The sequence below is a fragment of the Streptomyces sp. NPDC059897 genome (genome assembly GCF_042730865.1).
Lineage (GTDB): Bacteria > Actinomycetota > Actinomycetes > Streptomycetales > Streptomycetaceae > Streptomyces.
In genome coordinates, this window is record NZ_JBHWKQ010000016.1 from 111,269 (window position 1) to 167,515 (window position 56,247).

General features: G+C 70.9%; 52 protein-coding genes (2 of these 52 only partly in view). 27 read left to right on the forward strand and 25 right to left on the reverse strand.

The window, feature by feature from the left end:
* The 3 genes in view from ACFV9W_RS19820 to ACFV9W_RS19830 are tightly spaced (at most 13 nt apart) and all read right to left on the reverse strand, a layout consistent with a single transcriptional unit that may run on beyond the window.
* A protein-coding gene (locus ACFV9W_RS19820; protein WP_385762550.1) for a cob(I)yrinic acid a,c-diamide adenosyltransferase crosses the window boundary here: on the reverse strand, positions 1–554 show its 5' portion. 19 nt of this gene lie to the left of the window's left edge; the window shows 554 of its 573 coding nt (coding positions 1–554); it begins with the start codon at positions 552–554; its stop codon lies beyond the left edge, outside the window.
* Positions 555–567: 13 nt separating this feature from the next.
* Entirely contained in the window at positions 568–1,323 is a 756-nt protein-coding gene (locus ACFV9W_RS19825) for an ABC transporter permease (RefSeq protein WP_385762552.1), read from the reverse strand.
* 5 nt (positions 1,324–1,328) lie between these two features.
* Positions 1,329–2,111, reverse strand: a complete 783-nt coding sequence (locus ACFV9W_RS19830) for an ABC transporter ATP-binding protein (protein ID WP_385762554.1) — start codon at positions 2,109–2,111, stop codon at positions 1,329–1,331.
* An 82-nt stretch (positions 2,112–2,193) separates the two neighbouring features.
* On the opposite strand from ACFV9W_RS19830, the gene ACFV9W_RS19835 reads away from it, so the two are divergent.
* From ACFV9W_RS19835 to ACFV9W_RS19850, 4 genes are all read left to right on the forward strand, one after another.
* Positions 2,194–2,832, forward strand: a complete 639-nt coding sequence (locus ACFV9W_RS19835) for a TetR/AcrR family transcriptional regulator (protein ID WP_385762556.1) — start codon at positions 2,194–2,196, stop codon at positions 2,830–2,832.
* Between the two features lie 168 nt (positions 2,833–3,000).
* Positions 3,001–3,852, forward strand: coding sequence for a 3-hydroxyacyl-CoA dehydrogenase family protein (locus tag ACFV9W_RS19840; RefSeq protein ID WP_385762558.1), 852 nt, complete (start codon positions 3,001–3,003; stop codon positions 3,850–3,852).
* 201 nt (positions 3,853–4,053) lie between these two features.
* Positions 4,054–4,377, forward strand: coding sequence for an STAS domain-containing protein (locus tag ACFV9W_RS19845; RefSeq protein ID WP_266714147.1), 324 nt, complete (start codon positions 4,054–4,056; stop codon positions 4,375–4,377).
* A 228-nt stretch (positions 4,378–4,605) separates the two neighbouring features.
* A complete protein-coding gene (locus ACFV9W_RS19850; RefSeq protein ID WP_385762560.1) occupies positions 4,606–7,077 on the forward strand; it encodes an ATP-binding protein in 2,472 nt (823 codons plus the stop codon).
* 69 nt (positions 7,078–7,146) lie between these two features.
* Here ACFV9W_RS19850 and nucS read toward each other — a convergent pair whose 3' ends face one another.
* Positions 7,147–7,818, reverse strand: a complete 672-nt coding sequence (gene nucS / locus ACFV9W_RS19855) for an endonuclease NucS (protein WP_385762562.1) — start codon at positions 7,816–7,818, stop codon at positions 7,147–7,149.
* Between the two features lie 243 nt (positions 7,819–8,061).
* On the opposite strand from nucS, the gene ACFV9W_RS19860 reads away from it, so the two are divergent.
* Entirely contained in the window at positions 8,062–8,454 is a 393-nt protein-coding gene (locus ACFV9W_RS19860; RefSeq protein WP_385762564.1) for an SCO5389 family protein, read from the forward strand.
* 93 nt (positions 8,455–8,547) lie between these two features.
* Here the strand turns inward: ACFV9W_RS19860 and ACFV9W_RS19865 are convergent, their stop codons facing one another.
* Positions 8,548–9,582: an LLM class flavin-dependent oxidoreductase gene (locus tag ACFV9W_RS19865; RefSeq protein ID WP_385762567.1), complete on the reverse strand. Its 1,035-nt coding sequence runs from the start codon at positions 9,580–9,582 to the stop codon at positions 8,548–8,550.
* Positions 9,583–9,796: 214 nt separating this feature from the next.
* Here ACFV9W_RS19865 and ACFV9W_RS19870 point away from each other — a divergent pair, with 214 nt between their 5' ends.
* On the forward strand, positions 9,797–10,138 hold the full coding sequence (locus tag ACFV9W_RS19870) for an ATP/GTP-binding protein (RefSeq protein WP_385762569.1): 342 nt from the start codon (positions 9,797–9,799) through the stop codon (positions 10,136–10,138).
* Between the two features lie 38 nt (positions 10,139–10,176).
* Here the strand turns inward: ACFV9W_RS19870 and ACFV9W_RS19875 are convergent, their stop codons facing one another.
* The 8 genes from ACFV9W_RS19875 to mce all read right to left on the reverse strand — a co-directional run bounded on the left by ACFV9W_RS19875 (position 10,177) and on the right by mce (position 20,796).
* Positions 10,177–11,010: an ABC transporter permease subunit gene (locus ACFV9W_RS19875; RefSeq protein WP_385762570.1), complete on the reverse strand. Its 834-nt coding sequence runs from the start codon at positions 11,008–11,010 to the stop codon at positions 10,177–10,179.
* Complete coding sequence (locus ACFV9W_RS19880) at positions 11,007–12,182, reverse strand: ABC transporter ATP-binding protein (RefSeq protein WP_385762572.1); 1,176 nt, start codon at positions 12,180–12,182, stop codon at positions 11,007–11,009. The genes ACFV9W_RS19875 and ACFV9W_RS19880 overlap by 4 nt, the downstream gene beginning before the upstream one ends.
* Positions 12,183–12,295: 113 nt before the next feature.
* Entirely contained in the window at positions 12,296–13,009 is a 714-nt protein-coding gene (locus tag ACFV9W_RS19885; protein ID WP_385762574.1) for a hypothetical protein, read from the reverse strand.
* A gap of 35 nt (positions 13,010–13,044) precedes the next feature.
* Complete coding sequence (locus ACFV9W_RS19890; RefSeq protein ID WP_385762576.1) at positions 13,045–13,815, reverse strand: ABC transporter permease subunit; 771 nt, start codon at positions 13,813–13,815, stop codon at positions 13,045–13,047.
* A 1-nt stretch (position 13,816) separates the two neighbouring features.
* On the reverse strand, positions 13,817–14,827 hold the full coding sequence (locus ACFV9W_RS19895) for an ABC transporter ATP-binding protein (RefSeq protein WP_385762578.1): 1,011 nt from the start codon (positions 14,825–14,827) through the stop codon (positions 13,817–13,819).
* Positions 14,828–14,932: 105 nt separating this feature from the next.
* Positions 14,933–15,868: a cellulose-binding protein gene (locus ACFV9W_RS19900; RefSeq protein WP_385762580.1), complete on the reverse strand. Its 936-nt coding sequence runs from the start codon at positions 15,866–15,868 to the stop codon at positions 14,933–14,935.
* A 192-nt stretch (positions 15,869–16,060) separates the two neighbouring features.
* Positions 16,061–20,113: a polarized growth protein Scy gene (gene scy / locus ACFV9W_RS19905; RefSeq protein WP_385762582.1), complete on the reverse strand. Its 4,053-nt coding sequence runs from the start codon at positions 20,111–20,113 to the stop codon at positions 16,061–16,063.
* 242 nt (positions 20,114–20,355) lie between these two features.
* Complete coding sequence (gene mce / locus ACFV9W_RS19910; protein WP_385762584.1) at positions 20,356–20,796, reverse strand: methylmalonyl-CoA epimerase; 441 nt, start codon at positions 20,794–20,796, stop codon at positions 20,356–20,358.
* Between the two features lie 136 nt (positions 20,797–20,932).
* Between mce and ACFV9W_RS19915 the strand changes: the two genes are divergently transcribed.
* From ACFV9W_RS19915 to ACFV9W_RS19925, 3 genes are all read left to right on the forward strand, one after another.
* A complete protein-coding gene (locus ACFV9W_RS19915; protein WP_385762586.1) occupies positions 20,933–22,135 on the forward strand; it encodes an acetyl-CoA C-acetyltransferase in 1,203 nt (400 codons plus the stop codon).
* Positions 22,136–22,212: 77 nt separating this feature from the next.
* Entirely contained in the window at positions 22,213–23,169 is a 957-nt protein-coding gene (gene meaB / locus ACFV9W_RS19920) for a methylmalonyl Co-A mutase-associated GTPase MeaB (protein ID WP_385762589.1), read from the forward strand.
* A 163-nt stretch (positions 23,170–23,332) separates the two neighbouring features.
* The gene (locus ACFV9W_RS19925; protein WP_385762591.1) at positions 23,333–24,607 is read left to right on the forward strand and encodes an MFS transporter; all 1,275 of its coding nucleotides are present in this window, start codon (positions 23,333–23,335) and stop codon (positions 24,605–24,607) included.
* Here the strand turns inward: ACFV9W_RS19925 and ACFV9W_RS19930 are convergent.
* Complete coding sequence (locus tag ACFV9W_RS19930; RefSeq protein ID WP_385762593.1) at positions 24,562–25,221, reverse strand: PepSY domain-containing protein; 660 nt, start codon at positions 25,219–25,221, stop codon at positions 24,562–24,564. The genes ACFV9W_RS19925 and ACFV9W_RS19930 overlap by 46 nt on opposite strands.
* Positions 25,222–25,354: 133 nt before the next feature.
* Here ACFV9W_RS19930 and ACFV9W_RS19935 point away from each other — a divergent pair, with 133 nt between their 5' ends.
* Together ACFV9W_RS19935 and ACFV9W_RS19940 are read left to right on the forward strand one after the other, a co-directional pair.
* Positions 25,355–26,026, forward strand: a complete 672-nt coding sequence (locus ACFV9W_RS19935) for a response regulator transcription factor (RefSeq protein ID WP_385762595.1) — start codon at positions 25,355–25,357, stop codon at positions 26,024–26,026.
* A gap of 5 nt (positions 26,027–26,031) precedes the next feature.
* Positions 26,032–27,447, forward strand: a complete 1,416-nt coding sequence (locus ACFV9W_RS19940; RefSeq protein ID WP_385762669.1) for a sensor histidine kinase — start codon at positions 26,032–26,034, stop codon at positions 27,445–27,447.
* Between the two features lie 31 nt (positions 27,448–27,478).
* Here the strand turns inward: ACFV9W_RS19940 and ACFV9W_RS19945 are convergent, their stop codons facing one another.
* The 4 genes from ACFV9W_RS19945 to ACFV9W_RS19960 form a co-directional block, all read right to left on the reverse strand.
* Positions 27,479–27,955, reverse strand: a complete 477-nt coding sequence (locus ACFV9W_RS19945) for a MarR family winged helix-turn-helix transcriptional regulator (RefSeq protein ID WP_385762597.1) — start codon at positions 27,953–27,955, stop codon at positions 27,479–27,481.
* Between the two features lie 95 nt (positions 27,956–28,050).
* Complete coding sequence (locus ACFV9W_RS19950) at positions 28,051–28,824, reverse strand: AIM24 family protein (protein ID WP_385762599.1); 774 nt, start codon at positions 28,822–28,824, stop codon at positions 28,051–28,053.
* The gene (locus ACFV9W_RS19955) at positions 28,821–29,489 is read right to left on the reverse strand and encodes an AIM24 family protein (protein ID WP_385762601.1); all 669 of its coding nucleotides are present in this window, start codon (positions 29,487–29,489) and stop codon (positions 28,821–28,823) included. Before ACFV9W_RS19955 ends, ACFV9W_RS19950 begins: the two co-directional genes overlap by 4 nt.
* Entirely contained in the window at positions 29,489–30,127 is a 639-nt protein-coding gene (locus tag ACFV9W_RS19960; protein WP_385762603.1) for an AIM24 family protein, read from the reverse strand. The genes ACFV9W_RS19955 and ACFV9W_RS19960 overlap by 1 nt, the downstream gene beginning before the upstream one ends.
* 129 nt (positions 30,128–30,256) lie before the next feature.
* On the opposite strand from ACFV9W_RS19960, the gene ACFV9W_RS19965 reads away from it, so the two are divergent.
* From ACFV9W_RS19965 to ACFV9W_RS19980, 4 genes are all read left to right on the forward strand, one after another.
* Entirely contained in the window at positions 30,257–30,601 is a 345-nt protein-coding gene (locus tag ACFV9W_RS19965; RefSeq protein WP_385762605.1) for a DUF3817 domain-containing protein, read from the forward strand.
* On the forward strand, positions 30,598–30,894 hold the full coding sequence (locus ACFV9W_RS19970) for an MTH1187 family thiamine-binding protein (protein WP_385762607.1): 297 nt from the start codon (positions 30,598–30,600) through the stop codon (positions 30,892–30,894). Before ACFV9W_RS19965 ends, ACFV9W_RS19970 begins: the two co-directional genes overlap by 4 nt.
* Positions 30,895–31,009: 115 nt before the next feature.
* On the forward strand, positions 31,010–32,794 hold the full coding sequence (locus ACFV9W_RS19975; RefSeq protein WP_385762608.1) for a glycosyltransferase family 2 protein: 1,785 nt from the start codon (positions 31,010–31,012) through the stop codon (positions 32,792–32,794).
* Between the two features lie 3 nt (positions 32,795–32,797).
* Entirely contained in the window at positions 32,798–34,753 is a 1,956-nt protein-coding gene (locus ACFV9W_RS19980) for a galactose oxidase-like domain-containing protein (protein WP_385762609.1), read from the forward strand.
* 46 nt (positions 34,754–34,799) lie between these two features.
* Here the strand turns inward: ACFV9W_RS19980 and ACFV9W_RS19985 are convergent, their stop codons facing one another.
* Positions 34,800–35,882, reverse strand: coding sequence for a glycoside hydrolase family 6 protein (locus ACFV9W_RS19985; RefSeq protein ID WP_385762610.1), 1,083 nt, complete (start codon positions 35,880–35,882; stop codon positions 34,800–34,802).
* 206 nt (positions 35,883–36,088) lie between these two features.
* Here ACFV9W_RS19985 and ACFV9W_RS19990 point away from each other — a divergent pair, with 206 nt between their 5' ends.
* The 7 genes from ACFV9W_RS19990 to ACFV9W_RS20020 all read left to right on the forward strand — a co-directional run bounded on the left by ACFV9W_RS19990 (position 36,089) and on the right by ACFV9W_RS20020 (position 42,826).
* Entirely contained in the window at positions 36,089–36,598 is a 510-nt protein-coding gene (locus ACFV9W_RS19990) for a MarR family winged helix-turn-helix transcriptional regulator (protein ID WP_385762612.1), read from the forward strand.
* Between the two features lie 67 nt (positions 36,599–36,665).
* Entirely contained in the window at positions 36,666–37,004 is a 339-nt protein-coding gene (locus ACFV9W_RS19995) for a DUF3817 domain-containing protein (protein WP_385762614.1), read from the forward strand.
* A gap of 101 nt (positions 37,005–37,105) precedes the next feature.
* Positions 37,106–37,687 carry a sugar O-acetyltransferase gene (locus ACFV9W_RS20000; RefSeq protein ID WP_385762616.1) on the forward strand — a complete coding sequence of 194 codons (582 nt, stop codon included), beginning with the start codon at positions 37,106–37,108 and terminating at the stop codon, positions 37,685–37,687.
* Between the two features lie 14 nt (positions 37,688–37,701).
* Positions 37,702–38,319, forward strand: a complete 618-nt coding sequence (locus ACFV9W_RS20005; RefSeq protein ID WP_385762618.1) for a TetR/AcrR family transcriptional regulator — start codon at positions 37,702–37,704, stop codon at positions 38,317–38,319.
* Positions 38,316–39,386: an acyl-CoA dehydrogenase family protein gene (locus ACFV9W_RS20010; protein WP_385762620.1), complete on the forward strand. Its 1,071-nt coding sequence runs from the start codon at positions 38,316–38,318 to the stop codon at positions 39,384–39,386. Before ACFV9W_RS20005 ends, ACFV9W_RS20010 begins: the two co-directional genes overlap by 4 nt.
* A 74-nt stretch (positions 39,387–39,460) precedes the next feature.
* Positions 39,461–41,161, forward strand: a complete 1,701-nt coding sequence (locus tag ACFV9W_RS20015) for a methylmalonyl-CoA mutase (protein ID WP_385762622.1) — start codon at positions 39,461–39,463, stop codon at positions 41,159–41,161.
* Between the two features lie 573 nt (positions 41,162–41,734).
* Complete coding sequence (locus ACFV9W_RS20020) at positions 41,735–42,826, forward strand: alpha/beta fold hydrolase (RefSeq protein WP_385762624.1); 1,092 nt, start codon at positions 41,735–41,737, stop codon at positions 42,824–42,826.
* 24 nt (positions 42,827–42,850) lie between these two features.
* Here ACFV9W_RS20020 and ACFV9W_RS20025 read toward each other — a convergent pair whose 3' ends face one another.
* Positions 42,851–43,513, reverse strand: a complete 663-nt coding sequence (locus tag ACFV9W_RS20025; RefSeq protein ID WP_385762627.1) for a TetR/AcrR family transcriptional regulator — start codon at positions 43,511–43,513, stop codon at positions 42,851–42,853.
* Positions 43,514–44,104: 591 nt separating this feature from the next.
* Between ACFV9W_RS20025 and ACFV9W_RS20030 the strand changes: the two genes are divergently transcribed.
* From ACFV9W_RS20030 to ACFV9W_RS20045, 4 genes are all read left to right on the forward strand, one after another.
* Positions 44,105–45,076, forward strand: a complete 972-nt coding sequence (locus ACFV9W_RS20030; RefSeq protein ID WP_385762629.1) for a tetratricopeptide repeat protein — start codon at positions 44,105–44,107, stop codon at positions 45,074–45,076.
* A 645-nt stretch (positions 45,077–45,721) separates the two neighbouring features.
* A complete protein-coding gene (locus ACFV9W_RS20035; RefSeq protein ID WP_385762631.1) occupies positions 45,722–46,339 on the forward strand; it encodes a DUF6230 family protein in 618 nt (205 codons plus the stop codon).
* A gap of 156 nt (positions 46,340–46,495) precedes the next feature.
* Positions 46,496–47,062, forward strand: a complete 567-nt coding sequence (locus ACFV9W_RS20040; RefSeq protein WP_385762633.1) for a DUF6114 domain-containing protein — start codon at positions 46,496–46,498, stop codon at positions 47,060–47,062.
* 106 nt (positions 47,063–47,168) lie between these two features.
* Positions 47,169–48,326 carry a hypothetical protein gene (locus ACFV9W_RS20045; protein ID WP_385762635.1) on the forward strand — a complete coding sequence of 386 codons (1,158 nt, stop codon included), beginning with the start codon at positions 47,169–47,171 and terminating at the stop codon, positions 48,324–48,326.
* Between the two features lie 105 nt (positions 48,327–48,431).
* Here ACFV9W_RS20045 and pyk read toward each other — a convergent pair whose 3' ends face one another.
* The 3 genes from pyk to pta form a co-directional block, all read right to left on the reverse strand.
* Entirely contained in the window at positions 48,432–49,862 is a 1,431-nt protein-coding gene (gene pyk / locus ACFV9W_RS20050; RefSeq protein ID WP_385762637.1) for a pyruvate kinase, read from the reverse strand.
* 74 nt (positions 49,863–49,936) lie between these two features.
* Positions 49,937–51,151, reverse strand: a complete 1,215-nt coding sequence (locus tag ACFV9W_RS20055; protein WP_385762639.1) for an acetate kinase — start codon at positions 51,149–51,151, stop codon at positions 49,937–49,939.
* A 32-nt stretch (positions 51,152–51,183) separates the two neighbouring features.
* Entirely contained in the window at positions 51,184–53,259 is a 2,076-nt protein-coding gene (gene pta, locus ACFV9W_RS20060; RefSeq protein ID WP_385762641.1) for a phosphate acetyltransferase, read from the reverse strand.
* A gap of 310 nt (positions 53,260–53,569) precedes the next feature.
* Here pta and ACFV9W_RS20065 point away from each other — a divergent pair, with 310 nt between their 5' ends.
* The gene (locus ACFV9W_RS20065) at positions 53,570–54,595 is read left to right on the forward strand and encodes an ATP-dependent 6-phosphofructokinase (protein ID WP_385762643.1); all 1,026 of its coding nucleotides are present in this window, start codon (positions 53,570–53,572) and stop codon (positions 54,593–54,595) included.
* A 16-nt stretch (positions 54,596–54,611) separates the two neighbouring features.
* Here ACFV9W_RS20065 and ACFV9W_RS20070 read toward each other — a convergent pair whose 3' ends face one another.
* Complete coding sequence (locus ACFV9W_RS20070; protein ID WP_385762671.1) at positions 54,612–55,298, reverse strand: helix-turn-helix domain-containing protein; 687 nt, start codon at positions 55,296–55,298, stop codon at positions 54,612–54,614.
* Positions 55,299–55,431: 133 nt separating this feature from the next.
* Positions 55,432–56,247, reverse strand: partial view of a carbohydrate ABC transporter permease gene (locus ACFV9W_RS20075; RefSeq protein WP_385762645.1) — the 3' portion only. 9 nt of this gene lie beyond the right edge of the window; only the last 816 of its 825 coding nucleotides appear in the window; the start codon falls outside the window, past its right edge — the gene reads right to left on this strand; it ends in the stop codon at positions 55,432–55,434.

Here is a 56,247-nt window from a genome sequence, read left to right on the forward strand (position 1 = left end):
ACCCACAGCACGTCCCCGACCTCCTTGTTCGCGATCCTCGCCAGGATGAACAGGAGGTCGGAGAGGCGGTTCAGGTACGTCGCCGTGAGCGGGTTCATCGTCTCGCCGTGCACCTCCATCGCGGCCCACGTCGAGCGCTCCGCGCGGCGGACGACCGTGCACGCCTGGTGCAGGAGCGCGGCGCCCGCGGTGCCGCCCGGGAGGATGAAGGACCGCAGCTTCTCCAACTGCTCGTTGAAGTGGTCGCAGTCCGCCTCCAGCTTGTCGATGTAGAACTGCTCGACGCGCAGCGGCGGGAACTCGGGGTTCTCGACGACGGGGGTGGAGAGGTCCGCGCCCACGTCGAACAGATCATTCTGCACGCGCACGAGCACCTTCACCACCTCCTCGTCGAGGCCGCCGAGGGCGACCGCCGTGCCGATCACGGCGTTCGCCTCGTTGGCGTCCGCGTACGCCGAGATCCGCAGATCGGTCTTGGCGGTGCGGCTCATGTCGCCGAGGGCGGTGCTGCCCTTGTCTCCGGTACGGGTGTAGATGCGCGTCAGATTGACCATGCGACCACCCTAATTACGGGGCGGCCCGCCGGAAGCCGCGTGTGCCGACCGTCACGGCGAGCGCCGCGAAGGCGAGCGCGACCAGCACCCCGTAGAGCATGTTCGCCGTCGCGTAGTGGCCGACGTACGCGTCCCGCATCGCGTCCACGAGATAGCGCAGCGGCATGACGTGCGAGAGCCCGTCCAGCCAGCCCGGCGCGAGCGCCATCGGCAGCATCAGACCCGAGAGCAGCATCGACGGCATGGTGACCGCGTTGATGACGGGGCCGAACTCCTGCGGCGTACGGGCCTTGAAGGCGAGCGCGTACGACAGGGAGGCCAGGGAGACCGTCAGGAGCGCCACGAAGGCGAAGCCGATGAGGATCCCGCCGAGGGGCGCGCGCAGGCCCATCGCGAGCGCGACGAGCACGAGCAGCACGGCCTGGAACAGGAACAGCGCGGTGTCCCGCAGGACACGGCCGAGCAGCAGCGCGAGCCGGCTGACCGGTGTCACCCGCATCCGCTCCACCACTCCGTAGTTCTTCTCGAGGATGATGCCGAAGCCGCAGAACGCGGCACCGAAGAGCCCGAGTTGGAGCAGCAGCCCCGGCACCAGGATCTGCCAGGAACTCCCGGTGGAGCCCAGCGGGAGGCTGGTCAGCAGCGGGCCGAAGAACAGCAGGTACAGCAGGGGCATCAGGATGCCGAAGAGGATCTGGAAGCGGGACGAGAGGGTCTGGCGGGCGTAGCGGCCGAAGATGATCCGCGTATCGGAGGCAAGGGTGCTCATCGCGCTCACACCGCCACCGGTGTCGTGTCCACGGGCGCCGGGCCGCGCCCGGTGATGGCCAGGAACGTGTCCTGGAGCGTCGCGTCGATCGACCCGCCGTGCGCCAGCTTGAGCGCGCTCGGCGTGCCCTCGGCGGCCACGACTCCCTTGTCGACCACGACGATCCGGTCCGCGAGCGCGTCCGCCTCGTCGAGGTAGTGCGTGGTCAGGAAGACGGTCGTGCCGTGCTCGGCGCGCAGCCGGCGGACCAGGTCCCACAGGTCGGCGCGGCTGCCCGGGTCCAGCCCGGTCGTCGGCTCGTCGAGGAAGAGCACCTTGGGGTGGTGCACGAGCCCCATCGCGATGTCGAGGCGGCGCCGCTGCCCGCCGGAGAGCGCGGCGGTCTTCCGCCCCATCAGGTCCGAGAGGCCGAGGTCCGCCGCCAGCTCCTCGGCCCGTGCGCCTGCCTGAGGCTTCGTCAGGCGGTAGAGGCGGCCCTGGGTGACCAGCTCCTCGCGCACGGACACGCTCGGGTCGACACCGCCGGACTGGGCGACGTATCCGACCGCGCGCCGCACCCCGGCCGGGTCGCCCGCAAGGTCATGCCCCGCGACGGTGGCCGCGCCACCGGTGGGAGCGAGCAGCGTGGTGAGCATGCGCAGGGTGGTCGTCTTTCCCGCGCCGTTCGGGCCGAGGAAGCCGAGGATCTCGCCCGGTTCGACGCGCAGGTCGATGCCGCGGACCGCCTCGACGGGGCCGTTCTTGGTGGTGAAGGTCCGGGCGAGCCCGGACGCGCTGATGACTGGCATGCGAGCCAGAAAAACAGAGTCGCTGAAATTTTGCAACGTCCCCAAAATTTCAGCGAGGCCAGCGAACCCGTAGGATCGGCGCATGGCAGAAGGGCTCAGGGAGCGGAAGAAGCGGCAGACCAGGCAGTACATCTCGGACGTGGCGACCGGCCTGTTCCTGGAGCGCGGCTTCGACGCGGTGACCGTCGCGGAGATCGCGGACGCGGCGAACGTCTCCGTGAACACCGTCTACAACTACTTCCCGGCCAAGGAGGATCTGTTCCTCGACCGGGCCTCCGGGGTCATCGACCGGATGTCCCGCTGGGTGCGCGGCCGGGGTGCGGGGGAGTCCGCTGCCGGCGCCGTGCTGCGTGAGCTGCGCGAGGAGGTCGAGTCGGTCTCGCCGCGCGTCGGGCTCATGGACGGGTACAGCGACTTCATGCGCGTGGTGCAGGCCGCGCCCGCCCTGCGTTCCCGGCTGTGGGCCATCCAGCAGGAGGTGCGCGACAACCTCGTGGCGACGCTCCGCGAGGAGACCCGCGCCGCCGAGGGCGACCCGCTGCCGGACCTGATCGCGGGTCAGATCGACTGGGTCCACCAGACCGTCATGGCGCACATCGGGCGCCGGATGGTCGAGGGCGGCACCCCCGCCGAGGTGTCCCGCGAGATGCTCGACGTGCTCGACGAGATCGAGGAACTTCTGAGCGCGAAGGTGCTCAACTACGCCGTCCGTGGCGCCTGATGAGCACGGATGATCGATCACTGATCCGTACCAGTGTGATGTCCGTCATTCGAGACGTGACGCGCATCTCTTAGCTGTCACACGGCCGCTCACGGGCGCTAGTGTCCGCCGAAGAGCAAGTAAACAGCGGTTAAGCGGTCGCGCGGGACACGCGGTTAGGGGACGTACGTGGCAAGGAAGCTCGCCGTCATCGGGGCCGGCCTCATGGGGTCGGGCATCGCGCAGGTCTCGGCCCAGGCGGGCTGGGACGTCGTGCTGCGCGACGTCACCGACGAGGCGCTCGCGCGGGGCACCGACGGGATCAAGGCCTCGTACGAGAAGTTCGTGGGCAAGGGGAAGCTCGACGCCGCCGACGCCGAGGCCGCGCTCGGCCGGATCACCGCCACCACCGACCTGGATGCGGCGGCCGACGCGGACGTCGTCGTCGAGGCCGTCTTCGAGAAGCTCGAAGTGAAGCACGAGATCTTCCGCGCGCTCGACAAGATCGTGCGGGACGACACGGTGCTCGCCTCGAACACCTCGGCCATCCCGATCACCAAGATCGCGGCGGCCACCGCCCGCCCGGAGCGCGTCGTCGGCGCGCACTTCTTCTCGCCCGTGCCGATGATGCAGCTCTGCGAGCTGGTGCGCGGCTACAAGACGAGCGACGAAACCCTCGCCACCGCCCGCGAGTTCGCCGAGTCCGTCGGCAAGACCTGCATCGTGGTGAACCGGGACGTCGCCGGGTTCGTGACGACCCGTCTCATCTCCGCCCTCGTCGTCGAGGCCGCGAAGCTGTACGAGTCGGGGGTCGCCACCGCCGAGGACATCGACGTCGCCTGCAAGCTGGGCTTCGGGCACGCGATGGGGCCGCTCGCCACCGCGGACCTGACGGGCGTCGACATCCTGCTGCACGCGACGGAGAACATCTACACCGAGTCGCAGGACGAGAAGTTCGCGCCGCCGGAGCTGATGCGCCGGATGGTGGACGCCGGTGACATCGGCCGCAAGAGCGGGCAGGGCTTCTACAAGCACGCCTGACCGCACAGCTGATGCCATGTCACCCCTCGGGGTGAATTCGGTATCGGTTCGCTTACAGACGGCAACTTTCGGCCCCCGCGGCCCGTCAGTTGCAGTGACATACCCAGATCACCCGGATCACATGACCAGCTGAGTACCGGCTCAGAAGCACTGGAGCAGTCGCGTACTCCGACCATTCTGAATTTCCCACGGGGAGCGCATATGTACATCAGGGGCGACCACGTCGAGCTGGTCGTCGGGGGCCGCCTCGACGTCCGCAGCGCGGCGGACGCCCGTTCGGTCCTGCACACCGCCGTCGACGACGGAATCGGCGACCTGGTGCTCGACCTGTCCGAACTCGACTCCTGGGACGCGACCGGCCTCGGCGTCATCATGGGCGCCCACCGCCGCGCGGGCCGCTGCGGACGCCGGCTCGTGCTGCGCCGCGTGCCGCCCCAGATGCAGCGCCTGCTCGTCGCCACCAGACTGCACCGGATCCTCGCCATCGAGGGCGGCATCGGCGTCGAGTCCCTGCCCCGCGTCTGAGGCGGAAGGCCGCGCGCGTGGCCGGAGTTGCACGGTTGAACCGGAGGTTTGACCCCGGAAGGGGTGAACCAGTCATTCCGGCGGGAATCGCCGACAATCCTCACGAGACTGTGACGTCTCGGGCGGCGCGGTACCTCCCGGCTTCGTAGATACTGTGCGCAGTGACAGCGCGGTGCGCACAGGCCGGGAGGGGCAAGCGGCGTGCCATGCTTTTGGGGGGCTTTGACGATGGACCCGACGAACCGGGGACCGGAAGATTCCAGCCAGGAACGGCACGAGGGGTCGGAGGGCGGCAGCGGGGGACGACAGCGTCCGCCCCGCGATCCTCTGACGCCCGATTACGGCCAGCCCGCACCCGCGCTCGCCCGCACCGTGCGACTCGTCTCGGGCGACCATCTGCTGACCGTCAACCCCGTGGACGGCAGCGAGATCGAACCCTGCCCGCCCGGAGAGCGCCCGGGCCGGCCCGACAAGTACGGCGCCACGGAGCGCGCGGCGCTCGCCCGCGCCGCCCGGCCACCGCTGCCGCCGGGGCCCGCACAGCCCCAACTGGCTCTCCTGGAGCGCCAGGAGGAGCGCGAGCGCCTGGTGCGGCTCCTGGCGCGCGGCCGCTCGGTGCGGCTCACGGGGCCCGCGGGATCCGGGCGCACCGCGCTGCTCGACCGGATCGCCGAGGACTGCGCCGACATCGCGCCCGACGGCGTCGTCCGGCTCTGCGGCACCCGGCGCTCCGTCGACGACCTGCTGTACGAGCTGTTCGGCGCGGTCCACAAGGCGCCGCTGCACCGCCCCGACCGCGCGCTGCTGCTCGAACTCGTCCACGAGATCGGCGCCGTCGTCGTCCTCGACGACCTCGAGTTCGGCGGCGCCGCGCTCGACGAACTCCTCGAAGCGACGCCCGAGTGCGCCTTCCTGCTGTCCGCGACGCCCGACGTGCCCGCGCCGTCGGCCGACTCGCACATCGAGGAGGTCTTCCTGGCGGGGCTCGGGCGCGGCGGCTGCCAGCAGCTCCTGGAGCGGGCCGTCGGCCGGGTGCTCACCGACGAGGAGGCGCAGTGGGCCGCCGACCTCTGGTTCGAGTCCGAGGGCCTGCCGCTGAGGTTCGTACAGGCGGGCGCCCTGCTCCGGCAGCGCGACCAGCTCCGCGCCGACCCCGAGGCCTTCGACGCGTTCGGGTACTACGAGGGTCCGGGCGCGGCCCCCGTGGACGCGCCCTTCGACACCGCCGACGGGCACGACGTACCGCTGCCCGCGCTCGCCGAGGCCGCGGCGCCCGCCGCGCTGCTCGCGTCGCGGCTCGGCGCGTCCGCGCGCGCCACCCTGGAGTTCGCGGTCGCGCTCGGCGGCGAGATCCCGCACCAGGCGCATCTGCCGGCGCTCGTCGGCGACACGCACGCCGACGCGGCCCTCGCCGAGCTCGTCTCCTGCGCCCTCGTCACTCCGGCAGGCGGCCGCTACCGCCTCGCGGCAGGAGTGCGCCGGCAGTTGGAGGCCGCGGGCTACGGCGGCGACTCCGCCGACCGCGGGAGCACCGCCGCCCAGCACTACGCCTGGTGGGCCGCGCACCCGTCGGTGGGACCCGAGCGGGTGGTCGCGGAGTCCGACGCCGTGCTTGCCGCGCTCGCGGCGACGACGGCGCGCGAGGCGTCCGTGGAGCTGGCCCGCGCGGCCGCGCCCGCCTTCGCCGCCGGGCTCGCCTGGGGCGCGTGGGAGCGCGCCCTCAGGGCCGGCCTCGAATCGGCGCGCGCCACGGGCGAGGTGTCCGAAGAGGCTTACTTCCACCACGAGTTGGGCATCCTCGCGCTCCTCGGCGGGCAGCTCGACCGGGCCCGCGTCGAGCTGGAGGCCTCCATCGCGCTGCGCGGCGCCGTCGCCGACAAGCGCGGCACGATCGCCGGGCGCCGGGCCCTCGCCCTGGTCGCCGACCGCTCGGGCGGCGCGCTGCCCGGGAGCACGGCGGCGGGGGAGGAGATCCCGGAGGCGATGTACGAGGAGTCGGCCTCGCCGCCCGGCGGAGTCCCCGCGTACGGACGGTCGGAGGCGCCGCCCGAGCCCGACACCCTGGTGACCCGTCAGGCCGCCCCGCCCGCGCCGCCCGCCCCGACGGTCTTCGGCGGCAAGGCGCCCTCGCGCAAGTCGGTGGCCGGCGGAGCCCGGCGCAACATGGTGGCGGCGGGCGCGGGCGCGCTGCTCGCGGCGGTGCTCGGCACGGTCGTCACGCTCGGCGCCACGTCGGGCAACGACGACCCGCCGTCCGACAAGGTCGACACGAACCCGTCGGCGACGGCGGGGGAGAACGGCGGGGACCTCGGCGCCGACGAGGTGAACGGCGACGACGGCAGGACGAGCGCGGCGCCGACCGACCCCGGCAAGGACGGAGTCCTGGGCACGTCGGACGACCCGACGCCGTCGAGCGGGGCTTCCGGCACGCCGTCGGACGGTCCCAGCGGCTCCAAGTCGCCGGACGACCCGACGAAGTCGCCGTCCAAGTCGCCCACGAAGTCCCCGACGAAATCGCCGACCAAGTCCCCGACGAAGCCGCCCACTTCACCCCCGACGAAGCCGCCGACGACCCCGCCGACCACGCCGCCGACAAGTCCTCCGCCGACGCCGACGTCGACCGCGCCGACGACCCCGGACACCTCGGACACGGCGAGCGGCCCGAACACGTCCAATCCGGGGACGACGCCGACTGCCTGAGCCTTGCAGGCATGAGGGGCGCGGGGTCCGGGGCGGAGCCCCGAGACGTCAACCGCGCCTCCCGCAATGTCAGAACAACCGCAGCTTGTCGTCCTCGATGCCCCGCATCGCGTCATAATCCAGCACGGCGCAACCGATCCCCCGGTCCGTCGCAAGAACGCGCGCCTGCGGCTTGATCTCCTGCGCCGCGAAGACACCCCGCACCGGAGCGAGGTGCGGGTCCCGGTTCAACAGCTCCAGGTAGCGGGTGAGTTGCTCCACGCCGTCGATCTCGCCGCGGCGCTTGATCTCGACGGCCACGGTCTGCCCGTCGGCGTCCCGGCACAGGATGTCGACCGGGCCGATCGCCGTCATGTACTCGCGGCGAATGAGCGTGTAGCCCTCGCCCAGCGTGTCGATGCGGTCGGCGAGCAGTTCCTGGAGGTGGGCCTCGACGCCGTCCTTGATGAGGCCGGGGTCCACGCCGAGCTCGTGCGAGGAGTCGTGGAGGATCTCCTCCATCGTGATGATGAGCTTTTCGCCCGCCTTGTTGACGACGGTCCACTTGCCCTCGTCGTCCCCGGTGCCCTCCTTCAAGGTGCACGGCGGCGACATCCAGTTGAGGGGCTTGTAGGCACGGTCGTCCGCATGGATCGAGACGCTGCCGTCCGCCTTCACGAGGATGAGGCGGGGTGCCGACGGGAGGTGGGCGGTGAGCCGGCCCGCGTAATCCACGGAGCAACGGGCGATGACGAGACGCATGGTCGGCAACGCTACTCGAACCCCACGGCTCCACGCACTTCGCCCTAGTAAGCACGCGTTCGCCATTGGCCGGTTGTGTACGAACGAATACCCCTACGCCCTGTTGCGGTTCGGACACGTTCCCTACCGTAGAAGACAGGAGGTCGCGGCGCGTGCACGCTGCGTGTTCCACGGGCCGTGCGTGCCGAGGACTTCTGCCCTGTCCGTATGCCCCCGCTCCCCGGGGGTGCGAGAGGAGAACCCATGTCGCTCGACGTCTCACCGGCGCTGTTGGATCAGGCCGAGCGAGGCGAGGTTGACGAAAAGGACTTCGTCGACTGCGTCCGGACCTCCCTGCCTTACGCATGGGAGATGATCAGCTCCCTGGTGGCTCAGCTGAAGGTCGACGGCGGAGCGTTCGCCGACAACCAGACGCCGCCCCCGGACGAGCAGGCACGTGGACAGCTTCTGCGTGCGCTCGCGAGTGACGCCATACGTGGGGCGCTGCAGCGGCACTTCGGTGTCCGCCTCGCGTTCCAGAACTGCCACCGGGTCGCGGTGTTCCCGCAGGACCCGGCGGTGGACGAGACGCTCGCCCGCTTCACCTCGGCACGCAATCAGCTGCTCAACCAGTCACCGGAACTGCGTGACTGCTGAGGGCTGAGGGCGTAACAGCCTTTGCCTGTCGGCCCGTACGCGGGAGGTGCATCTGTACGGGCCGACAGGCGCCGGGGCGAAGTGCCCACAAGGTCAGCCGAGTTGCGGCAGCACCTCGGCTCCCAGGCGCCGCACGTTCTCCTCCGTCGCCGTGAGATCTCCCGAGCCCTCGACGAGCAGCGCGAACCGGGTGATCCCCGTCCGCTCAGACGTGGCCGCGAGCCGGTCCGCGCACAGCTGCGGGGTGCCGACCGGATGCAGCGAGCACAGCAGCTCCGTGTACGCGTGCGGGTCGCGCATCGACCGCGCCCTGCCGTCGACCGTCACATGGGCGTCAAGACCCTGCTTCAGCCAGCCCGGCATCGCCTTCAGGAGTGTCTCCGAGGCCTCCGACTCGCTGTCACCGATCTGGGCGACACCGGCGGACACGTGCTCCGCCGCGTAGATCTCGTCGACCGGGCGCCCGGCGTCGCGCGCGCAGCGCCGCCACAGGGCGACCATCTCCGCCTTCTCCCCGTCCCCGATGTGCATGCCGAGCAGCATCGGCAGGCCCCGCTCGGCGGCGAGCCGCACGCTCTTCGGCGACGTACAGGCAACGATCACTTCCGGCCCTTCCCGGCCCGCCCCGCCGATCGCCTCCGCGGGACGCGGCACGACCGGGACCTCGCGGAAGGCGAAGCGCTCGCCGGCGCCCCCGACGTGCTCGTCCCGGAGCCACTTGAGGAGCAGGTCGAGGGATTCCGGGAACCCCTTCTCGTACGCCTCGATGCCGGCCCCGAAGACCTCCAGGTCCACCCAGGGGCCGCCCCTGCCGACGCCGAGCGAGAAGCGGCCGCCCGACGTGACGTGCAGCAGGGCCGCCTGCTCGCCGAGGGCGACCGGGTGCGCGGTCGGCAGCACGCTGACCGCCGTGCCCACCCGCAAGGTGTTCGTGCGGCCGAGCAGCAGCGCGGCCAGCGTCACGGCCGAGGGACAGGTCCCGTACGGCACGAAGTGGTGCTCGGCGAGCCACACCGAGTCCAGGCCCGCCTCCTCGGCGACCTCGGCCGACCGCACCGCGCGGTGCAGTGCCTCCCCCTGCCCCTGGCCCGGAAACTGGGCCGCCAGTACAAACGTCCCTACACGCATCGCACTCCTGCCTTTCTTGGCGCCGACGCGGGCATTCCCCCAACAGGCAATAACGGTTGGCAAGTGCCAAAGACACGGCCTCCCAAGAAGATTGGCGGATTTTCCGGCAAGTCTTGACGAGGCCCCCTCGACGTGACGGTCTTCGGGTACCCCCTGCCCTTCGGCGTAGGCTGGACATGACCTCCAGCTCCGTTCACACATCCCGAGGTGAGACGTGTCTCCGCGCCGCAACCGTCCGAAGGCAGGCGGATCGTCCAGCAGCAGCGCGTCCGCCGGCGGTGGGGACGAAGGGCGGCGCTACGGCGGGTTCCAGTCCACGGAGAGCTGGCAGGGCGAGGAGTGGAGCGTGCGCCATGTGGCGGGCGCGAGCGCGGCCGGCAAGACGTACCGCTGCCCCGGCTGCGACCAGCAGATCCCCTCCGGGGTCGCCCATGTCGTGGCCTGGCCCGAGTACGGGGGAGTGGACGACCGGCGGCACTGGCACAAGGCGTGCTGGAACGCGAAGGACCGCCGCACCACGAAGGTGCAGCGGTCCAAGAACGCGCCGCGGTACTGAGCCGGCCGATACGCCGGTACGCCGATACCGCCGGGCGTCTACACGTCGCGGTTGTTGATCGACACGAACGCGCCGCCGAGCGCCACCGCGGTGATCCCCGCCATGATCCACAGCGGCTCCCAGCCGGTGGGGCCCGAGCTGCCGGTCACGGACTGGTCGTAGAGCACGGCGAGCTGGCTGGGGACCGAGTACTCGAGGAGGGCCTGCTGCAGGTCCTTGAGCGACTCCGCGAACATGAAGATCGCCATGACCAGCGGCAGCAGCACGACGCCGACCATGATGGTGATCGCGCCCGCGGAGTGCCGTACGAGGGTGCCGACGGCGAGGCCGAGCAGGCCGAGCAGCGCGACGAACAGGCCGACGCCGAACGTCGTCTTCAGCCACGCGCCGCCGCTCGGCGAGTCCGAGCCCACGATCCCCACCTGGAGCGCGCCGACGAGCGCGGCGAACACCGTGGTCAGCACCGTGACCAGGACGAAGAAGACGATCGCCTTCGCGGCGAGCACCCGGCTCCGGCTGGAGCAGGCCGTCATCGTCGTACGGATCATTCCGGTGCCGTACTCGGAGGCGATCGTCAGGACGCCGAGGGTCATCACGCAGATGGTGCCGAGCAGCGTGCCGAAGAAGCCGAGGCTGAGCACCTGGCTGCTGTCCGGCGTCGGGCCGTTGTCGGAGGCGACCACGCCGGCGGAGGCCAGGCCGAGTCCGACCATGAGCACGATCATCACGCCCAGCGTCCACATCGTGGAGCGCACGGAACGGATCTTCGTCCACTCCGAGGCCAGCGCGTCGCCGAGGTGGGCCTTGCGGATCGGGATGGGCGAGGCGTACGAGGCGCCGGGTGCGGCGAAGGTCGGGGGCGGCGTGCTCATCGGGCGTCCTTGTCCATCGGCGGGGCGGTCGGGGCCGGTGCGGCGGGTGGGGCCGGAGCGACGGGCGGGGCCGGCGGGGGCATCGGGGTCGCGTACGGGTTCTGGTCCGCGACGGGCGGCTGAACCGGCGGCTGACCCGGTGCCTGGGGCGGCGGCGGGGCGTACCAGCCCGGCTGGCCCTGCCCCGGCACCGGCATCTGCTCGGGCGGCACCGCGCCCGGCGGCAGCTGCTCGTGCAGGCCCGCGCGCTGGTCGGCGGTCGAGCGGTAGTCGACGGCGCCCTGCGTCATCCGCATGTACGCCTCCTCGAGCGAGGCCTGGTGCGGCGACAGCTCCCACAGCCGTACGTCCGCGCCGTGCGCCAGATCGCTGATGCGCGGCAGCGGCAGGCCCGTGACCCGGAGGCCGCCGTCCTGCTCGGGCAGCACCTGGCCGCCCGCCTCGGTCAGCGCGGCCGTCAGCTTCTCGCGCTGCTGGGGCTCGCTGTCGGGGGTGCGCACGCGCGCGAAGCCCGCCGAGTTGTGTGCGATGAAGTCCCGCACGCTCATGTCGGCGAGCAGCTGCCCGCGCCCGATCACGATCAGGTGCTCGGCGGTCAGCGCCATCTCGCTCATCAGGTGCGAGGAGACGAAGACCGTGCGCCCCTCGGAGGCGAGCTGCTTCATCAGGTTCCTGACCCAGAGGATGCCCTCGGGGTCGAGTCCGTTGACCGGCTCGTCGAAGAGCAGCACCTGCGGGTCGCCGAGGAGCGCGGCGGCGATGCCGAGCCGCTGCCCCATGCCGAGCGAGAAGCCGTTGGAACGCCGCTTCGCGACCTCCTGAAGGCCGACGACGCCGAGCACCTCGTCGACCCGGCGGGCCGGGATGCCGGAGAGCTGGGCCAGGCTCAGCAGATGGCTGCGTGCGGTCCTGCCGCCGTGCACGGCCTTCGCGTCGAGCAGCGCGCCCACCTGGCGCGGCGCGTTCGGGAGCTTGTTGTACGGGTAGCCGCCGATGGTCACATGGCCCGCACTCGGCTGGTCGAGGCCGAGGATCATGCGCATCGTCGTGGACTTGCCCGAGCCGTTCGGCCCGAGGAACCCGGTCACGGTCCCCGGCCGCACCTGGAAGGAAAGGTTGTACACGGCTGTCTTCGCGCCGTAGCGCTTCGTCAGGCCGACTGCCTCGATCATTCTCCGCACCCATCGGAAGGTTCTGAGAGTTTCAGGACGTCGGGGCAGACGCCCCCGTAAGGGTTAGGAGCGTATACGCGAGCTGACGGTTCCGGCCAAGAGTGAGCAAAGCGTCAGGCGGGGCCGGAGGGGATGGTTCCACCCGCGCGCAGGATCCGGGTGCCCGCCTCGCGCACGGCGGGGGACGCGGCGGCGCGCCGCACCCAGTCCCGAGGCGCGGGCCCGAGCAGCGCGGACAGCTCCGTGGAGGCCGCCATGAGCGCGCTCAGGAGGCCCGCCTGGTCGCCGCCGCCGGCCCGCGGGACTCCGGTGTCCGGGTCGACGAGAACGCCGTGCTCGCCCACGTACATCTGCAGTCCGGGCACGGGGGCGTCGGGGACGGCGGCCCTGCGGTAGTTCGGCAGCTCGGTGGCGTCGACGGCCTTGAGCTGGGCCGCGTCGAGCCAGGACACGACGAGGGTGCGCGCGGCCCGCGGGTCCGGGTAGGGGGCGGCCGCCACATAGCCGTTGCGCCCGATGTGCGCGGAGCAGCCGACGCCGATGCCGCGCGTGGGCAGCGGCACCATCGGCACGGCGACCGGCAGACCGAGCTTGCGCAGCTTGTACGCGACCTGGGCGGGGGCCGCGTTGGAGCCGACGGCGAGCACGGGGGTGCGGTCCGCGGTCCAGCGGGGCAGCTCGCGCTCCACGTCGAGGTCGAGGAGTTCGTCGCCGCGCAGCAGGGCGGGGGCGGTGACCGGGCGCCCCGGGTAGCTGAGCGGGGTGAGGGCGGGGACGGTGTCGTAGCCGAGGGAGACGAGGGTGCGGCCGGGATCGATGAGCGCCATGGTGCCGCAGGCTAGGGCACCCCCCCGGGCCCGTCCTACGCGTCCCGCTTCTTCAGCAGCACGTATCCGACGATCAGCACCGCCGCGACCCACACCAACAGGATCCCGAGCCCGCCCCACGGCCCGTACGGGGCGTCGTCGCTCGGCGGGTCCACCACCTGCATGATCTTCAGGCCCGCCTGGTCGGGGAAGTACTGGGCGACCTTCTTCGTGGCCGAGACGCTGCCGAGGATCGGCGAGACCAGGAAGAAGAACGGCATCAGGATGCCGAGCGAGAGCATGGGGGAGCGGAGCATCGCCGCGACGCCCATCGAGAACGTCGTCAGGAGCGTCATGTAGACGGCGGCGCCGAAGACCGCGCGCAGCACGTTCGGGGCGCCCAGGTCCGTGCTGTGGTCGCCGAGCATCAGCTGGCCGAGGAAGAACGACGCGAAGCTGATGACCAGCGCGACGACGAGCGCGAGCAGCGCGGCGACCAGGATCTTCGAGAAGAGGAACGTGCCGCGCTGCGGGACCGCCGCGAGCGAGGTGCGGATCATGCCCGTGCTGTACTCGCTCGCGACCACGAGGACCCCGAAGACCAGCATCGCGAGCTGGCCGAGCGTGAGGCCGGAGAAGGAGATGAAGGTCGGGTCGAAGGTGAGCTTGTCCCCGGTCGACATCTTGTCGAACTCGTTGCTGGTGAGCGCGCTGATCAGCATGCCGAGGCCGACGGAGACGAGCACCGCGAGGCCGAGCGTGAAGGCCGTCGAGTTCACCGATTTGATCTTGGTCCACTCGGAGCGGAGGACCTGGGCCGCGGCCATCTCAGGCGCCCTTCTCTTGGTTCCAGCTCGAACCCCAGCCCGACTGCTGCGGATTCTGCGGGGTCTGTGGCGGCTGAGGGCCGCCCTGCGTGGTCGGCTGGTCCGGGGATTGGGTGTGCGCGTGGTACTCCACCGACTCCGCGGTCAGCTGCATGAACGCCTCTTCGAGGGAGGCCTGCTGAGGGCTCAGCTCGTGCAGGACGAGCTGGTTCCGTGCGGCGAGCTCACCGAGCTCCTCGGCGGGGTGTCCGTCCACCTCGAAGGCGCCGCCGGACTCCACGACCGTGATGCCGGACCGGTGCAGCACGTCGAGCAGCCGCTCGCGCTGCGGTGAGCGCAGCCGGACGTACGAGCGCGAGTTCTGCCGGATGAAGTCCGGCATCGACATGTCGGCGAGGAGGCGGCCCTGCCCGATGACCACCAGGTGGTCGGCGGTGAGCGCCATTTCGCTCATCAGGTGGGAGGAGACGAAGACCGTACGGCCCGCGGCGGCGAGGGACTTCATCAGGTTGCGGATCCAGTGGATGCCCTCGGGGTCGAGCCCGTTGACCGGCTCGTCGAACATCAGGATCTGCGGGTCGCCGAGCAGCGCGCCCGCGATGCCGAGGCGCTGCCCCATGCCGAGCGAGAAGCCCTTCGCCTTCTTGCGGGCCACCGCCGTGAGGCCGACCGTGTCGAGCACCTCGTGCACGCGGTTCTTCGGGATGCCGTTGGACTGCGCCAGGCACAGGAGGTGGTTGTAGGCGCTGCGGCCGCCGTGCATCGCCTTCGCGTCGAGCAGGGCGCCGATGTAGCGCAGGGGGTCCTTCAGCTGGGCGTAGTGCTTGCCGTCGATGTGGACGTCGCCCGCCGTCGGGTTGTCGAGGCCGAGCATCATCCGCATCGTGGTGGACTTGCCCGCGCCGTTCGGGCCGAGGAAGCCGGTGACGATTCCCGGCCGGACGGAGAAGGTGAGGTCGTCCACGGCCGTCTTCTCGCCGTAGCGCTTGGTCAGCCCCGAGAGCTCGATCATGCGGCCACGCTAAATCGTGACAAAGCCCCCGGCCACTTGTGTGTGACCGGGGGCGAATCAAGCGCCGACGGCGGGTGGGCAGCTCAAGCCCCGCCGGGGCGTGAACTACCGGGACTGCTGCGCCGGCACCCCGCGGGTGACCGGCTCGTCCTCCGCCGGGGCGCCCGCGGCAGCGACCGCCGCACCGGTGAGGGTGGCCAGCATCTCGCGGACGTTCGTCAGCTGCGCGTTGATCGAGTCGCGGCGGTTGGTGAGCGCCGCCAGCTCGCGCTCGGACTCGCTGCGGATACGGTCCGCCTTCGCGTTCGCGTCCGCGACGATGTCCTCGGCCTGGCGCTGGGCCGTCTCCACCGTCTGACGGGCGCGGCGCTCGGCGTCCGTGCGGAGCTTCTCGGCCTCGAGGCGGAGCTGCTCGGCGCGGTGCTCGATCTCGGCGAGGCGCTTCTCGGCCTTGGCCTGACGCGAGGCCAGGTCGCGCTCCGACTGCTCGCGGCGCTTGGCCAGGTTCGTCTCGAAGTCGGCGGCGGCCTGGGCGGCCTTGGCGCGCGTCTCCTCGAAGAGGGCGTCCGCCTCCTCGCGCTTGGACTGCGCGTCCTTCTGCGCCTCGGTGCGCAGCGCGGTGGCCTCGCCCTTGGCCTTCTCGACGATCCGAACGCCCTCGTCCTCGGCCTTGGACTTGCGCTCGGCGGCGAACGACTCCGCGTCGTTGCGCACCTGCTGGGCCGCGGACTCGGCGAGCTCCCGGTGCTGCTCGGCCGCCCTGCGGGCCTCTTCGCGCAGGTCCTTGGCCTCCTCCTCGGCGAGGCGGAGGATCTTCTCGACGCGGGCGCCGAGGCCGGCGTACGACGGCTCCGCGTCGTTCACCTGCGCCTGAGCGTTCTGCGTCTCGAGGTGGAGTTCCTCGATGCGCTTTTCCAGAGCAGTGATACGGGCAAGAGCGCTGTCACGGTCGGAGACGAGCTTGGAGATCCGTTCGTCCACCTGAGCGCGGTCGTACCCACGCCGCACAAGCTCGAAGCCGTAGGGGGAAGTGTCGCTCATGGGGTTCCTGTCGAATGAGACCGGTGAGGTGATAGTGGGAATCCTAGGGGGCGCAGCGGCGTGTCATCGGGCAGATGTCGGATTGATCAGCCTTCAGCTCTAGAATGACCCCCCTTTTGAGTGGCGTAGGGACGGACTGCTTGCCAGAACAGGGCCAAACGTCCTTGGCGAGCACGGTAGTTGGCCGAAAGGCTAGCCCTCCGAGCCCTTGCCACTCGAACGTGTGGCCCCCGCTGCGGCTCCCGCCTTGACGCCGCCGTCCTTGCCTCCCCCGCCGGACGGAGCCTCAAAACTCTCCAACGCCTCCAGTACGTCCTGGACACGGGAAATCTCGGCATTGATGTCCTCGCGGCGCCTGACCAGCACGTCGAGGTCCCGCTGACCCTTCTCGATCATGGCGGTGGCCTCCTGCTCCGCGTCCGCCTTGATCTTGTCCGCCTCGCGGGACAGCTCGGACTTCTTCTGCTCGGCCTCCTTGAGGAGCCCCTCGGCCTTCTTGACGGCGGCGATCCGGACCCTGCCGGCCTCCGAATCCGCGTCGTTCAGCACCTCCTTGGCCTTGGCCTGCGCCTCGGAGAGCTGCTCCTCCGCGGCCTTGACCAGGGCGTCGCAGCGCTCGCCCGCGCTCTTCATCGCCTCGGCCGACTCGCGGCGCGCGTGCTCGTGCAGCTCCTCGATCTCGGCCGTGATCCGGTCGCGCAGCTCCTCGGCGCGCTCCCTGATCTGCGTCGCGTCCCTGCGGGCGCCGACGAGCAGTTCGTCCGCGTCCGTACGGGCCTTCTCCACGATCGAGTTGCCCTCGACGGTCGACTCCGCGACCAGGCGCTCGGCCTCCGTGCGGGCCGCGCCGACCATCGTGTCGGCCTGCGACTCCGCGTCGGCGGTCGTCTTCTGCGCCGTCTCCTGGGCGTCGTGGGTCAGCTTGTCGGCCTCCGCCGCGGACTCCGTGATGAGCTTGTCGACCTGCTCCGCGGCCTCCGTGCGCCGCTTGTTGGCGTCCTTGCGGGCCTCGTCCAGCGTGCGCTCGGCCTCCTCGCGGGCGGCGGCCGTGATGCGGTCCGCCTCGGCGGCGGCCTCCGCCTTGACGCGCTCGGAGTCGGTGCGGATCCGCTCGGCGTGCGCTTGCGCGGACGCGACCGTCTCGGCGGCCTCGGCGCGCAGCCGCTCCGCGTCGCCGGACGCGTCCGAGATCAGCTTCTCGGCCTTGGCGACGGACTCGGTCCGTACGCGCTCGGCCTCGGCCCGCGTCTCGTTGGTCAACTGCTCGGCGGCGGCCGTCGATTCGGCGCGCAGCCGCTCGGCCTCGGCGGTCGCGTCACCGACGAGCTTCTCGGCCTTCGCCGTGGACTCGGCGGCCAGCCGCTCGGCCTCCGTCGTGGCGTCGCCCACCAACTGCTCGGCGCGTGCCGTGGACTCGGAGCGGACCCGCTCCGCTTCCGTGTTGGTCTCCGTCGTCAGCCGCTCGGCCTCGGCGGTCGCCTCGGTGATCAGCGTGTCGGCCTGCTCGGCCGCGTCGGAGCGGATCCGGTTGGCGTCCTCACGGGCGTCGGCGCGGGTGCGCGAGGCGTCCTGGTCGGCGGCCGTGCGCAGGTCGGAGGCCTCCGTGCGGACCTGCTGGGCGTGCTCCGAGGCGTCCGTGCGCAGCCGCTCGGCCTCGGTGAAGGCCTCGGAGACGGTGCGCTCCGCCATGGCCTTCGCGGCCTCCGCCTCGGCGGTGGCGTCGGAACGGACCCGGTTCGCGTCCTCGGTGGCGCGCTCGCGCTCCGCGTAGGCGTCGGAGCGGACCCGGTCGGCCTCCTCCTGCGCCTCCGTCTTCGTACGCTCCGCCGCGTGCTCGGCGGCGGACCGCAGCCCGGTGATCTCCTCCTGGGCCGCCTCGTGCAGGCCGGCCACGGAGTCGCGGACCTGCTGCGCCGTCTGCTCCGCGGTGGAGACCATCTCGGTCGCCCGCTGGTCCGCCTCCTCGACCAGGCGGACGGCCTCGGTCTGCGCCTCGTCGACGCGGGCGCGCGCCACGGCGAGCAGTTCCTCGCTCTGCTCGCGGGCCCGCGAACGCTCCTGCTCGGCCTCCTCGCGCGCGCTGCCGAGCGTCTCCTCGGCCTCGCGGCGGCGCCGGGCCGCCTCCTCCTGTGCGGCGGCCAGCGTCTCCGCCGCCTCGGTCGCGATCCGCTCGGCGGCGGACTGCGCCTCGGCGCGGATCCGGTCGGCGGACTCCTGCGCCTCCGTCTTGAGCCGCTCGGCCTCCGCGGAGGCCTCGGAGGTCAGGCGCACCGCGGCGTTCTCGGCCTCGGAGCGGGTCGTCGAGGCGTCGGCCGCGGCCTCGTTGCGAAGGCGCTCGGCCTCCGTCTCGGCCTGCGCCTGCACCGTACGGGCGCGCTCGGCGGCGTCCGCGCGCAGCCGCTCCACCTCGTCGGCGGCCTCGCGGCGCAGCGTCTCGCCCTGCTCCCGCGCCTCGTTCAGCGCCGTCTCCGCGGCGGTGAGGCGCTCCTCGGCCTCCGTGTGCAGGCGGGTCAGCTCGCGGGCCGCCTCCTCCTGCTTGACCTGCATCGCCCGCTCGGCCTCGGCCTTGAGCTCCTGCGCCGCGCGCTCCGCCTCGGAGCGGGTGGCCTCGGCCTGCTCCTCGGCCTCGGTGCGGTACCGCTCGGCCTCCGCGCGCGTGCGCTCCAGGGTCTCCTCGGCCTGCTTGCGCAGCGACGTGGCCCGCTCGATGGCCTCCGTGCGGACGCGCTCGCTCTCCGTCGTCGCGGCGGTGCGCAGCTCGTCCGCGTCCGCCTTCGCCTTGGAGAGGAGCTGCTCGGCGGTGCTGGCCGACTCCTCGATCTGCTGGACGGCCTCGCGGCGGGCCTCGGCCCGGATCCGCTCGCCCTCCTCGACGGCCTCGGCCCGCAGCTGCTCGGCCTCGCCGCGAAGTCGCCGCGCCTCCTCCTGGAGTTCGACGGTCTTGGCGCGGTACTCCTTGGTGTCGTCCTTGGCCGCGCCCTTGAGCTCCGTGGCCAGGTCGTGCGCCTCGGCGCGCAGCCGGTCCGCCTCGGCCTCGGCCTCGCTGCGCAGCCGCTCGGCCTCGTCGGCCGCGGCCTTCGTCGTCGCCTTGGCTTCCTCGGACGCCTTGTTGAGCACGTCCTCCGCGGTGCGGGCGGCCTTCGCGAGCTCGCCGGCGGTCTCCTCCGCGGTGACCGTACGGGCCTTCTCCTTGGCCTCGGCGATCAGCTTCTCGGCCTCGGCGCGCGCGTCGGCGACGACCTGCTCGGCCTCCGACTTCGTGGTCTCCGCGTCCTTCGTGGCCTCCTGGACGAGGCGGGCCACCTGCTCCTTCGCGGTGCGGGTGCGCTGCTCGTTGGCCGCCTCGGCGCTCGCGAGCTGCTTGCCCGCGGCGTCCTTCGCCTCCGCGAGCACCTTGTCGGCCTCGGCGCGGGCCTCGCGCAGCGCCGTGTCCGCCTCGGCGATCTTCTGCTCGGCGGCGCGGCTCAGCTCGCCGGAGCGGCGGCGGGCCTGCTCGGCCTCGTCGCTCGTCGACGTCCGCAGCTGCTCGGCGTGGTCGGTGGCCTCCTGGGCCTGCGTCGACGCCGCGTTCAGCAGGCGCTCGGCGTCCTGCCGGGCGCGGGCCAGGATCGACTGCGCCTCGGTGCGCGCGTCCTCGGCCTCCGAGGTGAGGCGCTGGCGGGCCTGCTCGGCGACCCGCTCGGCCTCCGCGCGGGCGGCGGCGAGCGCCTGGTCGGCCTCCGCGCGGGACTCGTCGAGGAGGCGGCGGGCCTGCTGCTCGGTGCGGGCGCGCAGCTGCTCGGCCCACTGCACGTTCTCGTTGACGTGCGTCTCGACCGTGCGGCGGCGCTCGGCGAGCTCCTGGTCGAGCTGCTGGCGGCGGTTGACCGCCTCCGTGTGCAGCTCGGACTGGAGCCGGGACTGCTGCTCGGCGTGCTCCTGGAGGATCCGCTGGGTCTGCGCGCGGGCGTCGCGCAGCTCGCGCTCGGCGTCGGCGCGCAGCTGGTCGGCCTGGATCTGCGCGTTCCGCAGGAGCTGCTCGGCCTGGTAGCCGATGTCCGACCCGTCGTAGGCAGGCCGGGACGCGAGGCTGCGGCGCGCCTCGTGCAGCTTGGCGCGCAACACCTCCACCTGGTAGCCGAGGTCCTCGGCGTGCTGGACGGCCTTCTCCCGATCGGTCTTCAGCCGGTCCATCTCGGCTTCGAACCGCGAGAGATGGTCGGTCTCAGCCGGCCGTCGGCCGTCCTGGCTCTCATAGCCCCGCACTGCGCGGTCCCATCCGTCCCCTGGTCGCAAGTTCTTCTTACGAGCCCCGCCCGTTCATGCGAACGGGGCCCCCGGGGAATGGTGTCAGATCGAATTCGCCGGTGCCGTCGGACCGTTCCGGCTGCTGCCGTTCGTTCCCGACGTACCCCGACCCTCGTCCCCCGATACCCGGACCCCGGCCCACGACCGGCCGTTGGTGACGGCAGCCGCCCCACAACCCTACCGGCACGGCTATGTGGAGGTCAGTGCTCCGCCGAGTCCTTGGGTGCGGCAGTGACGAGTTCGGTCAGTACGCCGTGGCAGTCCTTGGGGTGCAGGAACGTGATGCGGGAGTCCATCGAGCCCCGCCGGGGCTCGTCGTAGAGCACGCGGACGCCCTTGTTCCTGATGTCCGCGGCGTCCGTGTCGACGTCGGCCGTGCCGAAGGCGATGTGGTGCACACCCTCGCCGTTCTTGGCCAGCCACTTGCCGACGGCGGAGTCCTCGCGGGTGGGTTCGAGCAGCTGGAGGTAGGAGGCCCCGCCGTCGGAGGTCTCGTTGATCTTGAGCATGGCCTCGCGTACGCCCTGCTCCTCGTTGACCTCGGAGTGGAAGACCTCGAAGCCGTACGTCGCCCGGTAGAACTCGACGGTCTTGTCGAGGTCGAAGCAGGCGATCCCGATGTGGTCGATTCGCGTCAGCATGAAGTCAGTGCAGCGCGCGCGGAGTGGTTACGCAACGTGCGCGCGATCACACTCGCGTGCCGGTGACGAGTGGCATACCGGTCAGTACATTCGAGTAAACCCTCGTTCACTCCTCACCTCCAAGGGGCCGTGCCTCATGTCAGGAACGACCGGTACCACGTCAGTGATCGTCGCGGGCGCGCGGACGCCCATGGGCCGTCTGCTCGGCTCGCTCAAGTCCTTCTCCGGAGCCGACCTCGGCGGCTTCGCGATCAAGGCCGCCCTCGACCGTGCGGGGATCGGTGGCGACCAGGTGCAGTACGTGATCATGGGCCAGGTGCTGCAGGCCGGGGCGGGGCAGATCCCGGCGCGCCAGGCCGCCGTCAAGGCGGGCATTCCCATGAACGTCCCGGCGCTCACGATCAACAAGGTGTGTCTGTCCGGGCTCGACGCCATCGCGCTCGCCGACCAGCTCGTTCGCGCCGGCGAATTCGACGTGGTCGTGGCCGGTGGCCAGGAGTCCATGACGAACGCCCCGCACCTGCTGCCGAAGTCCCGCGAGGGCTACAAGTACGGCGCGGTCGAGATGCTCGACGCGATGGCGCACGACGGCCTCACCGACGCCTTCGAGAACATCCCGATGGGTGCCTCCACGGAGAAGCACAACACCCGCCTCGGCATCGCCCGCCCCGAGCAGGACGAGGTGGCGGCCCTGTCCCACCAGCGGGCCGCCGCCGCGCAGAAGAACGGCATCTTCGAGGCCGAGATCACGCCCGTCGAGATCCCGCAGCGCAAGGGCGAGCCGGTCGTCTTCAGCAAGGACGAGGGCATCCGCGCGGAGACCACCGCGGAGTCGCTCGGCAAGCTGCGCCCGGCCTTCGCCAAGGACGGCACGATCACCGCCGGCACCTCCTCGCAGATCTCCGACGGGGCCGCCGCGGTCGTCGTCATGAGCAAGGCGAAGGCGCAGGAGCTCGGCCTGGAGTGGATCGCCGAGATCGGCGCGCACGGCAACGTCGCGGGCCCGGACAACTCGTTGCAGTCGCAGCCTTCGAACGCGATCCAGCACGCCCTCAAGAAGGAGGGCATCGCCGCCGAGGACCTCGACCTCATCGAGATCAACGAGGCGTTCGCCGCGGTCGCCGTGCAGTCAATGAAGGACCTCGGCGTGTCCTCGGAAAAGGTGAACGTCAACGGCGGGGCCATCGCGCTCGGTCACCCGATCGGGATGTCCGGCGCGCGCATCGTGCTGCACCTCGCCCTGGAGCTGAAGCGGCGCGGCGGCGGCGTCGGCGCGGCGGCCCTGTGCGGCGGCGGCGGTCAGGGTGACGCGCTGGTCGTGCGGGTACCCAAGGCGTAACGCCCACGACGGGCGCAACGCCCTCGACGGCGGAACCCCTTTTCGTACGGGTACGGGAACTGGCGAACGGAGCTGTGATGCAGGACGTCCCCACGTTGGTCGCGCAGGCGAGGGAGGGCAGGCCGCGTGCCGTGGCCCGGCTGATCTCGCTGGTGGAGGGGGCGTCCCCGCAGCTGCGCGACGTCATGGCCGCGCTGGCCCCGCTGACCGGGAACGCGTACGTCGTCGGCCTCACCGGCTCGCCCGGAGTCGGCAAGTCGACCTCCACCTCGGCGCTCGTGAGCGCGTACCGGCGGGCCGGGAAGCGGGTCGGCGTGCTCGCCGTCGACCCGTCGTCGCCGTTCAGCGGCGGCGCGCTCCTCGGCGACCGGGTCCGGATGTCCGAGCACGCGTCCGACCCCGGCGTCTACATCCGCTCGATGGCCACGCGCGGGCACCTGGGCGGCCTCGCGTGGGCCGCGCCGCAGGCGATCCGGGTGCTCGACGCGGCCGGCTGCGACGTGATCCTCGTCGAGACGGTCGGCGTCGGGCAGTCCGAGGTCGAGATCGCCTCGCAGGCGGACACGTCGGTGGTGCTCCTCGCACCCGGCATGGGTGACGGGATCCAGGCGGCCAAGGCCGGAATCCTGGAGATCGGCGACGTGTACGTGGTCAACAAGGCCGACCGGGACGGCGCCGACGCCACGGCCCGCGAGCTGAACCACATGCTGGGTCTCGGCGAGTCCCGCGCCCCCGGCGACTGGCGCCCCCCGATCGTGAAGACGGTCGCCGCGCGCGGCGAGGGCGTCGACGAGGTCGTCGAGGCGCTGGAGAAGCACCGGGCGTGGATGGAGGAGCACGGCGTGCTCTCCGAGCGGCGCGCGGCGCGGGCGGCCCGCGAGGTCGAGACGATCGCGGTGACGGCGCTGCGCGAGCGGATCGGCGACCTTTCGGGGGACCGGCGCCTCGGCGCGTTGGCCGAGCGCATCGTCGCGGGCGAGCTCGACCCGTACCGGGCCGCCGACCAACTGGTGGAGGGCCTCACCGGGGCCTGAGCGTGAAGCCCGGCCGGGGCGCTCCGGCCGGGCCTCGCGGTCTGTTCTTCCTCTCCGCCCGCTGTTACGGTGCGGCCATGTCATTCCTCCGTGCGTAGAGAACTCCGGTGCAGTCACGCCCCGTTGAGTTCTCCCCGCATGCCCGCTCCGGAGGAAATCCATCATGTACGCCGCCGTGTTGCGGACCCCGTACGCCCTGCGCACCTTTGGTGCGGCCCTGCTCGGGCGCCTCTCGTACGGGACCGTCGCCCTCTCCCTGATGCTCGCCGTGACCGCCGCCACCGGCTCGTACGCCGTCGCGGGCGCCGTCATGGCGCTGTACGGCGCCGCCAGCGTGCTCCTGTCGCCGCTGCGCGCCCTCTTCATCGACCGGTACGGGCCGCGCCGCGCGCTGCCCCCGATGGCGCTGTCCTACGCGGCGCTGCTCGCGCTCTTCGCCGTGGTGGCCTGGCGCCCGGGGGCGTCCGGGCCGCTGCTCGTGGCCCTCGCCCTGCCGACCGGGGCGCTCACGCCGCCGCTCGGGCCCACGATGCGCACGGTGTGGGGGCGGATGCTGGCGGACGACCGGCGGCTGTTGCAGCGGGCGTACAGCCTCGACGGGGTCGCCGAGGAACTGCTGCTCGTGTGCGGCCCGTTGCTGGTGGGCGTGCTCGTGCTGTGGGCGCCCGCCGCCTTCGGTGTTGCCCTGAGCGCCGGGCTCGTGGCCGTCGGAACGCTCGTCTTCGTCGCCTCGCCCGCGGTGGCGGGGGTGACCGCGACGCCGCGGCCGACCGGTCGGCGTCGTGCGGGCCGGGGCAAGGTCGCCCGCCGGCTCCGGCAGCCCGTGGTCGTGACCCTCGGCGTCGGGGTCGCGCTCGGGGCGGCCGATCTGCTCGTCCTCGCCTTCGCCGAGGAGCGGGGGAGCGGCGGGGCGGCCGCGTGGATCCTGGCCGCGCTCTCGGCCGGCAGCGCGGTGGGCGGGCTCGTGAACGGGGCGGTGGACTGGCGTGCGCCCGCGCGCACCCGGCTCGCGGTCCTGGCGGCCGGGCTCGCGGCGGCGCTGGGAGGTGCGGCGCTCGCGCCGGGGCTCGGCGCGCTCGCGGTGGCGGCGGCGTGCGTCGGCCTGTTCGTCGCGCCGGCCCTGACCACGGCGTACCTGATCGCGGACGAGTCGGTGGACGCGGGTTTCCGTACGCAGGCCGGGGCGTGGGTCAACACGTCCCTGAACGCGGGCTGTTCGGCCGGGACGGCGGGCATCGGGCTCCTTGTGGGCCATGTGCCGCTGCCGCTCTGCTTCGCGGCGGCGGCGGTGGCTCCGCTGCTCGTGGCGCTCCCATTTAAAGCCCCTGCGGCGATTGAGCAGCGGGGTCCGGGGCGGAGCCCCGTGGCCCACGCCCCGGTTCCGGGTGAACGTCAGTCGTCGTCGCCGTCGTCCTGGCCGTCGTCGTCCGACGCGTGATCCGCGGTCACCGCACCCGACTTGAAGTCCACGTGCCAGTCGTGCTGCGTGCCGTTCGAGGACGTCGTCTCGACCTCCCAGACCTTCACCGAGCCGTCGTCGTCGGCGTCCACCGAGGTGACCGTGCCCTTCGAGCCCGCGGCCTTGGCGGCGTCCTCGGCCGACGTCGACGCGTCCTTCAGGGTCGCCGCGACGCGGGCCGCGCTGTCGTCGCCGTCGTCGTCGCGCTCGGTGTGGGAGCCGAGCACCTTGCCGTTGCCGGGGTCGACATCGACGTGCTGCCACTTGTCGCCGGAGCCGATCACGTCGACCTCCCAGACGAGACGCCCGTCGTCGGAGTCGAGGTCGGCGCCGACGGCCGTACCCGGCGTGTGCTTCAGGGCGGCGGCGATGGCGTCCTCGGCCTTCACCTTGGCGCCCTTCGCCTCGTTGATCTCCTCCTGCTTGTCGCTCACGCCGTCGTCGTCCTTGACCTGCACGGACGACTGCCGCGCCGTGTTCGACGAAGACGAACCGGCACCGTCGTCGCCGGAGACCGCGACCGCGGTGGCCGTGCCCCCGCCCAGCAGGGCGATGGCGGCGATGGCGGAGATGACAGTGGTACGGCGCTTCATGGGGTTCCTCCCGTGGTGGGGTTCCGACGAGGAACACACTGCCCGGCCGACCCTGAAGCCCCGCTGAAGGAACCTGAAGACCTCTTCAGGTTCCTTCAGGGTTCTTCAGGTTCGACCTGCGACCCTTGCCCGTATGCGCCTGTTGATCGTTGAGGACGAGAAGCGACTCGCCCTGTCCCTCGCCAAGGGCCTCACCGCCGAGGGCTACGCCGTTGACGTGGTCCACGACGGACTGGAGGGCCTGCACCAGGCGAGCGAGGTGCCGTACGACCTGCTCGTCCTCGACATCATGCTGCCCGGCATGAACGGCTACCGGGTCTGCGCCGCCCTGCGCGCCGCGGGCAACGATGTGCCGATCCTGATGCTGACCGCGAAGGACGGCGAGTACGACGAGGCCGAGGGTCTCGACACCGGCGCCGACGACTACCTGACCAAGCCGTTCTCGTACGTGGTGCTGGTCGCGCGCGTGAAGGCGCTGCTGCGGCGCCGGGGGAGCGCGGGCGGCGCGAGCCCCGTGCACACCGTCGGGCCGTACGCCGTCGACACCGCCGCGCGCCGCGTCACCCACGCCGACGACGGTGAAGTGCCGCTCACCACCAAGGAGTTCGCGGTCCTTGAGCAGCTCGTCACGCGGGCCGGCGAGGTGGTGTCGAAGGGCGAGATCCTCGACCACGTCTGGGACTTCGCGTACGAGGGGGACCCGAACATCGTCGAGGTGTACGTGAGCGCGCTGCGGCGCAAGCTCGGCTCCTCGCTCATCCGCACGGTGCGCGGCGCCGGATACCGGCTGGAGGTGCCGCGATGAGCAGGCTGAGGCGCCCCTTCAGCTCCGTACGGGCCCGCGCCGCCCTCGCCGCCACCCTCGTCGTCGCGGTCGCCCTGGTCGCGGCCGGGGCCACGGTGCTGCTCTCGCTGCGCGGCAACCTCACCGACCGGGCCGGTGCCGACGCCGACTCCACGGCCCGCCGCGTCGCCACCTCCCTGGCCACCGGCACCGCGCCCGACGCGCTCGACCTGGACGACGAGGACCCGGTCCAGGTCGTGGACGAGGACAAGAGGGTGCTGGCCACGTCCGAGGACCTGGAGAAGATCTCCGGCACCGGCGTGAGCGGCGTCAAGCCCGTCGCGGCCCGTCCCGACGACGACGGCGACAGCGACGACGACGGGGGAGACGGCGCCCAGCAGAACGGCAGCGTCTCCGACCAGACCGACCACACCGACGGCAGCGCCACCATCGACGGCGACCGTGCCGACTACCGGTTCGCCGCGGTCGAGGTCGAGGACACCGCGTACGGGGATCTGACCGTGTACGCGGGCGGCTCCCTCGAGGCCGAACAGAGCGCGGTCAACACGGCGTTGACCTCCATGCTGATCGGCTTCCCCGTGCTGCTCGTCATCGTGGGCGGGGTGACGTATCTCGTGACCCGGCGCGCGCTGCGGCCCGTGGAGGGCATCCGCGCCGAGATGGCCGCGATCACGGCCTCGCAGGACCTGGGACGGCGGGTCCCGGAACCGGACACCCACGACGAGGTCGCCCGGCTCGCCGGCACCACGAACGAGACGCTCGCCGCCCTGGAGTCGTCCGTGGAGCGCCAGCGCCGCTTCGTCGCCGACGCCTCGCACGAGCTGCGCAGCCCCATCGCCTCGCTGCGCACCCAGCTCGAGGTCGGGGCGGCGCACCCGGATCTGCTCGATGTGGACGGCGCCGTCGAGGACACGGTGCGGCTGCAGGAACTGGCCGCCGACCTGCTGCTCCTGGCCCGGCTCGACGCGGGGGAGAAGCCCGGCGGCGCCGGGGTCGACCTCGCGGCCCTGGTGCGCGAGGAGCTGTCCCAGCGCACCGGCGACCGGGTCCCCGTCGCCGTGGACGTGACCGCGGTGCCGCAGGTCAGCGGCTCCCGGGGCCAGTTGGCGCGGGTGCTCGGCAACCTCGTGGACAACGCGCAGCGGCACGCCCGCGCCGGGGTCCGGGTGGCGGTGCGCGCGCAGGACGGCCGGGTGGTGCTGGGGGTCTCCGACGACGGTGAGGGCGTTCCGGAGGACGAGCGGGAGCGGATCTTCGAGCGGTTCGTACGGCTCGACGACGCCCGTACCCGGGACGGCGGCGGGGCCGGTCTCGGCCTCGCCATCGCCCGGGACGTGGCGGAGCGGCACGGCGGCTCGCTCACGGTGCGTTCCGCGCCGGAGGGCGGGGCGCTCTTCGAGCTCGAACTGCCCTCCGGCTAGCCCTCCGGCCGGCCGGCCGCCGGCCGGTGGGTCACGGTTTGCCGCGTTGCGAACGCAGGTGTTCCGCGATGGGGGAGAGGGCCTGGCGCAAGTTGCCCAGCTCCTGCGCGGAGATCAGGTCCACGAAGTGCCTGCGGACGGACGCCACGTGGTGCGGGGCGACCTTCCGCATGGTCTCCATGCCGTAGTCGGTGAGCACGGTGTAGAGGCCCCGGCGGTCCGACTCGCAGTTCTCGCGGCGCACCAGGCCGGCGTTCTCCATGCGGGTGATCTGATGCGAGAGCCGACTCTTGGACTGCAGGGTCGCGGCCGCGAGGTCGCTCATCCGCATCCGGAGATCTTCGGCCTCGGAGAGGTTCACCAGGATCTCGTAGTCGTTCATCGTCAGGCCGAACGGCTGAAGATCCTTCTCCAGCTGGTAATTGAGCAGTCTGTTGACCTCCAGGTGGGTGCGCCAGGCGCACTGCTCCTCGTCGGTCAGCCACGCTGTGGCCGTCTCGGTCTCCATGGAATCGATTCTACCTAAGAAGTTGAAAGGCGAACGAATGTGGGGGGTGACACACTACGCACTCGCGTTCGACGTCACACTCCGCAGACTACCGCTCACAGCCCGAAGCGACGCTGGAGGTCGCCGAGCTGTCCGGGAAGGCGCGGTGCTCCAGGACTGCCCGCCGAGGCCCCCTGTCCGCCCGGAACTCCTCCCTGGTGAGGTACGTCACCCACCGGCTGTTCCGGTATCAACGACTCGCTGGATTGCAGCAGCACCGTCCCCGCGCCCACGAACTCGAACTGGTGCTCCTCGCCCGAGACCCCGCCGACGCCCGTCATCGCACGTAGACCGCCGATCACACCCGTCAGGTATCCGTGGTCGTAGTGATGGCACGGCGAGGGGCAGTCGGCCCAGCCGACGAGCGCCTGCGGGTCGACCCGGATCGGCGGCTCCATGAACACAACCGGACCGTTTGATGCCGCGACGAATTTGCCGGTGCCAATGAGTGTGAGGAAGCCGGGAACGATCGACTGCTTCAGCGCGAGAGTTGGCTGAAAAGCGAGCAGGTTCCCCGCGCGGATCGTCAGATTCCCCTCGTCCAGGTCGTACGAGTTCACGTCGAAGGCCCGGTCCGCGAGCAGCATCTTGCCGCTGCCCTCCGCGACCACCCAGTCGCTCGCGTGCAAGGGCGAGTGGAACGAGGTGCGCACGAGCCGGTCGAGCCGGCCGTGCCCGACGCCGTTGAAGTCGATCCGCCCGTAGTGGGCGATCATCTTCCCCTTCTGCAGGAACCACTGGCCGCCCCGCAGCTCCACGCAGAAGGTGTACGCGTTGACGTTGTCGTCGACCGGCAGGGTCGCCGGGTCGTACACGATCGGGCCCGTCACAGCTTCTCCTCCGACGCCTGGACGTACACCGCACCGCTCCCGCTCAGCTCCAGATGGAACGCCTCACCGCTGCCGCGCCCCACCATGTCCCGCCAGCCGAGCGCGGTGGACAGCTTGTTGCGTACGTCGCCGTGGTGCGCCACGTACGCCTGCGGGTCGACGTGCACGGGCCTGCCCGGGGTGATCGGGACCTCGATCACGCCGCCGTGCGCCATCACCGCGACTGCGCCGTGACCCTGCAGCGTGGTCGTGAACAGGCCCTGCCCGGACACCTGGCCGCGGACCATTCCCATGACGCCGCCCTGCGCGCCCATGAACATCGTTCCCTGCCGCAACGCACCGTCGAAGGCGAGCAGCCGGTCCGCCTCCACATACAGGGTGTCGCCGGACAGCGTGATCACCTGCACGTGGTGCCCGCCGTGCCCGAACAGCACGGTGCCGCTGCCCTCGACCGTCATCAGCGGCGTCGACTCGTTCGCGACCCGCCGCCCGATCATGGACATCACGCCGCCCTGACCGCCCTGCACGTTCGGGGTGAAGGAGACGTCGCCCTGGTAGGCGAGCATCGCGCCGCGCTGGCTGTAGAGCCGCTGTCCGGGCACGACGGTCGCCTCGACCATCTTCGGATTGATCTCCCGGAACGCCGCCGGTCCCGCCGTCGCCATCACACGTCCCCCGCGATCGTGTTGCGCTCACTGGGCTGTACGTAGACGAGCCCGTCGCCCTCGAAGAGGATCTGGAAGGCCTCGCCGCCGCCCTCTCCGAGGAACGTACGGAAGGTCACCCCGGACTGGAACGACTGCCGCAGGTTCCCCTGGTGCGCGATGTACGCCCCGGGGTCGACGGTGAGCGGGTGGTCGTGGCCGACGCGCAGCACGACGGCCGGGCCCTCGCTCATGATCGCGGCCTGGCCGTGGCCCTCGACGGTCGTCGTGAACAGGCCGTTGCCCTGGGAGGCGCCGCGTACGCCGGTGAACGAGGTGCCCGTGCGCAGGCCGGTGTCCGTGCAGAGCAGGTTGCTCGACTCCACGTAGAGCTTGTCGCCGCGCAGTCCCACCAGATTGATCTCGCTCGCCCGGTCCGCGAACCAGCAGGTGCCCTCCCCTTTGACCTCCATCATGGTCATCTGCTCACCGGTGATCCGCCGGGTCACCATGCCCCGGACCCCTTCGCCGCCCCCGCTCAGCTTCTTGAACGCCATCCGGCCGTCGTACGCGACCATCGAGCCGTTCTTCGCCTTCACGGCATCGCCTGTCATGTCGACGGCGAGCACCTTGCTGCCCTGCAGTCGGAACGTAGCCACGAGGTCGAAGGTAGCCGCCAAGGTGAGCCCGCCGACAGGGCCCCATCGGCGCGATGCCACAATGGGGAAACGCTTGTGCGCACATTCACAAGATCAACGACCGTCCGCCCCTCAGCCGAAGGTGCACCTGTGGACCTCAAGACCGCCTCCGCCCTCCGACGCCTCCGCCTCGTCTCCGCTCCCGAGGCCGTCTCCTTCCTCCTGCTGCTGATCTGCTCGGTCCTGAAGCGGACGACGGAGTTCAACGCGGTGCCCGTGATGGGCGCGGTCCACGGCTTCCTCTTCGTCCTGTACGTGATCTTCTGGCTCGACGCCTGGAACCGCACGAAGTGGAGCTTCGGCACCGCCGCGCTCTACTTCGTCCTCTCGGTCCTGCCCACCGGCGGCTTCTTCGCCGAGCGCAAGCTCAAGCGCGAGGGCGAGGCCGCGGTGATCGCGGGCCGCGCCCGCCAGGAAGGCGTCGTGAACGCATGATCGTCGCCTTCTCCGTCACCCCGCTCGGGGTCGGCGAGGACGTGGGGGAGTACGTCGCCGACGCGGTCCGCGTGGTCCGCGAATCCGGCCTCCCGAACCGCACCGACGCGATGTTCACCTCGGTGGAAGGCGACTGGGACGAGGTGATGGCCGTGATCAAGCGTGCCGTCGCGGTCGTCGAGGAACGCGCGCCGCGGGTCTCGGTCGTCATGAAGGCGGACATCCGCCCGGGCGTGACGGACGGTCTGACGTCGAAGGTCGAAACCGTGGAGCGGCAACTCTCCGACGGCTGACCGGGGTAGCCCTCCCCGTAGCTCACTCTTACGCCCTCCTCTGGTCGACACGCCCGGAAATCTCCCCTTTCGTGGGGGTACCGAGACGGTCGAACACCAGATCCTGGAGGGCGCTGTGCGGCCTGACGAGGGCTACGACTACGACACCTACAGCCGGCTCGCCGGGCCGCTCACCGAGCCGCCCGGCGACGGCTACCGGGTGCAGTACACCTCGCTCCTGGCGAACGAGCCGCACCGAATACGAGCGGTTCTCCTGATGACGCTCGCGCCCCTGCTCACCGGGGCGCTCCTCGTGTACCTGGTGTGGCCCACCCACTGGGTGGAACGCGAGGGCGGCGAACGCTGGTTGGTCTCGCTCGACATCGTGATGCTCGTCGCGATCGGGCTCATCGAGCTGTTCATGGTCGTCAACGTCATCTCCATCGCCCACGCCACGATGGTCGCCAGGGACCCGATTCCGGTCCGCGCCGAACCCGGCACCCGCGTCGCGTTCCTCACGACGTACGTGCCCGGCAAGGAACCCCTCGCGATGGTGCGGGCCACCCTCGAGGGCGCCGTACGCCTCACGCACGAGGGCCCGCTGGACATCTGGCTCCTCGACGAGGGCGACGACCCCGACGTCAAGAGGCTCTGCGCCCGGCTCGGCGTCCGGCACTTCACCCGCAAGGGCGTCCCGGAGTGGAACCAGAAGAAGGGCCCCCACAAGGCCCGCACCAAGCACGGCAATTACAACGCCTGGCTCGCCGTGCACGGCGCGGACTACGACTTCTTCGCCTCCGTCGACACCGACCACGTGCCGCACCCCCAGTTCCTGGAGCGGATGCTCGGCTACTTCCGCGACCCCGACGTCGCGTTCGTCGTCGGCCCGCAGGTCTACGGCAATTACGACTCGCCGGTCACCAAGGCCGCCGAGTCCCAGCAGTTCCTCTTCCACGCGCTGATCCAGCGCGCCGGCAACCGCTACCGCGCCCCCATGTTCGTCGGCACCAACAACGTCGTACGGATCTCCGCCCTCAAGCAGATCGGCGGCCTCGTCGACTCGATCACCGAGGACATGGCGACCGGCTTCGAGATCCACCGCCACCGCAACCCGGACACCCACGAGCGCTGGCGCTCCGTCTACACCCCCGACGTGCTCGCGGTCGGTGAGGGACCCGCCTCCTGGACGGACTTCTTCACCCAGCAGCTCCGCTGGTCGCGCGGCACGTACGAGACGCTGCTGAGGCAGTACTGGAAGGCCCCGGCCTCGATGCCGCCCGGCCGCCTCTTCTCGTACTCGATGATGCTCGTCTACTACCCGATGACCGCCGTCAACTGGCTGCTCGGCGTGCTGAGCTGCGTACTGTTCCTGTGGACCGGCGCCTCCGGCACCCAGGTCTCCGCGTCCGTGTGGCTCATGCTCTACAGCGACGCCGCCGCCCTCCAGATCGGCCTCTACCTCTGGAACCGCCGGCACAACGTCTCACCGCACGAACCCGAGGGCTCGGGCGGCCTCGCCGGCATGGGGATGTCGGCGATCTCCGCGCCCATCTACCTGAAGTCGCTCGGCGCGGCCGTCCTCGGCCGCCCCAGCCGCTTCGTCGTCACCCCCAAGGGCGGCGACGCCAGCGCCGACCAGCCGCTGACCTTCCGTATCCATCTGGCCTGGGCGGGCGTGCTCGCCACGTCGCTCGTGGCGTCGGTCGTCCTCGACCACACCCACGCGGCCATGCGCACCTGGGCGGTCCTCGCCCTGTGCATCGCGCTCGCGCCGCCCGTCGTGTGGTTCGCCACCCAGCGCCGCGAGGCGGCGGCCGCCGCGGCAGCGACGGCGACCGCGACCGCCAGGAGGACGGAGGTCGAACCGGTCCGCGCCGTGCAGCCGGCGGCGCCCAGTACGTCGACCACAGGAGGGAACTGACGCATGGCCTACAGACCTTCGCGCCGGATGAAGAAGACCGTCCTCGGAGCGGGCGGCGTCGCCCTCCTCGTCGGCCTGAACGCCCCGGCCGCCTGGACCTTCGCCAGCGAGCGGTACGAGGACTGGAAGATCGCCCAGCCCGGCTACAAGGCCAAGTACGGCTCCTGGTCGCAGGTCGAGATCCCGAAGGAGTACCGCACCAACGCCATCCACGCCGCGCTCCTGCGCACCGGCAAGGTGCTGATCGTCGCGGGCTCGGGCAACGAGCAGAAGAAGTTCGACGCGGGCACCTTTGACACCGTCCTGTGGGACCCGAAGGCGAACACCTTCAAGAAGATCCCCACCCCCGCCGACTTCTTCTGCGGCGGCCACGCCCAGCTCCCCGGCGGCCGCCTCCTGGTGGCGGGCGGCACCGCCCGCTATGAGCAGCTCGACGGCGAGGTCGACAAGGCCGGCGGCGGCATGCGCGTCAAGAACGAGAGCCCCGACAAGGCGGTGCACCTGAAGAAGGGGACGAAGTTCCGCTCCCCCTCCGGCACCGAGTACGTCTCCAAGTTCGACGTCACCGTGCCCAAGGCGAAGCGCACCTTCGACAAGAAGCGCAACGCGGCCGGCGTCATGCAGCCGTGGCAGACCAAGGTCGAGGCGAGCGAGTCCCGGGTCTTCGTCGAGGCGGCGAAGAAGGGCAGGCAGTACGTCACCGACGACAACGCCCAGTACGAGATCGAGGGCCTGCGCGGCAAGGACGCCGACAACACGTACGGCCTCTCCGAGAAGATCACCATGGAGAAGCAGGACTTCCAGGGGATCAAGGAGGCCTACGAGTTCGACCCCGTCGCCGAGCGGTACATCCCGGTCGACCCGATGGAGAAGGCCCGCTGGTACCCGACGCTCGTCGGCCTGGAGGACGGCAAGGTGCTCGCGGTCTCGGGCCTCGACGACGTCGGCATGATCGACCCCGGCGACAACGAGATCTACGACCCGAAGACCAAGAAGTGGTCGATGGGCCCCAAGCGCTACTTCCCGACGTACCCGGCGCTCTTCCTCACCAAGGGCGGCAAGCTCTTCTACCCGGCCTCGAACGCCGGTTACGGCCCTGCCACCAAGGGACGCGTCCCCGGCCTGTGGGACCTGAAGACCAATAAGTTCGAGAAGGTCCCGGGCCTCACCGACACGGACCAGACGGAGACCTCGTCCTCGCTGCTGCTGCCGCCCGCACAGGACCAGCGGTTCATGATCCTCGGCGGCGGCGGTGTCGGCGAGTCCAAGAAGGCGACGTCCCGCACGGCGGTCGTGGACCTGAAGGAGAAGAGCCCCGCGTTCAAGACGGGGCCCCAACTCCCGCAGGGCACCCGCTACTTGAACTCCGTCATCATGCCGGACGACTCCGTCTTCACGACGAACGGCTCCAAGGACTACCGCGGCCGCAGCGCCAGCAACATCTTCAAGGCGCAGTTCTACGATCCCCAGCAGAACGCCTTCCAGGAGGCCGCCGCCCCCAAGGTCGGCCGCAACTATCACTCGGAGGCGCTGCTGCTGCCCGACGGCCGGGTCGCCAGCTTCGGCTCCGACCCGCTCTACGACAACCAGCAGAACACCAAGCTGGGCCACTTCGAGCAGCGCATGGAGATCTACACGCCGCCCGCCCTGCACCGCGGGGGCGACCAGCGGCCCGTCCTCGGATCGGGTCCCGAGACCCTTCCCGCGAGCGGCGAGGCCACGTTCCGCACGAAGGACGCGGACGGCATCGCGAAGGCCCGTCTCATGCGGCCGTCCGCCGTGACGCACACGACGGACGTGGAACAGCGCTCGATCGCCCTCGACGTCAAGAAGTCCAAGGGCGCGGTGACGGTGGACGTCCCCAAGGACAAGACCCTGGTGCCGCCGGGCTGGTACATGCTGTTCGTGTCCGACAAGGACGGCGTCTCGTCCGAGGCGAAGTGGATCGAGGTGACGTAGGAGTACGTCCTTCCAGCCCCGCCGGCGTTCGAGCCCCCGGCGGGGCTCACCCCTTGGCGTTCCGGGCGAGCCCAAGGGCGTAATCCGCCCACCACGTCCCCGCCGCCGGGCCGCCACGGCACGCGCCGTCCGACTCGCCGGGCCGCTTGACCCACAGGTTCGCGTCGTTCAGCGCGTCGCCCGTCCGCGTGGTCGGGGCGGAGCCGAGCGCGCGGCCCGGCGGGTTGCACCAGGCGTCGCCCTGGCCGTCGCCATAGGGGCCCGCGCCGTTGCGGCTGGTGTCGACCACGTAGTGCGCGCCGCCGAGCAGCCCGGAAAGGCGGCGGCCGTACGCGGCGCTGTCCTGGTCCGTCTGGAAGTTGGACACGTTCAGGGAGAAGCCGTCGGCCTTCTCGACCCCGGCCCGCCGCAACGGCTCCACCAGCTTGTTCGCGTCGGGGATCCACGCCGGGTTGCCCGCGTCGACGTACACCTTGGTGTTCGGCTGCCGCTTCAGGCGCTCGATCGCCGAGGACATCAGCGCGTACCGCTCGTCCTCGTACTGCTTCGGGGTGCAGCCGCTGACGATGTGTCCGATCGCGTCCGGTTCGAGGACGACGACGGCCTTCGCCTTCCCGATGCCGGAGGCGAACGCGTCGACCCACTGGTGGTAGAAGTCCGCGCTGTGCGCCCCGCCCGCCGAGTGCTGGCCGCAGTCGCGGTGCGGGATGTTGTACGCGACCAGGACCAGCGTCTTGTCCGCCTTCGCGGCCTGCGCGGCGGCCTCGGAGATCGGTGGCCGCGGGTAGTCGCCCGGCGCCCACATCGCCTGCGGGTGCGCGGCGATCCGCTCGATCAGGGCGGCGTCGGAACCGCGGCCCGCCCGCTTCCACTTGTCGACCTGCTTCGCGGCCGCGGAGTCCGGGTCGACCCAGAACGGCGAGGAGTCGGTGGCGGCGCCGGTCGGATCGCGCCGCTGCGCGGCCTCCGCCGCGGAGTCGCGGCCACCGCCGCTGCTGCCCGTGCCACCGCCACCGCCGCCGCCGTCGGAGCAGCCGGTGGCGAAGGTGGACAGGAGGATCGCGGCGCCGGCGAGCGCGAAGGCGCGGGCGGGGGTGCGGGCGGGCGTGTGGGCGGGTCGGACGGGCATCCTGCCCCCTGGTTCGGAGCGCGTACAGGGCGAACGAAGACATGCAAAGCCGTGCAAAACCTTATATACCGGGCAATCGTTACACAGGGTTGCCGCTTCGCCGCGCATTAGGCGCCGCGTCAGGAATCCTGATCGCGGAGGCGGCCCGTGGCCCAAAGGTCGAGACGGGGCTGACCGGCATGTGACCGCCCGGTAAGGTCGGATGCGTGCCGAAGCCCCTCTCTCTCGCCTTCGATCCGATCGCCCGCGCCGACGAACTCTGGAAGCAGCGCTGGGGGTCCGTGCCGTCCATGGGCGCGATCACCTCGATCATGCGCGCGCACCAGATCCTGCTCGCCGAGGTCGACGCGGTCGTCAAGCCGTACGGGCTCACCTTCGCGCGCTACGAGGCGCTGGTGCTGCTCACCTTCTCCAAGTCCGGCGAGCTGCCCATGTCGAAGATCGGCGAGCGGCTCATGGTGCACCCGACGTCCGTGACGAACACGGTCGACCGGCTCGTGAAGTCCGGCCTCGTCGACAAGCGCCCCAACCCCAACGACGGGCGCGGCACGCTCGCCACGATCACGGACAAGGGCCGCGAGGCCGTCGACGCGGCCACCCGCGACCTCATGGCGATGGACTTCGGCCTCGGCGTGTACGACGCGGAGGAGTGCGGCGAGATCTTCGCGATGCTGCGGCCCCTTCGGGTGGCGGCGAAGGACTTCACGGACGAGTGATCCCCGCCGGGCGCCGTCCACCGGGCCCGCCCGAAGATCGCGCAAAACGGGCGGTTACCCTCGACCCATGAAGAAGAGCGTGCTGACCCGCTACCGCACCATGGCCTACGTGACCGGTGTGCTCCTGGTCCTCCTGTGTCTCGGCATGATCGCCAAGTACGCGTTCGGCATGGACGGCGCCGCGGATTTCACGCGCGTCATCGCCATCGCGCACGGCTGGCTGTACGTCCTCTACCTGGTCTTCGCCTTCGACCTGGGCTCGAAGGCCAAGTGGCCGGTCGGCAAGCAGCTGTGGGTGCTGATCGCCGGCACGATCCCGACCGCCGCCTTCTTCGTGGAGCGCAAGATCTCCGCGGAGCTGGAGGGCAAGGTCGCGGCCGCCGACTCGAAGCTCGCCAAGGCGTAACCCGGCACCGACTTCGCGCGTGTCCCTGCTCTCGGCGGACGCGCGCGTTTTCTGTGACCAGGAGTGTACGTTCGTACGCTCCTCGGTGTACGTTCGTCCGCATGCCCACGGACCACTTCGCCGACGACCCGCGCAGCAACCTGGAGCGGATGCTCGCCGGTGACCTCTACATCGCCGACGACCCGGAGATCGCCGCCCGCCAGCAGCGCGCCATGCGGCTCGCCGCGCGGTACGAGCAGGCCTTCCTCGACGACCCCGGCAAGGCGGGCGAGATGCTCGCCGAGCTGCTCGGCTCCGTGGGCGAGGGCGTCGAACTGCGGCCGCCGCTGTACGTCGACTACGGCAGCAACATCTCCATCGGCGCCCGCACCTTCGTCAACTACCGGCTGACCGCCCTGGACGTCGCCCGGATCACCATCGGCGAGGACTGCCAGATCGGCCCCGGCGTGCAGCTCCTCACGCCCACCCACCCGGTCGAGCCGGGCCCGCGGCGCGACAAGCTGGAGGCCGCGCTGCCCATCACCATCGGCGACAACGTGTGGCTCGGCGGCGGCGCCATCGTCTGCCCCGGCGTGAGCATCGGCGACAACAGTGTGATCGGGGCGGGCGCGGTGGTCACCAGGAACGTACCGGCGAACGTCGTCGCGGTCGGCAACCCCGCCCGTCCCGTCCGCGAGATCTGACGGGGCGTGGGCGCATGGCCACCGGACAGGCGGATCCGCGGCGCCGCGAGCGCATCCTCGCGGCGACCCTCGACCACATCGCCGAGGAGGGCGTCGCCGGAGTCTCGCACCGCAAGATCGCGGCGCGTGCCGGGGTGCCGCTCGGCTCGATGACGTACCACTTCGCCGGGATCGACGAGCTGCTGCGCGAGGCCTTCACGGGGTTCGCCGACCACGTCGTGGCGGTCTTCGAGCGCCACCTGGCGGGTGTCGGCAGCCCGGACGAGGCGCGTGAGGCCGTCGTCGAACTGATTCACGTGATCTCCGAAGGCCCCCGGCGCGACCTGGTCCTCACGCAGGAGCTGTACACCCTTGCCGCCCGCCGTCCGGAGTACCGGGAGCTGACGCGGGCATGGATGGCGCGCAGCAGGCAGTTGCTTGAACGGCACTTCGACCCGGCCACGACCCGTCAGCTGGACGCGCTCATCGAGGGGCTCGCCCTGCACCGGGCCCTGGGCGAGGCGGGGCCCTACACCCGGGAACTGACCGGTGAGGCGGTACGGCGCCTCACGGTCATCTGGACCGCCTGTGGGGGCACGGACCTGACACCGTGTCCCCACAGGCACGTACGGCCCCGAGGAGCATCCGCATGACCGCCACCGCACCCCGCGTCGAGGACCATCCGCTGGTGAAGGCCGCCCGGCGGCTCGCCGACGACGTCCTCGCGCCCGCCGCCGAGGCCCACGACCGCACCGGCGTCACCCCGGAGGCGATCGCCGGGGTCAAGGCCTCGGGCGTGCTCGGCGCGAACGCGCCCGTCGAGTACGGCGGTTCGGGAGCCTCGGCCGCCGTGGGACGGGAGATCGCGGAGATCCTGGCGGGCGCCTGCTGCTCGACGTTCTTCGTGCAGGTCCAGCACCAGACACCGGTACGCACCCTCGTCACGGGCAACGCGGAGGCCCGCGAGCGGTGGCTGCGCCCGCTGTCCGAGGGCACCGCGCTCGCCGGGATCGCCTTCTCGCACCTGCGGGCGTTCCCGAAGCTGCCGGTGCGGGCGACACCGCTCGCGGGCGGCGGGGTGCGCTTCGACGGGCGGGTGCCCTGGTACACGGGCTGGGGCCTCAACGACGTGTTCCTGCTCGGCGGCGCGACCGAGGACGGCGAGGTCGTCTTCGCGGTGGCCCGCCCGCACGAGCAGCCGGGCCTCACCCCCACCGACCCGCTCGAACTCGCGGCGCTCACCGGCACCCGCACCGTGGGCCTGCACCTGGACGGGCTCACGGTGGCCGAGGAGGACATCGTCGTACGGCAGCCGTACGAGGAGTGGGCGCGGCAGGACCGGCCCAAGAACACCAACACCAACCCGGCCGTCTTCGGTGTCGCGCGCGCCGCCCTCGACCTCCTCGACGCGTCCGGCGACGCCGAGGCCAAGGAGACGGCGGGCGTCCTTCGCGAGCGCCTCGACGCCGCGCGCCGGAACGCGTACGCGCTGGTGGACGAGGTCCCGGCGGGGGAGCGGCTGCCGGACCGGCTCGCGGTGAAGACACGCGCGTACGACCTGATGCGGGCGGCGACGACGGCCGCGATCGTGGCCGGGGGCGGCCGTGCCTTCGCCCTGTCGGCGCCCGCCCAGCGGCTGGCCCGCGAGGGTCTGTTCCTGGTGGTCCAGGGGCAGACGGCGGACGTGCGCGCGGCGCATCTGGCGGCGCTGCGGGCCTGAGCTCGGCGGGGTTCGCGGCGATCGGCCGCCGTGCCCCATCGACATTTAGTAGGACGTCCAAGTAAATTTGAAGCATGGACGCTGACGCGATCGAGGAAGGCCGCCGACGCTGGCAGGCCCGTTACGACAAGGCCCGCAAGCGGGACGCGGACTTCACCACGCTCTCCGGGGACCCGGTCGACCCCGTCTACGGGCCGCGGCCCGGGGACGCGTACGAGGGCTTCGAGCGGATCGGCTGGCCGGGCGAGTACCCCTTCACGCGCGGCCTGTACCCGACCGGCTACCGGGGCCGCACCTGGACGATCCGCCAGTTCGCCGGGTTCGGCAACGCCGAGCAGACCAACGAGCGCTACAAGATGATCCTCCGCAACGGCGGCGGCGGGCTCTCGGTCGCCTTCGACATGCCTACGTTGATGGGGCGGGACTCCGACGACCCGCGCTCGCTCGGCGAGGTCGGGCACTGCGGTGTCGCGATCGACTCGGCGGCCGACATGGAGGTCCTGTTCAAGGACATCCCGCTGGGCGACGTCACGACGTCGATGACGATCAGCGGCCCCGCGGTCCCGGTCTTCTGCATGTACCTGGTGGCGGCGGAGCGCCAAGGGGTGGACCCGGCCGTCCTGAACGGCACCCTCCAGACGGACATCTTCAAGGAGTACATCGCGCAGAAGGAGTGGCTCTTCCAGCCCGAGCCCCATCTGCGCCTGATCGGCGACCTGATGGAGCACTGCGCGTCGTCCATCCCCGCGTACAAGCCGCTCTCGGTCTCCGGGTACCACATCCGCGAGGCGGGTTCGACGGCCGCGCAGGAGCTGGCGTACACCCTCGCCGACGGCTTCGGCTACGTGGAACTGGGGCTGTCGCGCGGCCTGGACGTGGACGTCTTCGCGCCCGGCCTCTCCTTCTTCTTCGACGCGCACGTGGACTTCTTCGAGGAGATCGCCAAGTTCCGCGCGGCGCGCAGGATCTGGGCCCGCTGGATGCGCGACGTGTACGGGGCGCGCAGCGAGAAGGCGCAGTGGCTGCGCTTCCACACGCAGACCGCCGGGGTCTCGCTGACGGCGCAGCAGCCGTACAACAACGTGGTACGCACGGCGGTCGAGGCGCTGGCCGCGGTCCTCGGCGGCACCAACTCCCTGCACACGAACGCGTTGGACGAGACCCTCGCCCTCCCGAGCGAGCAGGCGGCCGAGATCGCCCTGCGCACGCAGCAGGTGCTGATGGAGGAGACCGGCGTCGGCAACGTCGCGGACCCGCTGGGCGGTTCCTGGTACATCGAGCAGCTCACGGACCGGATCGAGGCCGACGCCGAGAAGATCTTCGAGCAGATCAAGGAGCGGGGCCTGCGGGCGCACCCGGACGGGCAGCACCCGATCGGGCCGATCACGTCCGGGGTCCTGCGCGGGATCGAGGACGGCTGGTTCACGGGCGAGATCGCGGAGTCGGCGTTCCGCTACCAGCAGTCCCTGGAGAAGGGCGAGAAGCGGGTGGTCGGGGTCAACGTGGCGGAAGGTTCCGTCACCGGCGACCTGGAGATCCTGCGGGTCAGCCACGAGGTGGAGCGGGACCAGGTGCGGGTGCTCGCCGACCGGAAGTCGGGGCGGGACGATGCGGCGGTCCGTTCCGCGCTGGACGCGATGCTCGACGCGGCGCGCTCGGGCTCCAACATGATCGCCCCGATGCTCGACGCGGTCCGCGCGGAGGCGACCCTCGGCGAGATCTGCGGGGTGCTTCGGGAGGAGTGGGGGGTGTACACGGAGCCGCCGGGCTTCTGACCGGGTGGGGTGGCGGGGGCCGGTCGTCCTTGTTGCGCGGCACCATGCCGTGGCTGGGGCCGTCGTTTGCGTTGCGCGGCACCGGGGGCCGCCTTGCCCACCCTGCCGCCCCAGGCGGCAGATTGCCCAAGGCGGTGGCGGCCCAGCGCCACGGGCGGGGAGGCGTGGTGGCGGCAGGTTGCCCAAGGTGGGGGCGGCCGACCGTCGTGGGTGGGAGTCGGGCCTGGTGGCGGGTTGGCTGGAGTGGCGCGGCACCCCGTGGGGCCGACGCCCCCGGAGGGGGCGGGTGGGTGGGAGATGGGTGGTGGCACGGGGCCGTAGTGCCGGTGCGGGCGGTTCAAGCCCCTGCGGCGGGTGGGCGAATCAAGCCTCGCCCGGCGATTGAGGGGCGGAGCCCCGAACCCGTAACGCCGGTTCGGCAATGACAGCCCCGCCGGCGTTTGAGGCGCGGGGTCCGGGGCGGAGCCCCGTGGGCGCAACACCGGGGCCGCCCCAGGGGAGTTACAGGTGTCACCAGGTGATCTTGGGGTAGGCGCGGGCACGTCAAGTGCCCGCGAATACCCAGGAGCCACCGTGCCGCTGCCCGCGCTCAACCGCACCACGACGACCGTCGGAGTCGCCGCCCTCGCCCTCCTCGGCGGCATCGCCATCGGCGGCGCCGGCTCGGTGAGCGCGAACCCGCCGACCGAGCCCAAGTTGCAGAACGGCTTCGACTCGCTCGGCGCCGACGTCCGCGCCGCCGACCTGTCCTCCGGTCGCACCGCGCACTACACGGACTCCGGCCCGGCCGACGGCACCCCCGTGCTCTACATCGGCGGCACCGGAACCAGCGCCCGCGCCGTCCACATGACCGACTTCATGCGCACCACCAGACAGAACCTGGACCTCCGCATGATCACGGTCGAGCGCAACGGCTTCGGCGACACCGCGTACGACCCGAAGCTCGGCAAGGCCGACTACGCCGAGGACGCCCTCGAGGTCCTCGACAAGCTCGGCGTCAAGAAGTTCAAGGTGATCGCGATATCCGGCGGCGGCCCGTACGCCGCCGAGATCGCCGCGAAGGCCCCCGGCCGGATCAGCGCCCTGCACCTCGCCGCGGCCCTCCCGCCGTACGGCGAGAAGTCCGCCTCCTGCGCCCTGACGGACGACCAGATGGCAGCCGCCGTCCAGGACCAGATCAAGGACCCGCGCAAGTGGTGGGCCTTCCCCGACGACAGCCCGGTCAAGTCGATCCCCGGCTTCGCCGACACCGCGTACGAGGAGGGGGCGCGGACCTACAACCAGCGCGGCCAGCAGGCCGACCCGGCCCCGCAGGTGCACGAGCAGCGGCTGTACTGCGACCGCCCGGGCCCGGACCTGTCGAAGCTGAAGGCCCCCGTGTTCCTCTACCACGGCGACAAGGACACGACCGTGCCCGCGAGCACGCTCAAGGCCTGGCGCGACAACCTTCCCGCCACGGCGCCCGTGAAGACCCGTACGTACGCCGACACCGGTCACGACGTCCAGTACCGCCACTGGGACCAGATCCTGGTCGACCTGGCGGGCCGCTCCGACCGCACGGTGGTCTGCCACGACGAGCGCACGCGTGCGCTGCCGGCGACCGAGGCGGACGCCCTGGTGTCCAAGAAGCGCGCCACGCTGGGCAGCTGCGCCTGGAACGACTAGCAGCAAGCCCCCCCGTAGACAGCACTAGTCGGTCGCGGCCGCCGCCAGCCCTCCCAACAGGAGCGCCGTGAACCGCCGCACCCACTCCGCGTCGGCCGGCTCCGCGCTCACCAGGGTGCGGTGCACGACCGCCCCCGCCGCCACGTCGTAGATGAGATCCGCCGTGGCCGCGGCGGCGGCCGGGTCGGGCGCCCGCGGCAGTTCGCCGCGGCGCTCGGCCCGCGCCCGCCCCTCAAGGACGAGCCGCTTCTGGCGGTCGACGATCGACGTACGGATCCGGTCCCGCAGCGGCGCGTCGCGGGTGGACTCGGCGACCACGGCCATCAGCGCCGTCTTCGTCTCGGGCCGGTCCAGGATCGCCGCGAACTGCCGCACCACGCCCTCCACATCGGCCGCGAGGGAGCCCCGGTCGGGCAGCTCCAGCTCGTCGAAGAGGACCGCGACCGCGTCCACGACGAGCTCGCTCTTGCCCGGCCAGCGGCGGTACAGCGTCGTCTTCGCGACACCCGCGCGCGTGGCCACGTCCCCGAGCGTCAGCTTCGACCAGCCGAGCTCCACGAGCGCGGCCCGGGTCGCCTCCAGGATCGCCTCGTCCGCCGCCGCGGAACGCGGACGCCCCGTCCGTACGTTGGAGGGGGGAGAGGGGCGAGACGAAGGGGACGAGTCAGACGGCGTGCGGCTCTGCATGGTCGTCGACCATACCGGTGGGTAGGGCCCCTCTGACGGATCAGGCTGGACCCGGGTGGCCGTCATCGATCGGTGCCGGTGAGCGGGGTCTGGTGCGTGCAGCTGCAAGGCGGAGGAGGGCGTCAACGCGAAGGGGGCACCTCCCGCCCGAGCCTGGCGGAGCCTGGTTCGAGGGTGGGGGAGTTGGCAACCGACGACAACGCCGAAGGGGGTCCCCCCTGCTCCTTAAGAGCTTGGGGGAGTGCGTGCCAGGGCCCGCGACTCCAGCAGGATCCGTCAGAGGGGCCCTGAGGAGGAAAGATCGCGTGAGGCAGATCACCGCGTGATCGCCGGGGCCCGGTTCCCGCGTCCCGCCCATGGCAGTTACGCTACGAGGCGTAGCGAAAGCTCGATCTCGTACGAGCACCTCGGATCTGCACCCCGAGGCGGCCCGGACGAGCGGCAACCACTAGGTGCCGGGTGGGGACCCGGCGCCGAAAGCACACCAGGCCGAGTCCGCTCCGTGCCTTCAGATGCGTCTCGCATTCCGGCGGGAGGTGCACGGGGCAGGACCCGGCCCACAACTGTCCGCGGAAGGGGGAGACTGTACGCATGCAGCCACGGAACATGTCCATGAGCGGAGTCGTCGACCTCGCCGCGGTGAAGGCGGCCCAGGAGGCCAAGGCGAAGGCGGAGCAGACGCGCGCCGAGCAGGCCCGGCAGGGCGGCGGCGGTGCCGTACCGCCGTCGAGCCTGGTCATCGACGTACAAGAGGCCGACTTCGAGAGCGCCGTACTGCAGCGCTCCGCCGAGGTGCCCGTCGTCATCGACTTCTGGGCCGAGTGGTGCGAGCCCTGCAAGCAGCTGAGCCCGCTCCTTGAGCGGCTCGCCGCCGAGTACAGCGGCCGCTTCGTGCTCGCCAAGATCGACGTCGACGCCAACCAGATGCTTATGCAGCAGTTCGGGGTCCAGGGGATCCCGGCCGTCTTCGCCGTCGTCGCGGGCCAGGCCCTGCCCCTCTTCCAGGGCGCCGCCCCCGAGTCCCAGATCCGGGGCACGCTCGACCAGTTGATCCAGGTCGCCGAGGAGCGCTTCGGGCTCACCGGCATCGCGGTCGACCCGCAGGCGGAGGGCGAGGCCCCGGTCGTGGAGGAGGCCCCGGCGGGCCCCTACGACGCGCTCCTCGAGGCGGCCGTGCAGGCCCTGGACGCCGGCGACCTCGACGGCGCCGTGCAGGCGTACAAGAACGTCCTGTCCGACGACCCCGGCAACACGGAGGCCAAGCTCGGCCTCGGCCAGGCGCAGCTCCTCCAGCGCGTGCAGGGCCTCGACCCGCAGCGGGTCCGCCAGGACGCCGCCGAGAAGCCCGCCGATGTGCAGGCGCAGATCGCGGCGGCCGACCTGGACCTGGTCGGCGGTCATGTCGAGGACGCCTTCGGCCGGCTCGTCGAGACGGTGGGGCGCACGGCGGGCGAGGAGCGGGATGCGGCGCGTGTGCGACTGCTCGAACTGTTCGAGGTCGTGGGCGGCGACGACCCGCGCGTGACGACGGCGCGTACGGCTCTGGCCCGAGTTCTCTTCTGAGTCGTCAGTGACCAGTTGTTAAACGCTGCGGCTTGTGATGCCGGAGTGAAAGTTCTGTCCCCTGGGGCGCACAGCGGCCGCGTTTTACCAAAACTTGGTAATCGCGGCCGCTGTTACTTGGAGTAAGTCGGACTCGATCTTCTGTCCGGATCCGTCCCGTATTCAACCTGTATAACAACTCGGTTGACTGCACCCTCAGTTGTTGTTCGGTGCCCCTCCGCACGTGTTCGGTTACCCGTCCGTTACCCGTGAGTAACGAACCCCCTTGTGTCTGCGCCGCGAATGCACCACGATCGGGCACGCTCGGTCCTCTCCCCACCGTCCGACAGCCAATCGCGCGGCGGGGTTTTTGGGTCCCCACCGGGTGGTCGACGGCGAACCAACGGGAGCGCCGACGGTCTAGGACAGGGGGGTCTCAGCCGTCCGGCTGGGCCTGTCCGGCAGGTTGCGCGTGATGGCTCAGGTGCGACCAGTGGTTGTCGCTCGGGGGTGATCGCCGGTGATCAAGGTGCGGAACAGACCAAGCACTTCCGATGCGGGCGCTCTCCTTCCCGAGGACGTAGCACTTCTCCCATCCCTGCCCGGCTGAGCCGCCTCAAGGGGCAGTCAGGGCCGGAGATGTACGTCCGAGAAGGAGGAACAGTCATGAAGTCCGTGACTCGTGGCGGAACCAGATGGAAGCGGTTCGCCGTAGTCATGGTGCCGAGCGTCGCGGCGACTGCCGCGATAGGCGTGGCCCTGTCCCAGGGTGCGCTCGCGGCATCGTTCAGTGTGTCGGGTCAGTCGTTCAAGGTGACGGCGGACTCCCTCGACGGCAAGGGCTTTGTCCAGTACGGAGCCGTCGACTCCGGCAAGACGGGTAACCACCCGGTCGCCGTTGTCGGCATGAAGACCGCGACGATCAACAACCTCTGCCAGTCGGTGGTTGTCCCCGTCCCGGTCTTCGGCGATGTGTCGATGAAGCTGTCGGCCGGTGCGGACAAGAGCGCCCCGGTCGAGGCCAAGACCCTCTACATCGACGCCGATGACCTGAAGGCCGACGCGACCTTCAAGAACATCGACATCGGTGTGGCCGCGGGTGACGCCAAGAAGGGCCCCGGTATCCACCAGGGCGACAAGGCGGACCCCAACGCGTTCGCGCAGCAGGCCGACTCGGTGCACTTCGAGAACGTCCAGCAGCGTGCGTGGGCCACGACGGCCGGCACCTTCAAGCTCTCCGGCCTCAAGATGAAGGTCCAGAAGGGCAAGCACGAGTGCTACTAGGCCCACAGGGCCCGTGTACGGGCCGGGGTCTTGGCACTTGATGTGCTGAACGGCCGGGCGCGGGGGCACTCGCAGTGACGTGGGGTCGTCCCCGTGCCCGTTTCCGGACAGCCACCATCACCACAGATCAACGCCTTTCCCGAGGAGCTGTACGACATGAGCGCCGAAGCGCACGCAGGACTGGGCCCCAAGCTTGGTCAGATGCGCCAATCGTTCCGAGGGTGGCGCGGTCAGCGCCCGTTCTGGGGCGGTCTGCTGTCAATCCTCGGCGGCCTCCCGATCATGTACTTCCCGTACGCGAACCTCGCGATCGGCAACATGACGATCAAGATGGCGACCACGGCCGGTGCCGGGTCGCTCATCATCGGTGTCCTGCTGGTCGTGCTCGGCCTGACGATGTGGTTCCAGCCGCATTCCCGCGTGTTCGCGGGTGTCGCGGCGATTCTTCTCGCCCTGGTCTCCCTCGTGGTTTCGAACTTCGGCGGCTTCGTCATCGGTTTCCTGCTCTCCCTCGTCGGTGGTGGCCTCGGCATCGCCTGGGCGCCGGCGGAGCAGCAGGACGACTCGGCCGGGAAGGGCGGTGACCAGGCCACGTCCTCCCCGGACGCGGCGCCGGTCGTGCCGCCGGTTGCGGGAGCCACCTATCAGGTCGCGGGCGTAAACGACGACGTGTCAGGGACGAGCCCGAACAACGGGACGAACGGGAGGCACCGTGCCGGCTGACGAGGTGCAGTACGAGGGCTCTTCGGAGCCCCGTGCGAGAACCGGGCCGCGGCATGCGGCGCGGCGGCATGCGGCACCAAAGAAGCATCTCTTCACCAAGATGCACATGCCGGCGGGCAAGGCGGTGGCTCTCGCGGCCATGCCCACGGCCGTGCTCATGGGACTTGGTCTGACGCCGACGCTCGCGTCGGCCAAGGACAACCCGACGAAGTTCTCGGTCGACGACTACAAGGCGTGCGCCGACGTCGTCGAGTCGAACAAGGACGAGGGGTCCGACGAGGCCAAGGACAAGGCCAAGGAGTCGGCGAAGCCGACCCCGACGCCGTCCGCCTCCGAGGACGCCGAGAGCAAGAAGGAGAAGGCGACCCCGACTCCTTCGCCGTCCGCCTCCGAGTCCAAGGACTCGACGGACTCCGACGACAAGGACGCGGCCACGCCGTCGCCCTCGGCGTCGGAGACCAAGAACCCGCTGGACCCGCTGGGCGTCGGCGACGCCCTGAAGAAGGCGTTCACGCCCGACGACAAGGAGTCCGAGAGCGCGACTCCCTCACCGTCGGCGTCGACGTCCTCCGAGGACTCCGGCGGCCTGCTCGGTGGCACCACCGACAAGGTGGACGACACGGTCAAGGACACGACCGGGTCGGTCGAGGACACCACCGACAAGCTCGGCGACACGGTCAAGGACACCACCGACAAGGTCAAGGACACGACCGACAAGGTGGGGGACGCGGCCAAGGACGCGACCAAGAACGTGGGCAACCCGCAGGGCTCCGGCAATGTGCCGGAGAACTGCCCCGCGGCCACGGACGCGTCGGGCGCCGACGAGGACACCCCGTCCCAGCTTCCGGACAAGTCCTGGAAGCTGGAGGCCAGTTCGCTCCTGCTCAAGGGTGCGGACTACAAGGGCCTGGTGGACGTCCGGATGGCCGACGGGTCCACCAAGCGCGTCATGAAGTACATCATCTCCAAGGGCACGGACATCGGTGATCTGCACCAGATCGCCCCGGGCCCGGACGGGAAGTTCTTCCACATCCGGTCGGACAAGGGCTCCACGTCCACCATCCGCGACGGGCAGACGACGATGTACACGGAGGAGCTCTCGGGCAATCTGTTCGGGCTCGTTCCGCTGACGTTCAACGCCAAGAACCCGCCGCCGCTCAACCTGCCGACCCTGTTCTTCACGAACGTCAAGGTCACGCAGGCCTCGCAGTTCGGCGGGACCCTGCACGTGCCCGGTCTGCACACCACGATCGAGGACAGCTGACCGTAGCCTCAAGGCCCGTTCGGGAGCCGCACACGACAAAGGGCGCCCCCTCCAAGGGGGGCGCCCTTTGTCATGCGCTCATGTGCTCGGGCACGCGGTGACGCGTCAGTCGCGCCCGTCGCCGCCCAGGTGGTGCACCCGGACCATGTTGGTGGTGCCGGGGACGCCGGGGGGCGAACCGGCGGTCATGACGACGGTGTCGCCGTCGTTGAAGCGGTTCAGCTTCACCAGTTCGGCGTCGACCAGGTCGACCATCGCGTCCGTGGACTCCACGTGCGGCACGACGTGCGACTCGACGCCCCAGCTCAGCGAGAGCTGGTTGCGGGTCTCCTCGTCCGTGGTGAACGCCAGGATCGGCTGGGCCGCGCGGTAGCGGGAAAGACGGCGGGCCGTGTCACCGGACTTGGTGAAGGCGACCAGCGCCTTGCCGTCCAGGAAGTCCGCGATCTCGCACGCGGCGCGGGCCACCGAACCACCCTGCGTACGCGGCTTCTTGCCCGGCACGAGCGGCTGCAGGCCCTTGGAGAGCAGCTCCTCCTCGGCCGCCGTGACGATCTTCGACATCGTCTTGACGGTCTCGATCGGGTACGCGCCCACGCTCGACTCGGCGGACAGCATGACCGCGTCGGCACCGTCCAGGATCGCGTTCGCGACGTCGGAGGCCTCGGCGCGCGTCGGGCGCGAGTTGGTGATCATCGACTCCATCATCTGGGTCGCGACGATCACCGGCTTGGCGTTGCGGCGGCACATCTCCACGAGGCGCTTCTGCACCATCGGGACCTTCTCGAGCGGGTACTCGACGGCGAGGTCGCCACGGGCCACCATGACCCAGTCGAAGGCCGCGACGACGCCCTCCATGTTGGCGACGGCCTGCGGCTTCTCGACCTTGGCGCCGACGGGGACGCGACGCCCCTCCTCGTCCATGATCTTGTGGACGTCCTTGACGTCGTTGGCGTCGCGCACGAAGGACAGGGCGACCATGTCGCAGCCCATCTTCAGCGCGAAGCGCAGGTCCTCGATGTCCTTCTCGGACAGGGCCGGGACGTTCACCGCCGCGCCGGGCAGGTTGATGCCCTTGTGGTCGGAGATGACACCGCCCTCGACGACGATCGTCTTCACGCGCGGGCCGTCGACCTCGACGACGCGCAGCTCGACGTTGCCGTCGTTGATCAGGACCTGGTCGCCCTTGGAGACGTCGCCGGGCAGACCCTTGTAGGTCGTGCCGCAGATCGACTTGTCCCCGGGGACGTCCTCGGTGGTGATGGTGAACTCGTCACCGCGCACCAGCTCGACGGGGCCCTCGGCGAAGGTCTCCAGGCGGATCTTCGGGCCCTGGAGGTCGGCGAGCACGCCCACGGCGCGGCCCGTCTTCTCGGCGGCGGCGCGAACACGGTCGTAGCGACCCTGGTGCTCGGCGTGGGTGCCGTGGCTGAAGTTGAATCGGGCCACGTTCATGCCGGCCTCGATCAGCGAGACGAGCTGCTCTTCGGAGTCGACGGCGGGGCCCAGCGTGCAGACGATTTTGGAACGGCGCATGGGGGCGATCCTATCGGTTTGTTTCGCTACGGAATATTCCGTCTGGTGGAATCTACAAATGGGCGGACGGGCGCTCAGTCGTTGCGGTTCTGTACCAGGGCGTAGGTCTGCTGCGCGATCTCCAGCTCCTCGTCGGTCGGCACCACGGCCACGGCCACCCGGGCGTATTCGGGGGAGATGAGCCGGGGTTCGTCGGAACGTACGGAATTGAGCTCGCCGTCGACCGCGAGACCCAGCTCCTCGAGGCCCGCCACCGCAGCCTCGCGCACCGGCGCCGCGTTCTCGCCGACCCCGGCCGTGAACGCGACCGCGTCCACCCGGCCGAGCACCGCGTAGTACGAGCCGATGTACTTCTTCAGGCGGTGCACGTAGATGTCGAAGGCGAGCTTCGCCTCCTGGTCGCCCTCGTCGATACGGCGACGGATCTCCCGCATGTCGTTGTCCCCGCACAGCCCGATCAGCCCGGACTTCTTGTTCAGCAGGTCGTCGATCTCGTCCGCCGACATCTTGGCAACGCGCATCAGATGGAAGATGACGGCCGGGTCGACATCTCCCGAACGCGTACCCATCACGAGCCCCTCAAGCGGCGTGAGGCCCATCGAGGTCTCCACGCACTGCCCGGCGCGCACCGCGGAGGCGGAGGCGCCGTTGCCGAGGTGCAGCACGATGACGTTGACGTCCTCGGGCCGCTTGCCGAGCAGCTCGGCGGTCTTGCGGGAGACGTACGCGTGCGAGGTGCCGTGGAAGCCGTAGCGGCGCACCCGGTGCTCGTCCGCCGTCTTCACGTCGATCGCGTACCGCGCGGCCGACTCCGGCATCGTCGTGTGGAACGCCGTGTCGAAGACGGCGACCTGCGGCAGGTCGGGGCGGAGCGTCTGGGCCGTGCGGATGCCGGTCAGGTTCGCCGGGTTGTGCAGCGGCGCCACGGGGATGAGCCGCTCCACCTCCTTGAGCACCGCGTCGTCGATGACGGTCGGCTCCGTGAACAGCTTGCCGCCGTGCACCACGCGGTGGCCGATCGCGGCCAGCTCGGGGGAGTCAAGGCCGAGCCCGTCCTCGGTCAGCTCCGCGGCGACCGCCTTGAGCGCCTCCTCGTGGTCGGCGATCGGCCGGTTCTGCTCACGGGCCTCGCCGCCCGTGGCGAGCGGCGTGTGCTTCAGGCGGGAGGTCTCCTCACCGATGCGCTCGACGAGGCCCACGGCGAGCCGCGCGTGGTCCTTCATGTCGAGGAGCTGGTACTTCACCGACGAGGAGCCGGAGTTGAGGACGAGGATTCGGGTCGCGGTCACGGGTACTGCTTTCGGTGGGGGGATCAGAGGGGTCAGGCGGCCGGGGTCTGGGCCTGGATCGCCGTGATGACGACCGTGTTCACGATGTCCTGCACGAGCGCGCCGCGCGACAGGTCGTTGACCGGCTTGCGCAGGCCCTGGAGCACCGGGCCGACGGCGATCGCGCCGGCCGAGCGCTGCACGGCCTTGTACGTGTTGTTGCCGGTGTTGAGGTCCGGGAAGATCAGCACGCTGGCCTGGCCCGCGACCTCGGAGTCGGGCAGCTTGGTCGCCGCGACGGACGGCTCGACCGCGGCGTCGTACTGGATCGGCCCCTCGATCTTCAGGTCGGGCCGCGCCGCCTTGACGATCTCGGTGGCCTCGCGGACCTTGTCGACGTCGGCGCCGGAGCCCGAGGTGCCGGTCGAGTACGACAGCATCGCGATCCGCGGGTCCACGCCGAACTGCGCGGCGGTACCGGCGGACTGCGTGGCGATGTCGGCGAGCTGCTGGGCGTTCGGGTCCGGGTTCACGGCGCAGTCGCCGTAGACGAGGACCTTGTCGGCCAGGCACATGAAGAAGACGGACGACACGATCGCGGCGTCCGGCTTCGTCTTGATGATCTCGAAGGCGGGCCGGATCGTCGCCGCCGTGGAGTGCACGGAGCCGGAGACCATGCCGTCGGCGAGCCCCTCCTGGACCATCAGGGTGCCGAAGTAGTTCACGTCGGCGACCACGTCGTGGGCCAGCTCGGGGGTGACGCCCTTGTGGGCGCGCAGCGCCGCGTACGCGTCGGCGAACCGTTCCCGCAGTGCCGAGGTCTGCGGGTCGATGATGTCGCTGTCGGCGAGGTCGACGCCGAGGTCGGCGGCCTTCTTGCGGATCTGCTCGACCGGCCCGAGCAGCGTCAGATCGCAGACGCCGCGGCGCAGCAGCACATCGGCGGCGCGCAGCACCCGCTCCTCGGTGCCCTCGGGCAGCACCACGCGGCGCTTGTCCGAGCGGGCCTGCTCCAGGAGCTTGTGCTCGAACATCATCGGCGTGAGGCGGTCGGAGGACGGCGCCTGGATGGTCTTCAGCAGCCCGGCGGTGTCCACGTGCTTCTCGAAGACGCCGAGCGCGGTCTCCGCCTTGCGCGGCGTCGCGGCGTTCAACTTGCCTTCCATGGCGAAGAGTTCGGCCGCCGTGGGGAAGGAGCCGCCGGCCACCGCGATCACCGGGGTGCCGGGCGCGAGCCGCTCGGACAGCTTCAGGATCGCCTCGCCGGGCCGCTCGTTCAGGGTCAGGATCACGCCCGCGATCGGCGGGGTGCCCGCGCTGTGCGCGGCGAGCGCGCCGACGACCAGGTCCGCGCGGTCCCCGGGGGTCACGACCATGCAGCCCGGGGTCAGGGCGTTGAGGAAGTTCGGCAGCATGGCGCCGCCGAAGACGAAGTCGAGGGCGTCGCGGGCGAGCCCCGAATCGTCGCCGAGCAGCACCTTGCCGCCCAGCGCGTGGGTGATCTGGGCGACGGTCGGCGCGGCGAGCGCGGGCTCGTCGGGCAGCACGTAGCAGGGCACGGGCAGCCGGTTGGCGAGCTTGTCCGCGATCTCCTCGCGGTCGGCAGGCGCCACGCGGTTGACGACCATCGCGAGGACGTCGCAGCCCAGGCCGTCGTAGGCGCGGTAGGCGTTGCGGGCCTCGGCGCGCACCGACTCCTCGGTCTGCTTCTTGCCGCCGACGACCGGGATCACGGAGGCGCCGAACTCGTTCGCGAGCCGGGCGTTGAGCGCCAGCTCGTCCGGGAGCTGGGTGTCGGCGAAGTCCGTGCCGAGCACGAGCACGACGTCGAAGTCGCGGGCCACCTGGTGGAACCGGTCGACCAGGCGCGAGACCAGCTCGTCGGTGCCCTGCTCCGCCTGGATCGCGGAGGCCTCGTGGTAGTCGAGCCCGTACACCGTCGCCGGGTCCTGCGACAGCCGATAGCGGGATCGCAGCAGATCGAAGAGCCGGTCGGGGCCGTCGTGGACGAGCGGCCGGAAGACCCCCACCCGGTCGACCTGCCGGGTCAGGAGCTCCATGACCCCCAGCTCCACGACCTGGCGGCCGTCGCCGCGATCGATCCCGGTCACGTACACGCTGCGCGTCACGCGTGCTCTCCGTTTCCCTCGTGGTTCTACGCGTCCTGGTCCTACGCGTCCCAACCCGGAGTTTCCGGGCCGATTCGGTCTCTTTCGGGTCAAAAAAAGGCGCGCAATGGAAGCCGTGCCCCCTTGACAATACCTCTGGCGGTGGCTAGGTCGCCCGCCGGACAGAAGGCCTTTTTCACCGGGTACAAGTGCCCATCGAACCCCTGCCGAAGCTCCCTGCACGGCCGAGCGCGAGCGCGCCCCCTCCACGGGCGTGGAACAATCGACATCGCTCACCGACGTACCAGTAGCGAGCAGGAGACACAGCACGATGCGTATCGGAGTTCTCACCGCAGGCGGCGACTGCCCTGGCCTGAACGCCGTGATCCGGTCGGTCGTGCACCGCGCCGTCACGCACTACGGCGACGAGGTGCTCGGTTTCGAGGACGGCTACGCGGGGCTCCTCGACGGCCGCTACCGACGGCTCGATCTGAACGAGGTCAGCGGCATCCTCGCCCGCGGCGGCACCATCCTCGGCTCCTCCCGCCTGGAGCGCGACCGGTTCCGCGCGGCCTGCGAGAACGCCAAGCAGCTCGCCGAGGAGATCGGCTTCGACGCCCTCATCCCGATCGGCGGAGAGGGCACGCTGACGGCGGCCCGGATGCTGTCGGACGCGGGCCTGCCGGTCGTCGGCGTACCGAAGACGATCGACAACGACATCTCGTCCACCGACCGCACCTTCGGCTTCGACACCGCCGTCGGCGTCGCCACCGAGGCGATCGACCGGCTCAAGACGACCGCCGAGTCCCACCAGCGCGTCATGGTCGTCGAGGTCATGGGCCGGCACGCCGGCTGGATCGCCCTGGAGTCCGGCATGGCAGGCGGCGCCCACGGCATCTGCCTGCCCGAGCGGCCCTTCGACCCGTCCGACCTGGTCAAGATGGTCGAGGAGCGGTTCTCCCGCGGCAAGAAGTTCGCCGTCATCTGCGTCGCCGAGGGCGCCCACCCGGCCCCCGGGACCATGGACTACGGCACCGGCGAGATCGACCAGTTCGGCCACGAGCGCTTCCAGGGCATCGGCACCGCCCTCGCCTACGAGCTGGAGCGCCGCCTCGGCAAGGAGGCCCGCCCGGTCATCCTCGGCCACGTGCAGCGCGGCGGCACCCCCACCGCGTACGACCGCGTGCTCGCCACCCGCTTCGGCTGGCACGCCGTGGAGGCCGTGCACCGCGGCGAGTTCGGCAAGATGACGGCGCTGTACGGCACCGACATCACGATGGTGCCGCTCGCCGAGGCGGTCACCGAGCTCAAGACGGTCCCGAAGGACCGGATGGACGAGGCGGAGTCGGTCTTCTAGGGCCGCACGGCAGCCCTTACGGATGGCGGATCCTGGACCAGAACTCGTCCAGGATCCGCTCCAGGAACTGCCGCCCCGCGTCCCCGGAGCCGGGCGACGTGCCACCGCCCCAGCTCAGCGTGGCGGCCATCAGCGCCTGGTACTCCAGGTGCATCTCGTGCAGTACGTCCTCCAGCTCGCGGCGCTGCACCGGCACCAGCCGGGCGATCGGCCGCACGGACCCCTGCCAGCGGGTGCGCGCCGCGTCCCGCAGCAGCTCCGCGAGGTGCGCGTCGCGTCCGGTCACCGTCGAGAGCGCGCGCGGGCTCAGCCGCAGCGTGTCGGCGAGCGCCGTCGACTGCCGGTCGTTGCCCTGCCAGTCGCCGGTCTCCTCCATCCGCAGATACGAGTGGATCTCCAGGCCCACCGAGCGGGCCACGTCCTCGGGCGCGAGCCCCAGCGCGAGCCGGTGCTCGCGCAAGGTCCGCGGCACACCGATGAGTTCGCTCATGGAGCACCACAGTGCCCCCGCGAGCGCCGTGAGTTCCCCGGCGGAGGGCGCCGCGTCGCCCCGCTCCCACGCGACGATCACGTCCGGCGTGATGTGCGCGAGCCCGTACGAGGCACGCATGCCGTACGCGACGTGCCCCGGCGCCATCCCGAGCGCTTCGCGCAGGCGCCGGGCGGCGGGGGCGTTGAACGGTGGTGTCGGCTGGTTGGGCATGGCCTCGTGCTGCACGGGCACAAAGTAGGGGGTCGCGGGGCGTTTGGCTACGGTCTGTGCGCCCCACGTGACAAGTTGGTATCTGTTGACGGAACTTGTCGCCCGCCCGTCTCATGCACAAGAACGAGAGCGCTCAGCCCTTCACCGCGCCGCCCAGCGCGAAACCGCCGCCGAACCGCCGCGACACCAGGACGTACAGCAGCACCACGGGCGTCGAGTAGATGATCGAGAACGCGGCGAGCTGCCCGTACACGACGGTGCCCCGGTTGCCGAAGAAGTCGTTGATGCTGACCGAGGCCGGCATCTGGTCGGGGGAGAGCAGCAGCATGAACGGGACGAAGAAGTTCCCCCACATCATCGCGAACGAGTACACGGTGACGACGGCGACGCCAGGACCCATCAGCGGCAGCACGATCCGCACGAGCCCCTGGAAGGTGTTCGCGCCGTCCGTCCACGCGGCCTCCTCCAGCTCCTTCGGCACACCGTCCATGAAGTTCTTCATCAGCCACACCGCGAACGGCAGCTGGGACGCCGCGAAGAAGTAGATGGTCCCCGACATCGTGTCGATCAGGTTCACCTGCACGAACAGCGCGTACACCGGGACCATCACCGCCGTGATCGGCAGACAGGTCGCGAACAGCGTCGTCGCCAGGAACGGGTTGTTCAGGCGCGAGCGGTAACGGGAGAGCGGATACGCGGCGAGCGCCGCGCAGCCGACCGTGAGCGCCGTCGCGCCGCCGCACAGGATCAGCGAGTTGAGCAGCGGCGTGAAGGTGACATCGGGTTCGAGGACGTCGTCGAAATTGCCGAACGTGAACTCCGACGGCCACTTCACCCGCAGATTCGCGCCCGCGTCGACCGAGGAGAGCACGACCCAGGCGAGCGGCAGCGAGAAGGCGAGCGCGACGATCAGCAGCGCCGCGTCCGCCGAGAGTCGTCTACGGATCCG

What these genes read in the sequence shown, in the direction of transcription:
- ACFV9W_RS20045 (WP_385762635.1), top strand. Translation starts at nt 47,169, where the DNA reads ATGCCGGCGGGCAAGGCGGTGGCTCTCGCGGCCATGCCCACGGCCGTG.
- ACFV9W_RS19955 (WP_385762601.1), bottom strand. Translation starts at nt 29,489, where the DNA reads ATGGCGACGGCGGGACCGGCGGCGTTCCGGGAGATCAATCCGAAGATG.
- ACFV9W_RS19995 (WP_385762614.1), top strand. Translation starts at nt 36,666, where the DNA reads ATGAAGAAGAGCGTGCTGACCCGCTACCGCACCATGGCCTACGTGACC.
- ACFV9W_RS19850 (WP_385762560.1), top strand. Translation starts at nt 4,606, where the DNA reads ATGGACCCGACGAACCGGGGACCGGAAGATTCCAGCCAGGAACGGCAC.
- ACFV9W_RS19925 (WP_385762591.1), top strand. Translation starts at nt 23,333, where the DNA reads ATGTACGCCGCCGTGTTGCGGACCCCGTACGCCCTGCGCACCTTTGGT.
- meaB (WP_385762589.1), top strand. Translation starts at nt 22,213, where the DNA reads ATGCAGGACGTCCCCACGTTGGTCGCGCAGGCGAGGGAGGGCAGGCCG.
- ACFV9W_RS19980 (WP_385762609.1), top strand. Translation starts at nt 32,798, where the DNA reads ATGGCCTACAGACCTTCGCGCCGGATGAAGAAGACCGTCCTCGGAGCG.
- ACFV9W_RS19845 (WP_266714147.1), top strand. Translation starts at nt 4,054, where the DNA reads ATGTACATCAGGGGCGACCACGTCGAGCTGGTCGTCGGGGGCCGCCTC.
- ACFV9W_RS19860 (WP_385762564.1), top strand. Translation starts at nt 8,062, where the DNA reads ATGTCGCTCGACGTCTCACCGGCGCTGTTGGATCAGGCCGAGCGAGGC.
- ACFV9W_RS19865 (WP_385762567.1), bottom strand. Translation starts at nt 9,582, where the DNA reads ATGCGTGTAGGGACGTTTGTACTGGCGGCCCAGTTTCCGGGCCAGGGG.
- ACFV9W_RS19915 (WP_385762586.1), top strand. Translation starts at nt 20,933, where the DNA reads ATGTCAGGAACGACCGGTACCACGTCAGTGATCGTCGCGGGCGCGCGG.
- ACFV9W_RS20065 (WP_385762643.1), top strand. Translation starts at nt 53,570, where the DNA reads ATGCGTATCGGAGTTCTCACCGCAGGCGGCGACTGCCCTGGCCTGAAC.
- ACFV9W_RS20040 (WP_385762633.1), top strand. Translation starts at nt 46,496, where the DNA reads ATGAGCGCCGAAGCGCACGCAGGACTGGGCCCCAAGCTTGGTCAGATG.
- ACFV9W_RS20005 (WP_385762618.1), top strand. Translation starts at nt 37,702, where the DNA reads ATGGCCACCGGACAGGCGGATCCGCGGCGCCGCGAGCGCATCCTCGCG.
- ACFV9W_RS20015 (WP_385762622.1), top strand. Translation starts at nt 39,461, where the DNA reads ATGGACGCTGACGCGATCGAGGAAGGCCGCCGACGCTGGCAGGCCCGT.
- mce (WP_385762584.1), bottom strand. Translation starts at nt 20,796, where the DNA reads ATGCTGACGCGAATCGACCACATCGGGATCGCCTGCTTCGACCTCGAC.
- ACFV9W_RS19830 (WP_385762554.1), bottom strand. Translation starts at nt 2,111, where the DNA reads ATGCCAGTCATCAGCGCGTCCGGGCTCGCCCGGACCTTCACCACCAAG.
- ACFV9W_RS19825 (WP_385762552.1), bottom strand. Translation starts at nt 1,323, where the DNA reads ATGAGCACCCTTGCCTCCGATACGCGGATCATCTTCGGCCGCTACGCC.
- ACFV9W_RS20035 (WP_385762631.1), top strand. Translation starts at nt 45,722, where the DNA reads ATGAAGTCCGTGACTCGTGGCGGAACCAGATGGAAGCGGTTCGCCGTA.
- ACFV9W_RS19880 (WP_385762572.1), bottom strand. Translation starts at nt 12,182, where the DNA reads ATGATCGAGGCAGTCGGCCTGACGAAGCGCTACGGCGCGAAGACAGCC.
- pyk (WP_385762637.1), bottom strand. Translation starts at nt 49,862, where the DNA reads ATGCGCCGTTCCAAAATCGTCTGCACGCTGGGCCCCGCCGTCGACTCC.
- ACFV9W_RS19875 (WP_385762570.1), bottom strand. Translation starts at nt 11,010, where the DNA reads ATGAGCACGCCGCCCCCGACCTTCGCCGCACCCGGCGCCTCGTACGCC.
- ACFV9W_RS19935 (WP_385762595.1), top strand. Translation starts at nt 25,355, where the DNA reads ATGCGCCTGTTGATCGTTGAGGACGAGAAGCGACTCGCCCTGTCCCTC.
- ACFV9W_RS19895 (WP_385762578.1), bottom strand. Translation starts at nt 14,827, where the DNA reads ATGATCGAGCTCTCGGGGCTGACCAAGCGCTACGGCGAGAAGACGGCC.
- ACFV9W_RS19985 (WP_385762610.1), bottom strand. Translation starts at nt 35,882, where the DNA reads ATGCCCGTCCGACCCGCCCACACGCCCGCCCGCACCCCCGCCCGCGCC.
- ACFV9W_RS19890 (WP_385762576.1), bottom strand. Translation starts at nt 13,815, where the DNA reads ATGGCCGCGGCCCAGGTCCTCCGCTCCGAGTGGACCAAGATCAAATCG.
- nucS (WP_385762562.1), bottom strand. Translation starts at nt 7,818, where the DNA reads ATGCGTCTCGTCATCGCCCGTTGCTCCGTGGATTACGCGGGCCGGCTC.
- ACFV9W_RS20070 (WP_385762671.1), bottom strand. Translation starts at nt 55,298, where the DNA reads ATGCCCAACCAGCCGACACCACCGTTCAACGCCCCCGCCGCCCGGCGC.
- ACFV9W_RS20000 (WP_385762616.1), top strand. Translation starts at nt 37,106, where the DNA reads ATGCCCACGGACCACTTCGCCGACGACCCGCGCAGCAACCTGGAGCGG.
- ACFV9W_RS20030 (WP_385762629.1), top strand. Translation starts at nt 44,105, where the DNA reads ATGCAGCCACGGAACATGTCCATGAGCGGAGTCGTCGACCTCGCCGCG.
- ACFV9W_RS19970 (WP_385762607.1), top strand. Translation starts at nt 30,598, where the DNA reads ATGATCGTCGCCTTCTCCGTCACCCCGCTCGGGGTCGGCGAGGACGTG.
- ACFV9W_RS19945 (WP_385762597.1), bottom strand. Translation starts at nt 27,955, where the DNA reads ATGGAGACCGAGACGGCCACAGCGTGGCTGACCGACGAGGAGCAGTGC.
- ACFV9W_RS20010 (WP_385762620.1), top strand. Translation starts at nt 38,316, where the DNA reads ATGACCGCCACCGCACCCCGCGTCGAGGACCATCCGCTGGTGAAGGCC.
- ACFV9W_RS20025 (WP_385762627.1), bottom strand. Translation starts at nt 43,513, where the DNA reads ATGCAGAGCCGCACGCCGTCTGACTCGTCCCCTTCGTCTCGCCCCTCT.
- ACFV9W_RS19900 (WP_385762580.1), bottom strand. Translation starts at nt 15,868, where the DNA reads ATGAGCGACACTTCCCCCTACGGCTTCGAGCTTGTGCGGCGTGGGTAC.
- ACFV9W_RS19930 (WP_385762593.1), bottom strand. Translation starts at nt 25,221, where the DNA reads ATGAAGCGCCGTACCACTGTCATCTCCGCCATCGCCGCCATCGCCCTG.
- ACFV9W_RS19835 (WP_385762556.1), top strand. Translation starts at nt 2,194, where the DNA reads ATGGCAGAAGGGCTCAGGGAGCGGAAGAAGCGGCAGACCAGGCAGTAC.
- ACFV9W_RS19885 (WP_385762574.1), bottom strand. Translation starts at nt 13,009, where the DNA reads ATGGCGCTCATCGATCCCGGCCGCACCCTCGTCTCCCTCGGCTACGAC.